We start from the raw sequence: 55,145 nt of genomic DNA on the forward strand, positions 1-55,145 counted from the left end.
TTCTGCACAATGCAGCGATGTCGGCTAGCCGTACGAAAGCCTGGAAAGGGTATTACGAAGAACAAAGAACTCGGGGGTTCAGCACCACTCAGGCGCTAGTGATGCTGGCTCGCAAGCTTGCTCGGGTGGTATTCGCCTTGCTGAAAGGGCAAAGCGAATATCAGCCAAAAGCCAGTTGAGGACTTTCCCTCAACCATAGAATCTCCCACAGGGGATTTGAGGTGCTATTGGGCCCAAGGCGCCCGGCGCGAATCGTTCAGCCCGACCAGATAGCTGTCGCCACCCAGTTGGCTCATTTGTCGCCGAATCCAGCCTGCACGTCGCGCCACGTAAGCGGTCGGATGGCTCGCACTCCACACGCGAGGGTTGGGCAGCACGGCGGCCAGCAAGCTCGATTGCTGACGGCTGAGGTTCCTGGCGCTCACACCAAAGTGATGCCGGGCCGCCGCTTCGGCGCCAAACACGCCGTCATCCCACTCGACACTGTTGAGGTACACCTCAAGAATCCGCTGCTTGGGCCAGAGCACTTCGATCAGTCCGGTGAACCAGGCTTCAAGGCCTTTGCGCAGCCAGCTGCGGCCAGACCACAGGAACAGGTTTTTCGAGACTTGCTGGCTGAGGGTGCTGGCGCCACGGATCGAGCCGCCGCGCTCGTTATGGGCAAACGCCGCCTGAATCGCGCCGATATCGAAGCCCCAGTGCTCCGGGAATTTCTGGTCTTCGCCGGCAATCACCGCGACTTTCAGGTCGTCGGAGATCTCGTCCCAGGGTTTCCAGGTCCGTTGCAGGTCAATGGGTTCGCCGTCAAACCAGGATTCGATCTTGCGCTCGACCATCAGCGTCGTCCCTGGCGGCGGCACCACGCGAAAGATCAGCACCAGCAATACGCTGCCACCCATGAACCAGAGCACGGCCTTGGAGAAATGACGGAAATAGATACGCAGCATAGAGATGGCTTGGCCGAACCCGTTGAGCGGGCCATTATACAGACCCTTTGGATCGAAACTGACTGGAGTTCCGCATGCTGCGTGGCTTTCTGATGCTGGCCGCTTTTTTCGGCTTCACCGGTGTCGGCCTCGGGGCCTTTGCCGCCCATGGCCTGAAGAGCCGCCTGAGCGCCGAGTATCTGGCGATCTTCCATACAGGCGTCACCTATCAACTGGTGCATGCCCTGGCGTTGCTCGGCGTTGCAGCGCTGGCCACGCAAATTCCCGGTCGACTCGCCACTTGGGCCGCTGCATCGTTTGCCATCGGTATCCTGCTGTTCTCCGGTAGCCTGTATGTATTGACGCTGACGGGCATCAGTAAGCTCGGCATCATCACCCCGTTCGGTGGCCTGGCCTTCCTGGTGGGCTGGTTTTGCCTCGGACTTGCCGCCTGGCGCCTGAGCTGACTTAACGGTCCATTTCATGACGAATGGCTTGGGTCGGCCTGACTGATCGGGCTAGAATGCCAGCCCCTAAAAATGATGGCGGCATCCGGCATGCGCATTCAGTTGAACGGCGAATCCCTTGAACTGCCCGACGGTGAAACCGTTGCGGCCCTGCTGACCCGTCTGGACCTGACCGGACGCCGGGTGGCGGTCGAACTCAATCTGGATATCGTCCCGCGCAGTCAGCATGCAGATACCACGTTGAACGACGGCGACAACGTCGAAGTGGTGCACGCCATCGGCGGCGGCTAGCAGCCTCGGCCCAGTGGCCACACAATTCTGCAAGTACCTCACCCCTACAGAGGATTTCCCATGAGCATCGTTCGCAGCGACAAGCCTTTCGTCCTGGCCGGTCGTACTTACCAGTCGCGTTTGCTGGTCGGTACCGGCAAGTACCGTGACATGGAAGAAACCCGCCTGGCCATCGAAGCCTCGGGCGCCGAGATCGTCACCTTCGCCGTGCGCCGCACCAACCTTGGCCAGATCGAGGGCGAGCCGAACCTGCTTGAAGTGCTATCGCCGGATCGCTACACCTTCCTGCCGAACACCGCCGGTTGCTACGACGCCATCGAAGCTGTGCGCACCTGCCGCCTGGCCCGTGAACTGCTCGACGGCCACAACCTGGTGAAGCTGGAAGTGCTGGCTGACCAGAAAACCCTGTTCCCCAACGTGATCGAAACCCTCAAGGCCGCCGAAACGCTGGTCAAGGAAGGCTTCGACGTGATGGTCTACACCAGTGATGACCCGATCATCGCCCGTCAATTGGCGGAAATCGGCTGTATCGCGGTGATGCCACTGGCCGGTCTGATCGGCTCCGGCCTGGGAATCTGCAACCCGTACAACCTGCAGATCATCCTCGAAGAAGCCAAGATTCCAGTATTGGTGGATGCCGGTGTCGGTACTGCTTCCGACGCCACCATCGCCATGGAACTGGGGTGTGATGCAGTGCTGATGAACTCGGCCATTGCCCACGCCCAGCAGCCGGTCATGATGGCTGAAGCCATGAAACATGCGATCGTCGCAGGCCGCCTGGCCTACCTCGCCGGCCGTATGCCGAAAAAACTCTATGCCAGCGCCTCTTCGCCGCTGGATGGTCTGATCAAGTAAGAGCCATTGATGACTGAATCGAACGACACGCCAATCCAGACGGAAGAAGGCGACGAGCGCCAACACCGCCGCATCAAGAGTTTCGTGATGCGTGCCGGGCGCATGACCGAAGGCCAGCAAAAGGGCCTGGAGCAGGGCACTCCGCTGTTCGTGCTGCCATTGGCCGACGCGCCGGTGGATTTCGACCAGGTGTTCGGTCGCTCGGCACCGCGCTCGCTGGAAATCGGTTTCGGCATGGGCCATTCGCTGCTGGAAATGGCAGCGGCCTCGCCCGAGCAGGATTTCATTGGCGTCGAAGTGCACCGTCCGGGTGTCGGCGCGCTGCTCAATGGCGTGCTGACCCAGGGTTTGACCAACCTGCGTGTCTACGATTGTGACGCCATCGAAGTGCTCAACCGTTGCGTGGCGGACAATAGCCTTGATCGCCTGATGCTGTTTTTCCCGGATCCGTGGCACAAGAGCCGTCACCACAAGCGCCGTATCGTTCAGGCGTCCTTCGCCGAGTTGGTGCGCAGCAAGTTGAAGGTTGGTGGCATTCTGCACATGGCCACCGACTGGGAACCTTACGCCGAGTACATGCTGGAAGTGATGAGCGTCGCGCCGGGTTACCGCAACCTCGCTGAAGACGGCAAGTGCGTACCGCGCCCGGCCGAGCGGCCGATCACCAAGTTCGAGCGCCGTGGCGAACGTCTTGGGCATGGCGTGTGGGATTTGAAGTTCGAGAAACAGTCCTAAGCCGTAATGCTGTAAAAACTGTAGGAGCGAGCCTGCTCGCGATGAGGCCATGACATTCAACATCTGAGTTGACTGTCAGACCGCTATCGCGAGCAGGCTCGCTCCTACAGTTGTTTTGTATTCGGCAAAAAAATCAGCGGCGGTCAGCGACCACGCCAATCAACACCAGCACCACCAGCAACACCGGCGCCAGGCTGTAGTTATTGAACTGGCTCAAGCCGCGCACAACCCACGGTGTGGCGTAGATCAGTGCCGCGCCGCTGCCGATCATGCACAGCAGGGACATCAGCGGCACGCGCAACGCGCCGGCGATGCTGCCCAGGCGCTGCTCGACCCAGCCTTTGAAATCCGCACCAAACAGCACCAGCAGGCAGCCCACCAGGGCCAGGGCGATTTCCGAGAGGTTGCTGCGGCTCCAGCGAGACACGGTGGCAAGCAGGTCGAGTACCAAATCCATTCGATTTCCTTATGTCAGAAATTTCTGCAGCAAGTCGTTGAGAAAGAGTTGTCCGCGCTCGGTGGCTACCAGACGTGACGGTTCGACCTGCAACAGGCCGCTTTGTTCGGCTTCACGGCGGCCTTGAGCAAGGCTTTCCAGCGTCATGCCGGTACGTTCCGGGTACAGCCGCGATTCGACGCCTTCAGTCAGGCGCAGCGCGTTCATCAGGAATTCGAACGGCATTTCATCATTGGTTAGCGCTTTCTCGCCAGCCTGGAAGCTCTTCGCCGGATTCAGGTAATCCTTCGGCAGGCGGGTCTTCCAGGTGCGAATGATGCGCCCGTCCGGATGGCTGAGCTTGCCGTGGGCGCCGGCGCCGATGCCGATGAAGTCGCCAAAACTCCAGTAATTGAGGTTGTGGCGCGCCGGGCGACCGGGCAGGGCATAGGCCGAGACTTCGTATTGCACGTAACCGTGTTCGGCCAGCAGCGCTTGCCCGGCCTCCTGAATATCCCACAGCGTGTCGTCTTCGGGCAGCGTCGGCGGCTGGTTCCAGAACACGGTGTTCGGTTCCAGAGTCAGTTGATACCACGACAGGTGTGTCGGCTTCAGGGCGATGGCGGTGCGCAGGTCGGCCAAGGCATCGTCCAGGGACTGATTCGGCAAGCCATGCATCAAGTCCAGGTTGAAGTTATCGAACCCGGCCTGCCGCGCCATGCCGGCGGCACGTACGGCTTCGTCACCATTGTGGATGCGGCCCAGGGCCTCGAGCTTTTCTTGCTGGAAGCTCTGGATGCCGATCGACAGGCGATTGATCCCCAGTTTCCGGTATGCCACGAACTTGTCTTGCTCGAACGTCCCCGGATTGGCTTCCAAGGTGATTTCGATGTCGCTGGCAAACGGAATGCGCTGTTCGACGCCTTTGAGCAAGCGACCCAGCGAATCAGCGCTGAACAGGCTTGGCGTGCCGCCGCCAAAGAAAATCGAGCTCAGCTCACGACCATAAACGGCGTGCAGGTCCTGATCGAGATCGGCCAGCAATGCGTCGACGTACTCTTCTTCAGGCAGCACGGGGCTGGCAGTGTGAGAATTGAAGTCGCAATAAGGGCATTTGCGCACGCACCACGGGATGTGGATATACAGCGCCAGCGGCGGCAGCACGGGCAGGGCCGCCCGAGGCGATTGAGCATCGCCGCCGAAGATCAGCGGCGACGCGGATGATTCACGGGTCATTTCAAGCCCAGACGCTGGCGCAGCAGATCCATTGCACGTGCGCGGTGGCTGATCTGGTTCTTGTCGCTCGGGCTCAGCTCGGCGCTGGAGCAATTACGCTCCGGCACCCAGAACAGCGGGTCGTAGCCAAAACCGTGCTCGCCGCTGGCCTGGGTCAGGATTCGCCCGTGCCACAAACCTTCGCAGAGGATCGGCAGTGGATCATCGGCGTGGCGCACCAGTGCCAGCACGCATACGAACTGCGCGCCGCGTTCGGCTTCAGGCACGTCTTTCAACACGTCGAGCAGCTTGGCGTTATTCGCCGCATCGCCCTTGCCATCGGCATAACGCGCCGAGTAGATGCCCGGCGCACCGCCAAGGAAATCCACCGCCAGCCCGGAATCGTCGGCCAGCGCCGGCAGGCCGGAGATGCGCGCGGCATTGCGGGCCTTGAGGATGGCGTTCTCGACGAACGACAGGCCGGTCTCCTCGGGCTCGACGCTGCTGAACTCGCCGATCGAGCGCAGATGCACCGACTCGCCGAGCATGGCCTGGAGTTCCTTGAGTTTGCCGGCGTTATGGCTGGCCAATACGAGTTGCGTGAAGTTGATCATTGGCCAGGGAAGAGCTCTTGGTTGAAATTGATGGTGTTGATCTTGTCGCCGGTCTGCACCTTGATGTCGAAGGTGCGGATTTCCTGCTGGGGTACCGGGTATTGGGCGATGTAGTAGATCGCTCCTTGCTCGGTGACCTGTTTGAAGTTCAGTGTGTAGCTTTGGCTGGTCAGGTCTTTGACGGTGCCGCTGACCTCGGCCGCCATCGGCGTGCCGGCCTTGATCACCGAAATGTTGATCACGCCCTGATCCTTGCTGCGGGTCAGTTGGGCGGCCTTGGCAACGTCCGGTAGCAAATAGGTGGAGTTGAAGGTGTTGTAGTGCACCGTTACGTCACCGAAGGTTTCCTTGCGTTCGCTCTTGATGGCGTCGGCGGCCATGGCGGTGACGCTCAGGCAGGCAGTGAGTAGAAACAACGCTAGACGACCCATGATCGTTCTCCTTGAAATAGGGTGGATCAGACTGCGACCCTGTGGTCGGCAAGTCCCGGGCTGCTGACCCGGTAGATGCCGATCTCACCTAACAGATTAGGCCATAGCTTGCTGGCCCACCCGTGCCGATGTTGTTGATCCACGGCCAGCCGATCAATGACCTTCGCTTCACGTTCGCGACACAAGGCTTCAAAGTCGGCGAAGGTACAGAAGTGAATGTTCGGCGTGTTGTACCAGGTGTACGGCAGGAACTCGGAAACCGGCATGCGGCCCTTGCTCGCCAGGTACCAGCGGCAGCGCCAGTGACCGAAATTCGGGAAAGTGATGATGCACTGGCGACCGACGCGCAGCATTTCCTCGAGGATCCTGTCCGGGTAGTGCACCGCTTGCAGCGCCTGGGTCATGACCACGACATCGAAACTGTTGCTGGCAAAGTTGCCCAGGCCCTTGTCCAGGTCCTGTTCGATGACGTTGATGCCCTTGGCCACGCACTCGGCGATGTTGTCGGCGTCGTTTTCCAGGCCATAACCGGTGACTTGCTTGTTGTCGCGCAGCCAGGTCAGCAGTTCGCCATCGCCGCACCCGAGGTCGAGCACGCGGCTGCCGGCGGGGATCCATTCCTGGATGATTTCCAGATCAGCTCTCATGGCTTTCTCACAACGTAATGCGGTTCATGTAATTGCCGAATGCCTGCAGGTAGCGCGGGATCGGAATCAGGAAGGCGTCGTGGCCTTGCGGGGCGTCGATCTCGAGGTAGCAGACGTCCTTGCGTGCGGCCATCAGTGCGTCCACCAGTTCCCGCGAGCGGGCCGGGGAGAAGCGCCAGTCGGTGGTGAACGACATTACGCAGAACTTGGCTTTTGCACCTTCAAAGGTTTTTGCCAGGTTATCGTCGAAGTTCGCTGCCGGATCGAAGTAGTCGAGCGCTTTGGTCATCAACAGGTACGTGTTGGCATCGAAGCGCCCGGAGAACTCTTCGCCCTGATAGCGCAGGTAGCTTTCCACCTGGAATTCGACGCTGTGGAAGTCGTAGTTGAGCTTCTCGCTCTTGAGCCCGCGGCCGAATTTTTCGCCCATGGAATCGTCGGACAGGTAGGTGATGTGCCCGACCATCCGCGCCAGCATCAGGCCGCGCTTGGGAATCACGTTGTGTTCCTGGAACGAACCACCGTGGAATTCCGGGTCGGTGAGGATCGCCTGGCGCGCCACTTCGTTGAACGCGATGTTCTGTGCCGACAGCTTGGGCGCCGAAGCGATGGCCAGGCAGTGACGAATGCGGTCGGGGTAGGTGATGCTCCATTGCATCGCCTGCATGCCGCCGAGGCTGCCGCCGATCACGGCCGCGAACCGGGCGATGCCGAGACGATCCGCCAGACGCGCCTGGCTGTGTACCCAATCCTCGACGGTCAACACCGGGAAGTCGGCGCCGAACGGCTTGCCGGTGTCCGGGTTGATGCTGCTCGGGCCGGTGGAGCCGTTGCAGCCTCCGAGGTTGTTCAGGCTGACCACGAAGAACTTGCTGGTGTCAATCGGCTTGCCGGGGCCGATGCAGCTGTCCCACCAACCGGGTTTGCGGTCGTCGACGCTGTGGTAGCCGGCGGCGTGGTGGTGGCCGGACAGGGCGTGGCAGATCAGCACGGCGTTGCTCGCCGTGGCGTTGAGCGTGCCGTAGGTTTCGTAAATCAGGTCATAGGCCGGGAGCGAACGACCGCAGGCCAACGCCAGGGGTTCGCTGAAGTGCGCCACTTGCGGCGTCACCAGACCAACAGAATCGGGGGGAAAGGCAGCTGGCATCGACCCTGCTCTCATTGAAATGAGGCGTAAGTCTAAAGACCGCTGGGGTTAGCGGCAAGCAAAGGCCGGGCCTGATTTCATTCAATAAGATCGAGGTGCGCCATTCGCGAGCAGGCTCGCTCCCACAGGATTGATGCGGTCCATGTGGGAGCGAGCCTGCTCGCGATGAACGATGACGCGATCAGCCTGCCGGACGCACCAGATCTGGCAAGTCCGGCAGCTTCTTCGGCGAGCAGATTCGCACCCGTTTCTGCCGGTTCAACTCGCCGCTGATCAAACTGACCTGGCTCTTGGACACGCCGAAGGCCTTGGCCAGGAACGCCATCAGATACGCGTTGGCCTTGCCCTCGACCGGCGGCGCGGTCAGGCGGATCTTCAGGCGATCGCCGTGCAGCCCGCAGAAGTCATCGCTACGGGCTGCCGGTTGCAGGTGACATTCCAGAATCAGGTCGTCACCGTCCCAGCGAAACCATCTCACCGGGTCAGATCAACACGCGGAGGATTTCCGGCATCATGGTCATGGCGGCGAGGTTGTTGATCACCAGCATGTCGAACAGCTTGAGTGCCAGGAACGCAAAGATCGGCGACAGATCCAGGCCGCCCAGGTTCGGCAGGAACTTGCGGAACGGCGCCAGGGCCGGCTCGCAGACGTCGTTCACCAGCTCGGCGCCCGGGTTATGGCTGCCCGGGGCGACCCAGGACAGGATCACGCTGATGATCAGGGCAAAGAAGAAAATCTTCATGAACAGCGCGGTCACGCCGATGATCGACCAGATCAGCAGTTGCAGCGGGTTCCCGGTGGTGCCGTAGGTCAGTAGCAGGGTCAGGGCCATGAGCGCCAGTTGTACCAGGATCGCGAGCACCAGCGAGGACATGTCCAGGCCGAACACGCTCGGGATGATCCGGCGCAGTGGCTTGAGCAGTGGCTGAGTGGCCTTGACGATGAACTGGCAGATCGGGTTGTAGAAGTTCGCCCGCACCAGTTGCAGCACGAAGCGCATCAGCACGATCAGCAGGTACAGGCTGCCGAGGGTTTGCAGCACGTAGACCGCTGCGGTGTTCAATCCAATCATGAAAAGCTCCTTATTGACCCAGTTGTTCGGCCATCTCGGCCGAGCGATGCGCGGCAGCGCCGAGTGCCTTTTCGACCAGGGCTTCAAAGCCATTAGCCTGGAACGACTTGATTGCAGCTTCCGTGGTGCCCGCAGGCGAGGTGACGCGGCGGCGCAGCTCGGCGGCGTCGACGTCGCTGGAGACCGCCATGTGGGCGGCGCCCAGGGCGGTTTGCAGGGTCAGTTGCGCGGCGATGTCCGCCGGCAGGCCGAGTTTCACGCCGGCGGCGGTCATGGCTTCGATCAGCAGGAAGAAATACGCCGGGCCCGAGCCGGAAACGGCGGTGACGGCATCCAGTTGCTGCTCTTCATTCAGCCAAAGGGCGATGCCGACCGCGGACAGCAGCTCCTGGGCCTGCTGGCGCTGTTCGGCAGAAACCTCGGCTGTCGCGAACAGGCCGCTCGCGCCCTGACGCACCAGCGCCGGGGTGTTGGGCATGCAGCGCACGATCGGCTGGGCGCCGAGCCAGTTGTTCATGCTGGCACAGGTGATGCCCGCGGCAATCGACACCACCAGTTGATTGGGCTTGAGGCTTGGGCGAATGGCTTCGCACACGGCTTTCATCGCCTGGGGTTTGACCGCCAGGACGACCACGTCGGCACCGTCGATGGCCTGGGCGTTGTCGGCAAAGGTTTCGATGCCGTGTTCAGCGCTCACACGGGCGCGGGTTTCTTCGCCCGGATCGCTTGCGCGGATCTGCGCGGCTTCCAGACCCTTGGCCCGCAGGCCACCGATCAGGCTGGCGGCCATGTTGCCGGCACCGATAAAGGCAATACGCGTCTTGCTCATGTCAGGTCCTTATTCAGAAGTGTGTCAGCCATGTTTACGGCTGGCTGTAGTCACGGGCGCCAAACAGGGCTGTACCAATACGGACCCAAGTGGCGCCTTGGGCAATGGCCGACTCAAGGTCGTGGCTCATGCCCATGGAAAGTGTGTCGAGTGGCAGATTCAGGCTGGCTTGCAGGCTTTGCACGGCCGCGAAAGCGGCATCCTGGGCGGCGCGGTCTTCAGTCGGCTCCGGGATTGCCATCAACCCGCGCAGTTTCAGGCGCGGCAGGTTACTGATGGCGTTGGCCAGGGCCGGCAGGTCGGCCGGGGTGCAGCCGGATTTGCTGGCTTCACCGCTGACATTGACCTGAATGCAAATGTTCAGGGGCGGCAGATCGGCGGGACGTTGTTCGGACAGGCGTTGTGCGACTTTCAGACGATCCACGGAATGCACCCAGTCGAAGTGCTCGGCGATAGCGCGAGTCTTGTTCGATTGAATGGGGCCGATGAAGTGCCAGATCAAGGGCAGGTCGGCCAGTTCCAGCTGTTTGCCCAGCGCTTCCTGCAGGTAGTTCTCGCCAAAGTCGCGCAGGCCGGCAGCGTAGGCTTCACGCAGGTCCTGAGCGGGTTTGGTCTTGCTCACCGCCAGCAACCGGACGCTGTTTTCGGCGCGGTTAGCGGCAAGCGTTGCGGCATGTATGCGCGAACTAACCTGAAGAATGTTGTCTGCTATGGTGGACATCAAGAGGCGCCAGCGGTCTGAAGGTTCGCGGCATTCTACTGGAATTGAGAGGCGCTATGGATATCACTGAGCTGCTGGCATTCAGCGCCAAACAGGGGGCGTCCGACCTGCACCTGTCCGCCGGCCTGCCACCGATGATTCGCGTCGATGGTGATGTGCGACGCATCAATCTGCCGGCCCTGGATCACCGACAGGTGCAGGCGCTGATCCATGCCATCATGAATGACAGCCAGCGGGTGGATTTCGAAAAGCATCTGGAAACCGACTTTTCCTTTGAAGTGCCCGGCGTAGCGCGCTTTCGGGTCAATGTGTTCACCCAGAGCCGTGGCGCGGGTGCGGTGTTTCGCACCATTCCGGCGAAAGTGCAGAGCATGGACGAGCTGGGTATGGGGGATGTGTTCCGCAAGATGACCGACGCCCCCCGTGGCCTCGTGCTGGTGACCGGCCCGACCGGTTCCGGCAAGTCCACCACGCTGGCGGCGATGATCGATTACCTCAATACCCATCGTCATCACCATATCCTTACCATCGAAGACCCCATCGAGTTCGTTCACGAGTCGCGCAAATGCCTGATCAATCAGCGTGAAGTCCATCGCGATACCCGAAGTTTCGCCACCGCCTTGCGTTCGGCACTGCGGGAAGACCCGGATGTGATCCTTGTGGGGGAGATGCGCGACCTGGAGACCATTCGCCTGGCATTGACCGCGGCCGAAACCGGCCATCTGGTGTTCGGCACGCTGCACACCACGTCGGCGGCAAAAACCATCGACCGGGTGGTGGACGTGTTTCCGGGGGACGAGAAGTCGATGGTGCGCTCGATGCTCTCCGAGTCGCTGCTGGCGGTGGTGTCCCAGACCCTGGTGAAGAAAATCGGCGGCGGACGCATCGCCGCCCACGAGATCATGCTGGGTACATCGGCGATCCGCAATCTGATCCGCGAGGACAAGGTGGCGCAGATGTACTCGGCGATTCAGTCGGGAGGGTCGTTGGGGATGCAGACGCTGGATATGAGCTTGAAGGACCTGGTGACCAAGGGGTTGGTCAGTCGTGACCATGCGCGGGAGAAGGCGCGGTCGCCGGATGGGTTTTGAGGAGAATTTGTGGTGCTTTCAAGGGCCTTTTCGCGAGCAAGCCCGCTCCCATATGGACTTCATCAATCCTGTGGGAGCGAGCTTGCTCGCGATGGGGCCATCATGTTCGATACAGATTCAGGGCACTTAAATCAGCGCTGAACAACCCGCAATTGATTCGGCTCTTTCGGCAGAACCCGCTTGGCAACCACGTAGTGGTTTTCCCAGTACGGTTTCTTCAAGGTGTCGATGGACACCGACTTGCCGCGGCGTGGCGCGTGGATGAAGCGGTCGTTGCCCAGGTAAATGGCAACGTGATTGACCCGACGGCTCTTGATGTTGAAGAAAATCAGGTCGCCCGGCTTCAGATCGTCGCGATCGACTTTCTCCCCATGACCGCTGGCCATGGCGTTGGAGGTGCGTGGCAGGTCGAACGTGGCGTCGTTGAACGCGTATTTTACCAGGCCGCTGCAATCGAAGCCTTTGCTTGGGCTGCTGCCACCCCAACGATAGGGAGTGCCAAGGACGTTCACGGCGCGGCTCAGCACGTCGCTGCTTTCCTTGGTGCCCATCGGCGGAACCAGGCCGCTTTTGCTGCTGGCCAGGCTTGGAGCATATTTAGCGGATTTCTTGTCTTTGCTCGAAGGAGCAGAGGCATGGGATTTCGGGGTGTAACCATTAACGTTTGGAAGACGTTGCTCACGATTGGTGGCGTGGGCGGCCAGTGGCATCAAAAGGCAAATGGTTAGCCATGTCTTGAAAAATGAACGCATTAGGCAAGGCTCTTAATAAGTTAGCGCGCAACTTTATAACAGCTTTTTTGTCGCTTCCGAGGCCGTTGGTCGATTCAATCAGGGGGGCAATGGTGGCAAAAAAGCGGCAAAATGGCGCAATTGTCGGACAGGAGTCTTGTGTTACAAGGCTTTGACAGGCGTGAAGGTAGCACTTGCCATACGTCGGGTGCCTGTAAAAAAGTCACAAAGATTTAAAGAATATTTATCTATCGTGCGAATCGAGGTCATTCATGAACCCCTATCAACAGACTGTCCAGCAGCAAGATACCCACAGCAAAGTGATCGGTTACCTGCTGTGGATTTTCGGTTTTACCGGCGCTCACCGCTTCTATTACGGCAAACCGGTGACCGGGACGATCTGGTTTTTCACCTTCGGCTTGCTGGGGATCGGTTGGCTGATCGACCTTTTCCTGATCCCTGCGATGGATCGCGAGGCTGACCTGCGGTTTACCGCGGGCCCGATCGAATACAACGTGGCGTGGATCCTGCTGACGTTTCTCGGGGTGTTCGGTGTGCACCGGATGTATCAGGGGAAATGGATCAGCGGGTTGCTGTACCTGCTGACGGGCGGATTGTTCTTTCTCGGGGTGCTGTATGACTTCTGGACGTTGAATGACCAGGTTTCTGTGCGTAATGCTCAGAATAGAGGCGCCTTCTAAATCGCCTTCGCGAGCAGGCTCGCTCCCACAGGGTTGGTGTGTAGCCATGGATTTGTGAATCACCACAAATCCACTGTGGGAGCGAGCCTGCTCGCGAAGGCAGGCGATGCGGTTTTACGCCTGGTGGCTAATGCGCCCATCCACCAGGGTGTAACGCACCACACCCGGCAAGCTGTGGCCAATGAACGGGCAGTTTTCGCCCTTGGATAGCCAGCTTTCACCCGCCACGGTCGAGGCCGCCGGGTCGAACAGTACGATATCCGCCGCGCCACCCACCGCCAGTTTGCCTGCCGGCAGGCGCAAGGCCTCTGCAGGGCCGGCGCTCAGGCGCTGGAGCAGTGTCGGCAGGTCCAGCAAGCCGTCTTCGACCAGGGTCATTGCCAGTGGCAATAGCAGTTCGACACTGCTGATGCCCGGCTCGGTTGCGCCGAACGGTGCCAGTTTGGCGTCACGCTCATGGGGTTGGTGATGGCTGGAAATGGCCGAGATCACGCCGGATTTCACCGCAGCGCGCAGGCCGTCGCGGTCGGCGCGGGTGCGCAGCGGCGGCTGGACGTGATACAGGCTACTGAAGTCGATCAGGGCTTCGTCGGTCAGGATCAACTGGTACAGGGCGACATCAGCGGTCACCTTCAGGCCCCGGGCCTGGGCCTGGGCGATCAGCTCCACACCGCGTGCGCTGGTGAGCTGGCTGAAGTGCGCGCGCACGCCGGTCTGTTCAACCAGCAGCAGATCCCGGGCCAGGGCGACGGTCTCGGCACTTTCCGGAATGCCCGGCAAGCCCAGGAAGCTGGCGGTCGGCCCTTCGTGAGCCAGGCCGCCCTCGGCCAGGTCGTGATCCTGGGAGTTGAAAATCACCGTCAGGTCGAAAGTCGCTGCGTAGTCCAGCGCCCGGCACAGGGTGCGGGTGTTGCGGAAACTCTCCAGACCATTGCCGAAGGCCACGCAACCGGCATCGCGCAGTGCCACGAGTTCGGCGAGCTGTTCGCCGTCCAGGCCTTTGCTCAGGGCGCCAATCGGGAAGACTTTGGTGTTGCCGGCCTCGCGGGCGCGGTCGAGGATCAGTTCGGCTACCGCCGAGGTGTCCAGCACCGGTTTGGTCTTCGGCGGGCAGCACAGGCTCGTCACGCCGCCAGCCGCCGCCGCGCGGGTTTCGCTGACAATCGAGCCTTTGCGGCTGTAGCCCGGCTCGCGCAGGGCAACGTTGAGGTCGACCAGGCCGGGAGCGGCCACCAGGCCTTTGGCGTCGATGGTGTCGACGGCGACAAAACCGGCTGGCGCCGCGCCAAGGGCGACGACTTTGCAGGCTTCAATGTGGATATCGGTCACTTGATCCAGACCGCTGGCCGGATCGATTACGCGGGCGCCGAGAATGCTGAGCTTCACTGGGCGTTCTCCTGCTCGAATTGGCGCTGGGCAGTCTGCCCGCTCATGGCCATGGACAGTACCGCCATACGAATGGCGATCCCGTAGGTCACCTGGTTGAGGATCACCGATTGCGGGCCGTCAGCCACCGCAGACTCGATTTCCACTCCACGGTTGATCGGCCCCGGGTGCATCACGATGGCATCGGGCTTGGCGCCGGCCAGCCGCGCGGTGGTCAGGCCGAACAGGCGGTAGAACTCGCCCTCGCTCGGCAACAGGCCGCCGGTCATGCGTTCACGCTGCAAGCGCAACATGATCACCACGTCTACGTCTTTCAGGCCTTCGGTCATGTCGGTATAGACCTTCACGCCGTATTGCTCGATACCGATCGGCAGCAGGGTTTTCGGCGCAATCACGCGGATATCCGGGCAACCGAGGGTTTTCAGGGCCAGCATGTTCGAGCGCGCGACCCGCGAGTGCAGGATGTCGCCGACGATGGCCACCGAAAGGTTTTCGAAACCGCCCTTGTGCCGGCGGATGGTCAACATGTCGAGCATGCCCTGGGTCGGGTGCGCGTGCCGGCCGTCACCGCCGTTGATGATCGCCACTTGTGGGCAAACATGCTCGGCGATGAAGTGTGCGGCACCCGAATCACCGTGGCGCACGACGAACATGTCGGCGGCCATGGCTTCCAGGTTGCGCAGGGTGTCGAGCAGGGTTTCGCCCTTGCTCGCCGACGATGTCGACACATTGAGGGTGATCACGTCCGCCGAGAGCCGCTGGGCCGCCAGTTCGAAGGTGGTGCGGGTGCGTGTCGAGTTCTCGAAGAACACGTTGCACACGGTCTTGCCGCGCAGCAACGGGACTTTCTTCACGGCCCGGGCACCGACTTCAAGGAAGGAGTCGGCGGTGTCGAGGATTTCCGTCAGCAGCTCGCGGCGCAAACCGTCGAGCGAGAGGAAATGGCGCAGCTGGCCCTGATCATTGAGCTGCAGCGGGCGCTTGGTTTCTAGAGGCGTCATCGCGAGGGGGACTCTCAATAGGGCGAATTAAAGGGCGAGGTCTTGCAGTTCGAGCGCGAGCTCGGGGCCGGACAGCTTCACCCGTTCATGGGCAGCCAGGGACAGGGTCGCGCCCACCACGTTCGGGCGGATCGGCAGCTCGCCGGCGTCCAGGTCCAGCAGGCACACCAGCGTCACGCTGGCCGGGCGGCCGTAGTCGAACAGTTCGTTCATGGCGGCGCGGATGGTCCGGCCGCTCATCAGCACGTCGTCGATCAGCACCAGGTGCTGGCCTTCGATCTCGAACGGCAGCGCCGAAGGGCGAACCTGCGGGTGCAGGCCGTTCTGGCTGAAATCGTCGCGGTAGAAGGACACGTCGAGAGTGCCGAGGGGCTCATTGCTGCCCAGTTCCTTGAGCAGGGCCTGGGCCACCCAGACGCCGCCGGTACGGATGCCGATGAAGCGCGGGTCGCTGATGCCTCGTTTGACCAGATAGGCGTCAAGTCGGGTCGCCATCTGGCTGATCAGTTCGGCGGGATTGGGCAGGCTCATGGTTGCTCCTTCTTGGGGCCGAGCCGGCTTGTGCGCGCAGTGGCTCGGGTTGTAGCTAAGAGAGACGCACAGCGACTCTTCAGGATTCAAACAGTGCGGTGTTTTCATCGAGCCAGCCTTGCAGCAGCAGGGCGGCGGCGATGGCATCGACCGGGTTATCGCGGTAACTGCCTTTCTGGCCGCCACGAGCCAGGCGTTCGCCCTTGGCCTCGAAGGTGGTCAGGCGTTCATCGTGGGTATAGAAGGGCAGGTTGTAGCGGCCGTTCAGGCGCCTGGCGAACTTTTCCGCGCGGGCGCACATGTCGCTGGGCGTCCCGTCCATGTTCAATGGCAGGCCGACCACCACGGCATCGGGTTTCCACTCCTTGATGAGGGCTTCGACCTGGTTCCAGTCGGGAATGCCGTTCTGCGCCTTCAGGGTGCACAGCTCGCGGGCCTGACCGGTAATCACCTGGCCGACCGCAACGCCGATCTGTTTGGTGCCGTAGTCAAACCCCAGAATCAGTTTCAGGGCCATCAGGCGTGCCCCGCCTGGCTGGTCAGCAGGCTGAGGTTGACGCCCAGGTGCCTGGCTGCCGCTTCCAGGCGCAACTCACTGCTGGTATTGAACAGGATGTCGGCGTCGAACGGGCAGTTCAACCAGGCGTTCTGCGCCAGTTCGGCCTCCAGTTGGCCGGGCTCCCAACCGGCGTAGCCGAGGGCAATCAGGCTTTTTGCCGGGCCGACGCCGTCAGCGATGGCGAACAGCACGTCCTGGGAAGTCGACAGGGCCAACTCGTCTTCCAGATCAACGGTCGCCTGGAAGCTCAGGCCTTTGGGGTGAAGAACGAAACCGCGATCGGTCTGCACCGGACCACCGATGAAGATCGGCACATGCTGGCAGAGCGCTGGCGGTTCGATTTCCGGGCGCAATTGCTCAAGGATATCGGCCAGGTTCAGATCTTGCGGACGGTTGACCACCAGCCCCATGGCGCCATTGGCCGTGTGCTCGACGATGTAGGTCAAGGTGTGCGCAAAGTTCGGGTCGGCCATGTGCGGCATGGCGATCAGGAATTGATGCTTGAGGTAGCTGGGGCTGACGTTTTTCATGACCGCTAGTGTGGCGTTCGAGGGGCGAACTGACAAGCTGGGGATGCACAGGAAGTGTCCCGAATATCAGCAACGACATAGATTAAATGTGGGAGCGAGCCTGCTCGCGATGATGGCGGAACATCCAGCATTTAAGTGTCAGACAGATCTCAATCGCGAGCAGGCTCGCTCCCACAGGGGATTTGCGGTGAATCAATTGCTTGAGAGTCGATCCCCGCGGGCAAATTTCCAGGTGCGGATGATCTCCAGCCGGTCGATATCCGACAAGTCTCCGGTAAACGGCGCAAACGGCGCCGCCAGCCGGACGATCCGTTGCGCTGCCTGATCCAGCAGCGGTTGCCCGGAAGACTCCAGCACCAGCACTTCATACAGCGAACCGTCGCGGTTGATCGACACCATCAGGCGCAAGTTGCCGTAGATCTGTTTGCGCCGCGCTTCGTCGGGGTAGTTGAGGTTGCCGATGCGCTCGACTTTCTTGCGCCATTCGTCCTTGTACCAGGCGCCCTTGTCGCGCATGGTCGATGCCGCGCTCAAGCGGTGGATGCGCGGGCGCTTGGCGTACAGCTGTTGTTCGGCGGCCAGTTCAGCTTCGAGGCTGGCAATGTCGCTGGACAGTTGCTCACTGTCGAAGGTCGGCGCCTGGACCTGGGGCTTGACCTCGGTCTTGGGCTCCTCGGTCTTGGCGGGGGCTTTTTTCGGTTTCGGTGCCACGGTGGTCACGGCAGCCTTGGGCGGGGCTTCCTGAGTTTCAGGCTTGGCGGCCGGCGGTGGCGTGACCTTTTGCACCTTGTTGTCCTGGAACGGCGCGACCTCGGTGGTCTTGGGAATCGCCTTTTTATCCAGGGTGCCGCTGCCTTGCTGATTCTCCTGAGCCAGGAAATCGGCTTTCTCGGGCTTCTTTTCGCTCTTGAAGGTGGCGAGGGTGATTTCCAGGGTTTTGCTGATCTGCTTGGGCTCGACCACTGCAAATCCGACACCCAACAGCAAGGCCAGGTGGATCAGCGCTGCCAGAAACAGGGTAAAACCGAGGCGATCGACCGGGCGCACGCCACGGTGGGCGAGTTCGACAGGCAGATCGGACGGGAGGGTCATGACAAGGAAACCAACATCGCGTTTTCACAGGCCGCGCATGATAACGCAATGTTGGTTTGGCTAATCAACGTGCCTTGAGCTTCTGATCGATGGCATCCATCAGCATGCCGCCGATGTCGGTGCCAAATGCATTATCGATCTCGCGAATGCAGGTCGGGCTGGTGACGTTGATTTCGGTCAGGTGCTCGCCGATCACGTCCAGGCCAACGAACAACAGGCCTTTTTCACGCAGGGTCGGGCCGACTTGCGCGGCGATCCAGCGGTCCTTGTCGGTCAGCGGGCGGGCTTCGCCACGGCCGCCGGCGGCGAGGTTGCCGCGGGTTTCGCCCTTGGCCGGAATCCGCGCCAGGCAATAATCCACAGGCTCGCCGTCAATCATCAGAATGCGCTTGTCGCCATCGACGATGGCCGGCAAGTAGCCCTGGATCATGATTTGCTGCTGGCCATGCAAGGTCAGGGTTTCGAGAATCACCGAGAGGTTCGGGTGGCCGGCGGTGTGGCGGAAAATCGAAGAACCGCCCATGCCGTCCAGCGGCTTGAGAATCACATCGCCATGGTGGTCGGCGAATTCGCGCAGTACGTCCGGGCGGCGGCTGACAATGGTCGGCGGCGTGCACTGTGGGAACAGCGTGGCGAACAGCTTCTCGTTGCAGTCACGCAGGCTTTGCGGCTTGTTGACCACCAGCACGCCGGCGCGCTCGGCCTGTTCCAGCAAATAGGTGGAGTAGACGAACTCCATGTCGAACGGCGGATCCTTGCGCATCAGGATCACGTCCAGATCGCTCAGCAGCGCGTCGCTTTCGGCGCCCAGTTCGAACCACTTTTCCGGGTTGGCGAAAACCTGCAGCGGACGCATCCGGGCCCGGGCCTGGCCTTCGCCCTGATACAGGTCGCGCTGTTCCATGTAGAACAGCTCCCAGCCACGCTTCTGCGCGGCCAGCAGCATGGCCAGCGAGCTATCCTTTTTATAGGAAATGCTGGCGATAGGGTCCATGACAATCCCGACGCGAACGCTCATTGGGTTTTCCTCGAAATTTGGGGGAGCGAGAACCGCTTTTCTGTAGGAGCGAGCATGCTCGCGATGAACTCAAGGGCACCGCGGGGTGTCAGGTTTCCCGCGTCATCGTTGACGTCCATCGCGAGCATGCTCGCTCCTACAGTTAATAGAAGCAGTGCCGTATAAAAGTGGCGTCAGAGTGGCGCTGAGTGTGTTCCCGGTCAAGGAAAAACCACCTTGCAGGTCGTCCGATAGATTGGTTCTGGAGACTGTGCTAAAAAGGCTGCCATGTCGTGCCGGCCCTTGAGCATCAAGGGTTTCGAGCCGCGTTAACCGGCAAACGGACAATTTGTTTCGCAAAGGCGACGGTAGAGCATTTTATGGAACAGCACCCCAGCGCCTTGAAGGTCATGGTGATCGACGACTCGAAGACGATCCGTCGCACCGCCGAAACGCTGCTCAAGAACGTGGGTTGTGAGGTCATCACGGCCATTGACGGTTTTGATGCCCTGGCCAAGATTGCCGACAATCATCCCGGCATCATCTTTGTCGACATCATGATGCCGCGCCTGGATGGCTATCAGACCTGCGCCCTGATCAAGAACAACAGCGCGTTCAAGTCCACGCCGGTGATTTTGCTGTCGTCCAAGGACGGGCTGTTCGACAAGGCCAAGGGGCGCATCGTCGGCTCCGACCAGTTTTTGACCAAGCCGTTCAGCAAGGAAGAATTGCTTGATGCGATCCAGGCCCATGTTCCTGGCTTCGCCGCCGTTTTGCCGCAGTAGGACACGCACAGTGACGCTCGGCCATCGGGCCCGGCGTCGACAAGAATGGGGAAGACCATGGCACGTATTCTGATCGTCGATGATTCGCCGACCGAAATGTACAAACTGACTGGCATGCTGGAAAAGCACGGTCATGAAGTGTTGAAAGCTGAAAACGGTGCCGACGGCGTGGCCCTGGCCCGCCAGGAAAAGCCCGATGCGGTGCTGATGGACATCGTCATGCCCGGCCTCAACGGCTTCCAGGCCACCCGCCAGCTGACCAAGGACCCGGAAACCGGGCACATCCCGGTGATCATCATCACCACCAAGGATCAGGAAACCGACAAGGTCTGGGGTACGCGCCAGGGCGCCAAGGACTACCTGACCAAGCCGGTCGATGAAGACACCCTGATCAAGACCTTGAATAACGTGCTGGCCGGTTGATCGTCAGGCCATGAACGAGTCGCTGACGGCTTTCGAACTGCTGCTGCAAATCGACCGGCGCTGTCGGTTGCTGGCGGCAGACTTGCCGTCCCAGCCGGCCCGGCGGGACAGCTGGAGCGGCATCGGTTTCCGCCTGGGTGAACAGTGGTATGTCGCGCCCATGAGCGAAGTGAGCGAAATCCTGCACGAGCCGCGCTCCACTCAGCTGCCGGGGGTCAAGCCCTGGGTCAAGGGTGTCGCCAACCTGCGCGGGCGTTTGCTGCCGGTCATGGACCTGTGCGGTTTCTTCGGGTACGAGCTTTCGGCGGCACGCCGGCAGCGACGGGTGTTGGTGGTGGAACATGAAGAAGTGTTTGCCGGGTTGCTGGTCGATGAAGTCTTCGGCCTCCAGCACTTTGCCCAGGACAGCCTGGAGCCGGTGCCGGCAGACGAGTTGAAGGGGCCGGTGGCGGCGTTCGTCAAAGGCCGGTTTCAGCGCGAGCAGTGCTGGCAGGTGTTCAGCCCGTTTGCGTTGACGCAGTCTCAAAGCTTCATGCATGTGGCGGTGTAACCGGACAACAGAGAACCCTGTGGGAGCGAGCCTGCTCGCGATTGAACGATAACGCGGTATTCCTGAAACACCGCGGCGCCTGAATCGCGAGCAGGCTCGCTCCCACAAGGGGCTTGGTATGCTTTACAGGGTGTTGGTTAACAGGCGAGGACCGATGATAAAAGCAAAAGCAGGCAAGCCAATGGAAGGGTCGCGCAGCCGGTCGCAGATTATCGTGCTGTTCATCGCGCTGATCGTCTTCATCATGCTGCTGTTCGCCAACTTCGCGTACCTCAACACTCAGGCTATCTACGACAAACAGTACATCGGCCACGCCGGCGAACTGCGCGTGCTGTCCCAGCGTATCGCCAAGAACGCCACCGAAGCCGCTGCCGGCAAGGCTGCCGCGTTCAAGTTGCTCAGCGATGCGCGCAACGATTTTGCCCGGCGCTGGGGTTATCTGAAGAAGGGCGACCCGGCCACCGGCCTGCCGTCGGCCCCCGCCACCGTGCGTCCGGAGATGCGCGCGGTGCAACAGGACTGGGAACGCCTGCTGAAAAACACCGATGCGATTCTTTCCAGCGAGCAAACCGTACTGTCGCTACATCAAGTCGCCGCGACCCTGGCCGAAACCGTGCCGCAGTTGCAGGTCGAGTACGAGAAAGTCGTCGAGATACTCCTGCAACGGGGCGCCCCGGCGGCCCAGGTGGCGATGGCCCAGCGCCAGTCGTTGCTGGCCGAACGGATCCTCGGTGCGGTCAACACGGTGTTGGCCGGCGACGAAAATTCACAGCAGGCCGCCGATGCGTTCGGACGTGACGCGACGCAGTTCGGCAAGGTGCTCAACGGCATGCTCCAGGGCGACCCTGCGCTCAAGGTCAGCCAGGTCGAAGACCGCGATGCCCGTGCGCGACTCGCAGAAATCTCCGAGCTGTTCGAGTTCGTCTCGGGTTCGGTGGACGAGATCCTCGAAACTTCGCCTGAGCTGTTCAAGGTCCGCGAATCGGCCTCGAACATTTTCAGCCTGTCGCAAACCCTGCTCGACGAAGCCTCACACCTGGCCAGCGGTTTCGAAAACATGGTCGGCGGGCGTACCACCGACACCATAGGCGGTTACGTGCTGGGGTTTTTGGCGCTGACTTCGATCATCCTGATCGGCATGGTGATGGTGCGTGAAACCAATCGTCAGTTGCGCGAAACCGCGGAGAAAAACGAGCGTAACCAGAACGCTATCATGCGCCTGCTCGACGAGATCGAAGACCTGGCCGACGGCGATCTCACGGTGACCGCCTCGGTGACCGAAGACTTTACCGGCACCATCGCCGACTCGATCAATTACTCCGTCGACCAACTACGCGATCTGGTCGCGACCATCAACCTCACCGCCGGCCAGGTGGCCGCCGCCGTGCAGGAAACCCAGGCCACCGCCATGCACCTGGCCCAGGCGTCGGAACATCAGGCTCAGCAGATTTCCGAGGCCTCCATGGCGATCAACGACATGGCCGAGTCCATCGACCAGGTATCGGCCAACGCGGCGGAGTCTTCGGCGGTTGCCGAGCGCTCGGTGGAGATCGCCAACAAGGGCAACGAGGTGGTGCACAACACCATCCACGGCATGGACAACATTCGCGAACAGATTCAGGACACCGCCAAACGCATCAAGCGCCTGGGCGAGTCCTCACAGGAAATCGGCGACATTGTCAGCCTGATCGATGACATTGCCGATCAGACCAACATCCTGGCTCTCAACGCGGCCATCCAGGCGTCCATGGCCGGTGATGCCGGTCGCGGTTTCGCCGTGGTCGCCGATGAAGTGCAGCGCCTGGCCGAGCGCTCATCCGCCGCCACCCGGCAGATCGAAACCCTGGTGCGGGCGATCCAGACCGACACCAACGAAGCAGTCATTTCCATGGAACAGACGACGACCGAAGTGGTGCGCGGCGCTCGTCTGGCGCAGGATGCCGGTGTGGCCCTGGAAGAAATCGAAGGCGTGTCCAAGACACTGGCGGCGTTGATCCAGAGCATTTCCAATGCGGCGCAACAGCAGACGTCGTCGGCCGGTCAGATTTCCCTGACGATGAACGTGATCCAGCAGATCACCTCGCAGACGTCGTCGGGTTCCACCGCCACGGCCGACAGCATCGGTAACCTGGCGAAAATGGCCAGTCAGTTGCGTCGTTCGGTGTCCGGTTTCACCTTGCCGGATGCCAAGGCGCAGGTTGTGGACAAGGCTTGAACCGCCCATGGGTATCTGAATTGTGATTGGAGTGGTTATGGGTGATCGGCACGACTACGTGGCCCTCGAGTGGGTCAAGGGCGAGATTGCCGAAACGCTGAAACAGGCTCATCACGCGATTGAAAACCTGCTCGATGACCCGCAGGCGACCCAAGCGCTGGATGATTGCCTGGCATGCATCCATCAGGTCCACGGCAGTTTGCAGATGGTCGAGTTCTACGGCGCGGCGCTGCTCGCCGAAGAAATGGAACAACTGGCCATGGCCTTGCAGGGCAACCGTGTCAGCCATCGCGACGAGGCGTTGCACCTGTTGATGCAGGCCCTTGGGCAGTTACCGATCTACCTCGACCGGGTGCAAGGCGCGCGCCGCGACTTGCCACTGGTGGTGTTGCCACTGATCAACGACCTGCGCAGCGCCCGTGGCGAAAGCCTATTGTCGGAAACCAGCCTGTTCAGCCCGCAATTGCCCGAGTTGCCAGCGCTGGACGCACATACGCTGGCGCAACTGGAACCGGCCGAATTGCCAAGTGTGCTGCGCAAGCTGCGGCAGATGCTGCAAATGGCGCTGGTCGGGTTCCTGCGTGAACAGAACAACGACACCAACCTCGATTACCTGGCCAAGGTCTTTACCCGCCTCGAAGCACTGTGCGCCAACGCCCCCCTGAACCCGTTATGGCAGGTGGCATCGGCGCTGGTCGAAGGCATGCAGGACGGTGCGATCGCCAACAGCCCGGCCTTGCGCAGCCTGTTCAAGGAGGCCGACAAGGAACTCAAGCGCCTGCTCGAACAGGGCATGCCCGGCATCAATCAACCGGCCCCTCCGGAGCTGCTCAAGAGTTTGCTGTTCTACATTGCAAAGGCCGAACATCCCACCGGGCAGATGCTGACCATGAAAGAACGCTACTCACTGGACGACGCGCTGCCCGACAGCGCGATGGTCGATGAAGAACGCGCGCGGCTGGCCGGTCCCGACCGTGACGCCATGCGCTCGGTGCTGGCTGCCCTGTGCGAAGAACTGGTGCGGGTCAAGGAGCGCCTGGACCTGTTCGTGCGCAGTGACCGCCAGCACACCTCCGACCTCGACAGCCTGCTGGCGCCGCTGCGGCAAATCGCCGACACCTTGGCGGTGCTGGGTTTCGGCCAGCCGCGCAAGGTGATCATTGATCAACTGGCGGTGGTGCTCAGCCTCGCTCAGGGCCAGCGCGAACCCAATGATGCGATCCTCATGGACGTTGCCGGGGCCCTGTTGTACGTCGAAGCGACACTGGCCGGCATGGTCGGAACTGTTGAACCGGAAAGCCAGGACGACAACCGCCTGCCGACCACCGACCTGACGCAGATCCATCAGATCGTGATCAAGGAGGCCCGCATCTGTCTGCAGCAGGCCAAGGACATGATCGTCGACTACATCGACGCCGATTGGGATCGCCAGCATTTGCAGGCGCTGCCGGCCTTGCTGACCCAGGTGCGCGGGGCGCTGGCGATGATTCCCTTGAGCCGGGCGGCGAGCCTGGTCGAAACCTGCAATCACTTTATTCGCGAGCACCTGTTGCTCGAGCCGGGTCAACCGGGCTGGCAGGAACTGGACAGCCTGGCCGACGTGATCACCAGCATCGAGTACTACCTCGAGCGCCTCAGCGATGACCCGCAGGCCCTGGGCGAAAACCTGCTCGATGTCGCGGAGAAAAGCCTGGCGAGCCTCGGGTTTTTCCCCCGTGAGCAGCATGTGCCCGTGCTGGAGGATGTGCTCAACCCGAGCGAAGCGCAGGTCATGCAGATGATGCAGGAGCTGGATGATCCACAGGTCGTCCAGACCCTGGCCGATGTGCTCGCCAGCCCGGTTTCGAGCCTGAACCCGCCCGCGCAGAACACCCCGGGCAGCCTGCTGCCGCCGCCGGCAGGCGAAGAGCCGGTGGACGAGGAACTGCGCGAGGTGTTCCTCGAAGAGACCGAAGAAGTCCTGGAGATCCTGCGCGAGTACTTGCCGCGCTGGTCGGTCAACCCTGACAACCACTCGGCCCTGAGTGAGCTGCGCCGTGCCTTTCATACCCTCAAGGGCAGTGGTCGCATGGTGCGCGCTCTGGTGCTGGGCGAGCTGGCCTGGGCCGTGGAAAACCTGCTCAATCGTGTTCTGGAAGGCAGCGTGGAACCGGGCGCTACGGTGCAGCAACTGATCGGCGATGTGCTGCATCTGCTGCCGGAGCTGGTGGCTGAATACGCCGCCAATGCCCAGCGTCAACGCAACGATGTCGATCAGTTGGCCGCCCGCGCCCATGCCCTGGCCAAGGGCGATGAACCTGTGTCCGATGAGGATACGCAAGATGTCGCGGCGCTTGACCCGCTGTTGCTGGAGATCTTCCGCAAAGAAGCCGAAACCCACTTGGGCAGCCTCAATCGTTTCCTCGATCAGGCTGCCGAACATGTGCCGTTGCAGGCCAGCGACGAATTGCAGCGCGCCTTGCACACCCTCAAGGGCAGCGCTTATATGGCCGGTGTGTTGCCGATTGCCGAGCTGGCCGCACCGCTGGATCAACTGGCCCGGGAATATAAGGCGCACCTGATTGCGCTGGATCTGGATGAAGTCGAATTGCTGCTGGAAGCAGAAGGGCTGTTTCGCCTCGGCTTGCGTCAGCTCAAGAAAGATCCACTGGCGGAAGTTCCCGGCGCCCGGGGTTTGACCGAACGCGCCAGGGCGCTGCTGGCCGAGCGCCTGGAAAATCTCCTGAGCACACCGAACACCGGGCTGCGGATCAAGCGCGATCCGCAACTGATCAACAACTTCCTCGCCCAGGGCATGGACATCCTGCTGGACGTCGAAAGCCTGTTGCTGCGTTGGCAGCAACACCCCGGCGAACGTCAGGAACTCAGCGCGCTGTTGGACGAGTTGACCACCCTCGGCGAAGGCGCCCATCTGGCCGACCTGCACCCGGTGGATGAATTGTGCGAAGCATTGCTCGATCTGTACGGTGCCGTGGAGGAAAGCAGCCTTGCGGTCAGCGAGCGGTTTTTCCACGAGGCACAGGCTGCCCATGAAGCGCTGATCAACATGCTCGACGAACTGGCCGCCGGCCAGGAAGTCAGCCCGCAGCCGCAGCGGATCAGGGCCTTGCGCGAGTTGCTCGACGAGAGCCTCGACCCGTCGGCCATGGGCCTGATCCGCAGCGATGGCAGCCGCAGCCTGAGCATCCGTGAATTGGGCAGCGCCACCGCAGAGCTTGAGCGCACGCTGCCCCCTGTAGGAGCGAGCTCGCTCGCGATGGACGTTAACGATGACGCGTTGTCATCGGATAAACGCGGCGCCGGCGAGACCATCGTCGGAACGCCGCCCGGAGACGAGCTCGCTCCTACAGGAGAGGGGCGCGGGCTGGACGATGAAATAGTCGCGATCTTCCTTGAGGAAGCGGTGGATATCCTTGAAAGCGCCGGTCAGGCCTTGCAGCGCTGGTTGCGCGACTCGGACAACGCCGCGCCACTGTCGTCCCTGCAACGGGATTTGCACACCCTCGAAGGTGGCGCGCGCATGGCCGAGGTCGGACCGGTCGGCGATCTGGCCCATGAACTGGAAAGCCTTTACCAGGGCCTGGTGGATCGTCGTTATGCCTTCAGTGATTCACTGGCGGTGCTGCTCAAACAGTGCCATGAGCGACTGGCGTTGTACCTCGAACAGTTGCAGCTCAACCAGCCGCTGGACCACTCCCGTGAGCTGATCGAAGCCATTCGTGCCTACCGTCAAGGTCATGCGGGTATCGCCGAGTCCGTCCGGCAGGCGACCGACAACGATTCGGCTGCGCATGATCCGGAATTGCTGGAGATCTTCCTCGAGGAAGGTTTTGACATCATCGAAAGCTCCGGGGCGGCGCTGGAGCGCTGGCAGGTCCAGCCTTCGAGTCGTCAGGAAGTGGAAACCCTGCTGCGCGACCTGCACACCCTCAAGGGCGGTGCGCGCATGGTGGAAATCGCCGCGATTGGCGATCTGGCCCATGAACTGGAGTTTCTCTACGAAGGCCTGTCCACCGGTGTGCTGCAACCGACGGAGGCGTTGTTCGCGCTGTTGCAGCGCAGCCATGACCGCTTGGCGCAGATGCTCGATGCGGCCCGCGCCGGTGAGCCGATGCCGCCGGCCGACCGTTTGATCTATGCGATCAGGAACTTCAGCCACCCGGTCGTGCCTGAAGCACCCGCGCCGGTTGCGGCGCCGGCCATGCCCAAGGCCGAGCCGCTGACGCCGCCTTCCGATGCCGGTGCCGACATGGTCAAGGTCTCGGCAGAGCTGCTCGACGATCTGGTCAACCTGGCCGGTGAAACATCGATCTTCCGTGGCCGGATCGAACAGCAGGTCAACGATGCGCACATCGCCCTGAACGAGATGGAGACCACCATCGAGCGGATGCGCGACCAGTTGCGCCGCCTCGATACCGAGACCCAGGGGCGGATCCTCAGCCGCCAGCAAGTCGATGCCGAACGCCTGGGCTACGAGGAATTCGACCCGCTGGAAATGGACCGACACTCACAGTTGCAGCAATTGTCCCGGGCGCTGTTCGAATCGGCCTCTGACTTGCTCGACCTCAAGGAAACCCTCGAGCGACGCAATCACGACACAGAAAACCTGCTGCAACAGCAGGGCCGCATCAACACCGAACTGCAGGAAGGCCTGATGCGCACGCGCATGGTGCCGTTCGAACGCATGCTCCCGCGTTTGCAGCGCATCGTCCGGCAGGTGGCCGGCGAACTGGGCAAGGACGTGGATTTCATCGTCGACAACGCCGAAGGCGAGATGGATCGCAACGTTCTCGAACGCATGGCCGCGCCGCTGGAACACATGCTGCGCAACGCCGTCGACCATGGCCTGGAGTCCGTCGAGGTGCGGCTGGCGGCGGGGAAACCGGCCAAGGGCAAGATCACCCTCGATCTGCTGCGCGAAGGGGGCGACATCATCTTCGACATCCGCGACGACGGCGCCGGTGTGCCGCTGGATGTGGTGCGGCGCAAGGCGATCAAGCGCGGCCTGCTCGCCCCGGACAGCGTCATCAGTGATCACGACGTGTTGCAGTTCATCCTGCAACCGGGGTTTTCCACCGCTGAAAAAATCACCCAGATCTCCGGGCGCGGCGTCGGTATGGACGTGGTGCATGAAGAGGTGCGGCAGCTGGGCGGCACCATGAGCATCGACTCGGTGCCGGGGCAGGGCGTGCATTTCCGCATTCGCCTGCCGTTTACCGTATCGGTCAACCGGGCGTTGATGGTGCAGTGCGGTGAGGACCAATACGCGATCCCGCTCAATACCATCGACGGCATCGTGCGCGTCCTGCCCAATGAACTCGAAGGGTATTTCCGTTTCGATTCGCCGACCTACGAATACGCCGGACAACGTTACGAGCTGTGCTATCTGGGTGAGTTGCTGAAAACCAGCCCGCGCCCGAAACTGTTGGGGCAGAGCCTGCCGTTGCCGGTGCTGCTGGTGCAGTGCAACGAACGGCACATTGCGGTGCAGGTGGATGCCATGGCCGGCACCCGCGAGATCGTGGTCAAGAGCCTGGGGCCGCAGTTCGCGGCGGTACAAGGGGTGTCCGGGGCGACGATTCTCGGCGACGGCCGGGTGGTGCTGATTCTGGATTTGCTGGCGCCGATCCGCGCCATGCAGGCCCGTGTACCCCAGCGTCCGGCGGGGCAAGAAGTCGAGGCCGAACCGCATCGGCCGCTGCTGGTGATGGTGGTCGACGACTCGGTCACCGTGCGCAAGGTCACCAGCCGCTTGCTCGAACGCCACGGCATGAACGTGCTGACCGCCAAGGACGGGGTCGATGCCATGCTGCTGCTGGAAGAACACATGCCCGACCTGATGCTGCTGGACATCGAGATGCCGCGCATGGATGGCTTCGAAGTCGCGACCCAGGTGCGCAACGATGAACGTCTGCGACACCTGCCGATCATCATGATCACCTCCCGCACCGGGCAGAAACACCGCGACCGCGCCATGGCCATCGGCGTCAACGACTACCTGGGCAAGCCGTACCAGGAATCGGTGCTGCTCGAAAGCATTGCCTTGTGGAGCAAGACCCATGCTTGAGCACCGCACCAGTAACCTCACCGGCCTGCTGCTGCCGTTGGCCGACCGCAACCTGATCCTGCCCAACGTCGCCGTTGCCGAGCTGATCGATTACCAGCAGCCGGGGACCTTCGACCTCGACACACCGCCGTGGTACCTGGGCCTGGTGACGTGGCGCGACCGGCAGATTCCGCTGCTGAGTTTCGAGTCGGCCTGCGGGCAGAAAATCGTCATCGGCGAACGTGCGCGGATCGTCATTCTCAACGCCCTGGGCGGGCGCCCCGAACTGAAATTCATCGCGCTGCTGGTGCAGGGGATTCCGCGCTCCTGCAAGCTCGATAGTCAGTTGAGTTACGTGGATGTGCCGTTGTGTTCGCTGGAGCAGGCGGCGGTACAGGTGGGCGAGCAGGTGGCCAAGGTGCCGGATCTGTTGGCGCTGGAGGGGTTGTTGGTAGATGCCGGGTTAATCGAATGACTCTGGTTTTGCTGTGACTACACTGCCCCCTTCGCGAGCAGGCTCGCTCCCACAGGGTTTTTGTGTGCGACACAGATCCATTGTGGGAGCGAGCCTGCTCGCGAAGGCGTCAGTTCTGACAACCATTACCCTGAGCGTAACGATCCATCACTCTGCTTGATTGATACGCCACACCCAACACTCCTAAGGTAGCTCCACGACAGCGAACCCGTGGAGTGGTCATGACAACAACAATATCCCCCGACTCGCGATGGACGCGGCGGCGCAGCGAGAAGCAGCGGCGCCTCGAGCTGGTGCGAGGTCTTGCCGACGGCGTGGTGTTGCCCACCGACAACATCGTGGCGGCGCTGGAGGCGTTGATCCTGCCTGGCGACCGCGTGGTGCTCGAAGGCAACAACCAGAAGCAGGCGGATTTTCTTTCGCGCTCCCTGGCCAAGGCCGACCCCGCGAAGTTGCATGACCTGCACATGATCATGCCCAGCGTCGGGCGCTCCGAGCACCTGGACCTGTTCGAACGCGGCATCGCCCGCAAGCTCGACTTCTCTTTCGCCGGTACCCAGAGCCTGCGCATCAGCCAGTTGCTCGAAGACGGCCTGCTGGAAGTCGGCGCGATCCACACCTACATCGAACTCTACGCACGGCTGGTGGTGGACCTGATTCCCAACGTCGTGCTATCGGCCGGGTTCATGGCCGACCGCGCCGGCAACATCTACACCGGGCCGAGCACCGAAGACACCCCGGCGCTGATCGAACCGGCGGCCTTCAGCGACGGCATCGTCATCGTTCAGGTCAACCAGTTGGTGGACGACGTCAGCGACCTGCCGCGTGTCGACATTCCCGCCTCCTGGGTCGATTTCGTGGTGGTGGCCGACAAGCCGTTCTATATCGAACCGCTGTTCACCCGCGATCCTCGGCACATCAAGCCCGTGCACGTGCTGATGGCGATGATGGCGATCCGCGGAATCTACGAAAAACACAACGTGCAATCCCTCAACCACGGCATCGGTTTCAATACCGCTGCCATCGAGCTGATCCTGCCGACCTACGGCGAGTCTCTCGGTCTCAAAGGCAAGATCTGCCGCAACTGGACGCTCAACCCGCACCCGACCCTGATCCCCGCGATTGAAAGTGGCTGGGTCGAAAGCGTGCATTGCTTCGGCACCGAACTGGGGATGGAGAACTACATTGCGGCGCGTCCGGATGTGTTCTTTACCGGGCGTGACGGTTCCCTGCGTTCCAACCGGATGTTCAGTCAACTGGCCGGGCAATACGCCGTGGACCTGTTTATCGGTGCGACCTTGCAGGTGGATGGCGACGGCCATTCCTCCACCGTGACCCGCGGGCGCCTGGCCGGTTTCGGTGGGGCACCGAACATGGGCCACGACCCGCGCGGTCGTCGTCACGGCACACCGGCCTGGCTGGACATGCGCAACACCGACGTGGCAGAGCCGATGCTCGAACGCGGCAAGAAACTCGTGGTGCAGATGGTCGAAACCTTCCAGGAGGGCGGCAAACCGACGTTTGTTGAAACCCTCGATGCGGTTGATGTGGCGAAGAAAAGCGGCATGCCACTGGCGCCGATCATGGTCTACGGCGACGACGTGACCCACCTGTTGACCGAAGAAGGCATCGCCTACCTGTACAAGGCGCGCTCGCTGGAAGAACGCCAAGCGATGATCGCCGCCGTCGCCGGAGTGACCGCCATCGGCCTGCGCCACAACCCCAAAGACACCGCGCGCATGCGCCGCGAAGGCCTGATCGCCTTACCCGAAGACCTCGGCATCCGCCGCACCGACGCCACTCGCGAGTTGCTCGCGGCGAAAAGCGTGGCCGATCTGGTGGAGTGGTCCGGTGGCCTCTACAACCCGCCCGCCAAGTTCAGGAGCTGGTAATGCACGCACTTAACCTGCAACCAAAAAGCCTGAGCCTGGCCGAACGGCTGGCGGACCTGGCGGTGGACGCACTGATCGATGAGGCTGATCTGTCGCCAAAACCGGCACTGGTCGACCGTCGCGGCAATGGCGCCCACACCGATTTGCACCTGGGGCTGATGCACGCTTCAGCGCTGTCCTTGTGGCCGGCCTTTAAAGAAATGGCGGAAGCCGCCATCGAGTTCGGCGAAATCGGCTTGCCCCTGCGCGAAGCCGTGGGCCGCATCGGTCGCGAAGGCGAGCAAGCGATGCTCGACACCACTGGCGGGGTGAACACCCATCGCGGGGCGATCTGGGCCTTGGGCCTGTTGGTCACTGCCGCTGCACTGGAACCTCAATCCTGCAGTGCCAATAGCGTGGCGTTACGTGCTGCGCGGTTGGCCCTGCTCGACGACCGTTTTGCGCCACGTCCGCTCAGTCACGGTGCGCAAGTCGCCCAGCGCTACGGCGCTCGCGGTGCCCGTGAGGAAGCGCAACTGGGCTTCCCGGCGGTGTTGCAACGCGCGTTGCCGCAACTCAAATGCAGCCGCGCCGCCGGCCATGGCGAACAGAACGCCCGGCTCGATGCGCTGCTGGCGATCATGACGAATCTGGACGACACCTGCGTGCTTTATCGCGCTGGAGAACAAGGTCTGCACACCATGCAACTCGGCGCCCAGGCCGTGCTCGATGCCGGGGGTAGCGCCAGCCTCGCCGGGCGTCGCCGCCTGCATGTGCTGGACCAACAACTCATCGCGTTGAATGCCTCGCCCGGTGGTGCTGCGGACCTGCTCGCAGCCTGCCTGTTCATCGACCGTATCGAGTCGGGCGACGGCCTCATCCAGGGAGCTTTTTGATGGAAACCTTATCCTTTGAATTCCCCGCCGGGCAGCCGCCACGCGGTCGCACCCTGGTGGGTTGTGTCGGCTCGGGCGATCTGGAAGTGCTGATCGAACCGGGTCAGGCCGGCAAGCTGACGATCAACGTGCAGACCTCGGTCAATGGCAGTGAACAACGCTGGCAGCATCTGTTCGCGCGGATGTTCGACGGCCAGACGCCACCGGCCATGGATATCGATATCCACGATTTCGGCGCGACGCCCGGCGTGGTGCGCCTGCGTCTGGAACAGGGCTTCGAGGAGATCGGCCATGACTGATAGTGCATCCCTGCTCAACAAGCACAGCTTCGTCGAACTCGGTGCCCGGCAACGGGCCAGGGCCCTGCTCGACGCCGGCACCTTCCGCGAGCTGCTTGACCCCTTTCAACGGATCATGTCGCCGTGGCTGTCGCGCCAGGGCGTGGTGCCACAAGCCGACGACGGCGTGGTGATCGCCAAAGGCAAACTCGATGGTTTGCCGGTGGTGATCGCGGCCATCGAAGGTGCGTTCCAGGGCGGCAGCCTCGGTGAAGTCGGCGGAGCAAAAATTGCCGGCGCACTGGAACTGGCCGCCGAAGACAACCGCAACGGCATCCCGACCCGCGCCGTGCTGCTGCTGGAAACCGGCGGCGTGCGCTTGCAGGAAGCCAACCTCGGCCTGGCGGCCATTGCCGACATCCACGCGGCGATTGTCGATTTGCAGCAGTACCAACCCGTGGTCGGTGTGGTGGCGGGCAGCGTCGGTTGCTTTGGCGGCATGTCGATCGCCGCCGGGTTGTGCAGCTATCTGTTGGTGACTCAGGAAGCACGACTGGGCCTGAACGGTCCACAGGTGATCGAACAGGAAGCCGGACTCGAGGAGTACGACTCCCGCGACCGGCCCTTCATCTGGGGCCTGACCGGTGGCGAGCAGCGTTTCGCCAGTGGCCTGGTGGATCGCTATGTTGCCGACGACGTGGCGCAGATTCGCCAGCAAGTCGGCGAGTTACTCCAGCAAGGTTTGCCTGAACAACCGCGCAGCCGTCAGGCAGAGTTGTTCCTGCAACACCTGGCGCGTCTGGATGCCGAGCCGCAAATCGAGCCGTCCGTGGTTCGTGATCTGTACCAAGGAGAACGCCCATGAGTTCGTATTCCCTGCGAGGCTTGAACTGGTTCAACGCCTTGAGTACCGGGGCGAAAGCGGTCGAGGGTTTGCCGGCTTCGCTGAAGGTCGCCGACGGTTCGCTGGGCGATCAGCCTGTGCGATTCATCGCGGTGGTGGCCGACCCGGAAAACCGCTTCGTCCGTGCCCGCAACGGCGAGGTGGGTTTGCTCGAAGGCTGGGGCCTGGCCAAGGCCGTGGATGAAGTCATCGCCGCCGATCAGAACAAGGCACAAAAACGCGCCCTGGTCGCCATCGTCGACGTGCCGAGCCAGGCTTACGGTCGACGGGAGGAAGCCCTCGGCATTCATCAGGCGCTGGCCGCTGCGGCGGACAGTTATGCCCGTGCCCGTCTCGCTGGCCATGCGGTGATCGGACTGCTGGTGGGCAAGGCGATGTCCGGGGCATTTCTGGCCCACGGCTATCAGGCCAACCGCTTGATCGCCCTGCGCGATCCGGGGGTGATGGTGCATGCCATGGGCAAGGCGTCGGCGGCGCGGGTGACCTTGCGCAGCGTCGAAGAGCTCGAAGCCCTGGCGGCCAGCGTGCCGCCGATGGCCTATGACATCGACAGCTACGCCAGCCTCGGGCTGCTGTGGGAAACCTTGTCGGTGGACCGGATCGAGCAGCCGACAGCGGCGGATCTGGCGCGTGTGATCGAGTGCCTGCATCAGGCGATTGACGATGTGGCCGCCGCTGGCCCTGATCTAAGCGGTCGCCTGGGGGCGGCCAATCGTGCGGCGTCGAGTAAGGTTCGCCAATTGCTGAGAGCGCAGTGGTGAATACGTTTCTGGCTCACGACCTGCTGTGGGGCATGAACCCGCAGCAGTTGCCTGCGGACGCGCCGGCCTGGGTGATCGAGTCGATCATTGCCGGCCAGCCGGTGGTGGTCCGTCGCGCCTTGAGCGCGGTGGGGCAGGTGGCGGTCGGCGTGCGCGGGCCGTTGCGCGAGCAGCGATTTGCGGCGGTGATGGAAGTCGCTGCCGTCACGCGGCGGGTGCGGCCGGAAGAGCTCCGCCATGTTCAAGGCCAGCGCGATTTCCCGGCGCTGCGGGCCTTGGCGCAACTGCGCTCGCACCTCGATGACTGTGGTTGGAACTGGGGTGTCAGCGGCAGCGCCGGGTTCGAGCTGGCCAGTGGGTTTGACGCTTTGCACGAGGGTAGCGACCTCGACCTGATCCTGCGTACGCCACGTCCGTTGAGTCGTGTCGACGCCCAGGCGTTGGTGGCCGTTCTCGACACAGCCGTGTGTCGCGTGGACCTGCAATTGCAGACACCATCGGGCGCCGTTGCCTTGCGCGAATGGGCCGGTGCTTCGTCGCGGGTCCTGCTGAAAAATGCCATTCAAGCCACTCTGGTTACTGATCCGTGGAATCCACAGGAGCAAGCAGCGTGAGCAGCTTGCTGGTGTTCCCCGGCCAGGGCGCGCAACAACCCGGAATGCTGGCGCGTTTGCCTCGGGAAACGTTGATCGAGGCGAGCGACCTGCTCAGTGAAGATGTGACGCAGCTGGATTCTGCCGAGGCGTTGCGGTCGACGAGGGCGGTGCAGCTTTGCCTGCTGATCGCCGGCGTCGCCGCTGCACGCCAGCTGGCCATGGCCCCGGACTACGTGGCCGGCTTGTCGATCGGCGCTTATCCGGCAGCGGTGGTGGCTGGCGCGCTGGGTTTCGGCGATGCGTTGCATCTGGTCAGCCTGCGCGGTGAGTTGATGCAACAGGCTTATCCACAGGGCTACGGCATGACCGCGATCATCGGTCTGGACCTGGCCACGGTGGAAGGATTGCTGGCCCGGGTGCACTGCGCGCAAATGCCGGTTTATCTGGCCAATATCAACGCCGATAACCAGCTGGTGATTGCCGGTAGCGACGCGGCGATGAAAGCGGTGGCCGAGTTGGCGAAGGGTTGCGGAGCTGGCTTGGCCAAGCGTCTGACAGTGAGCGTGCCTTCCCACTGCCCATTGCTTGAGGCCTCTGTGCAACGACTGGCCGACGCCTTCGCCAAGGTGCCGCTGCACACTCCAAAGATGGGCTACCTGAGCGGCAGTCGCGCGCGTCCGCTGATCAAGCCTGAAGCCTTGCGTGACGACCTGGCCTTCAACATGTGCCGCATCGTCGATTGGCGCGGCACGGTACAAAGCGCCTACGAGCGTGGCGTACGTCTACAGATCGAACTGCCGCCCGGTGCGGTGCTGACCGGGCTGGCGCGCCGGGTGTTCGAGCAGGGCACCGTGATTGCCTTCGACGGTGCCCGGCTCGATACCTTGCAGGCGCTGATGCGTGAGGAGGGAAGCCGTCACTCTTAAATCACCCGACTTAAGGCTTCGAACAACAAAAACAACATTCGAAATGCACTTTGAGGACTACAACAATGATTATTTACGGTGTGGCGCTGTTGGCGATCTGTACGCTGGCAGGGGTGATCATGGGCGACATGCTCGGTGTGTTGCTGGGAGTGAAGTCAAACGTCGGCGGTGTCGGGATCGCGATGATCCTGTTGATCTGCGCACGGTTGTGGATGCACAAGCATGGCGGCATGACCAGGGATTGCGAGCTGGGCGTCGGCTTCTGGGGCGCGATGTACATCCCGGTGGTGGTGGCGATGGCGGCGCAACAGAACGTGGTCACGGCGCTGCACGGTGGTCCGGTGGCGGTGTTGGCGGCGATCGGTTCGGTGGTGCTCTGCGGCTGCACCATTGCCCTGATCAGCCGGACCCACAAAGGCGAACCCTTGCCCGATGAACCGGTGGATGTAACACCGGTTGTCGCACCGGCAGGAGGTCGCTGATATGTGGGATCTCATCAAGAACGGTCTGGAACACAACGGTCTGGTCACTGCATTCGCCTTCGTTGGCGTGATCATGTGGGTGTCAGTGGTGATCTCCAAACGCCTGACCTTCGGGCGTATCCACGGTTCGGCAATCGCCATCGTCATCGGCCTGGTACTGGCCTGGGTCGGCGGCACGATGACCGGCGGGCAAAAAGGCCTGGCGGACTTGACGCTGTTTTCCGGCATCGGGTTGATGGGCGGCGCCATGCTGCGCGACTTCGCCATCGTCGCCACGGCGTTCGAGGTGCAAGCCACTGAAGCGAAAAAGGCAGGCTTTATCGGTGTGATCGCGCTGCTGTTGGGCACGGTGCTGCCGTTTATTGTCGGCGCGTGCATGGCCTGGGCTTTCGGTTATCGCGATGCGGTGAGCATGACCACCATTGGCGCGGGAGCCGTGACTTATATCGTCGGCCCGGTGACTGGTGCGGCAATCGGTGCAACCTCGGATGTGATGGCGCTGTCGATTGCCACCGGCCTGATCAAGGCGATTCTGGTGATGGTCGGCACGCCGATGGCGGCGCGCTGGATGGGCCTGGACAACCCGCGCTCGGCGATGGTGTTCGGTGGGCTGGCCGGCACCGTGAGTGGCGTGACCGCCGGTTTGGCGGCGACGGATAGACGCTTGGTGCCTTATGGCGCACTGACTGCGACCTTCCACACCGGGCTTGGGTGCTTGCTCGGGCCTTCGTTGTTGTACTTCATTGTTCGCGGGATTGTTGGCTAGGTTTCAAACTCTGAATTGTCTGAACTGACGCCATCGCTAGCAGGCTAGCTCCCACAGGGTGATCTGTTGGAACAGATATTGTGTTCAACACAACATCTGTGGGAGCCAGCCTGCTGGCGATTGGCGGCGACACGGTTTCAAACCTGCCGATTGGCATACATCCGACACTCCGCCAGCAACGCCAGCAGATTCGGATCACGCTCTTTGGCCTTCAGGAACACCACGCCAATGTGCTGCTGCAACCGGTACTTTTCCTGCAACGGGATCAGCTTCACCCGGTTCTCGTACACCGCCGCAATCCGCCCCGGCAGCAACGCATAACCGACGCCCGAACTGACCATGCTCAGCAGGGTGAAGATGTCGTTGACCTGCATCGCCACCTTCGGCTCGAACCCTGCCTGCTCGAATACCCGTTTGCCGTCCTGATGGGTGGCGAAGCCCTGGGTCAGGGTGATAAAGGTTTCGTCGCGGACCTCGGCCAGGTCGACTTCGGTGCGCTGGGCAAACTTGGAATCGGCGGGTGTGGCGAGGAAGATGTCGTCGGAAAACAGCGGGATCTGCTCGCAATCCGGATCGTTGACGCTGTCGTCCAGCGACACGAGGATCGCATCGACTTCCATGTTCTTGAGCTTGTAGAGCAGGTCGATATTGGAGCCCAGAATCAGGTCGATGTTGAGCTCGCTGCGGCGGATCTTCAAACCCATGATCAGCTGTGGCACGGTCTTCACCGTCAGTGAATACAGCGAACCCAGTTTGAAACGTTCGGCGGAGAACCCGGCGGCTTCACGGGTCAGGCGCACGCTTTCGACGACATCCTGAATCAGCTTCTGCGCCCGCTCTTCCAGCACGTAAGCGCTTTCCAGCGGCGTCAGGCTGCGGCCTTCGTGCTTGAACAACGGGCAGCGCAGGGCGCTTTCCAGTGAATGGATGGCCCGATGCACGCTGACGTTGCTGGTCTGCAACTCGGCAGCGGCCCGCGCCAGGTTGCCGGTGCGCATGAAAGCCAGGAACACCTCGAGTTTTTTCAGGGTCAACTCTTCATCGATCAGCATGGGGCGGACTCTTTTTGGAATGACTCGATTGTGCCCAATTACACCGGGCCCGTCGTACAGAAACATTGCGCTTTTACGCTTCAAGCCCGAGCCTTGCGCTCTGCGGCAATGAAATTCGAGGTGAGCAACGCATGTATCACGGGGAAAAACTGAATGCCTGGACGCATCTGGTCGGGGCAGTGGCGGCGTTTATCGGCGGGGTGTGGCTGATTGTGCTGGCCAGTCTTGACGGCAGTCCGTGGAAGATCGTCAGCATGGCGATCTACGCCTTTACCTTGCTGGTGCTTTACAGCGCATCGACCGTTTACCACAGCGTGCGTGGGCGCAAGAAAGCGATCATGCAGAAGGTCGATCACTTTTCGATCTATCTGTTGATCGCCGGCAGCTACACGCCGTTCTGCCTGGTGACCCTGCGCGGGCCGTGGGGCTGGACGTTGTTCGGGATTGTCTGGGGGCTGGCGCTGATCGGCATCCTGCAGGAGATCAAGCCGCGTTCGGAAGCGCGGATTCTGTCGATCGTGATTTATGCGGTGATGGGCTGGATTGTGCTGGTGGCGGTCAAGCCGTTGCTCGCGGCGCTGGGCGGCGCCGGGTTTGCCTGGCTGGCATCGGGCGGGGTGTTGTACACCGTGGGGATTATCTTTTTTGCCCTCGATCATCGCCTGCGCCATGCCCACGGGATCTGGCATCTGTTCGTGATCGCCGGGAGCTTGCTGCACTTTGTGGCGATATTCTTTTATGTGCTTTAAGGCTGTACCGGGACCAGGCGATCCAACTGCTCCCGGGCTCGACGGCTGAACACCTGCAACAGGTCGTTCAAGGTGTGGGGCGGTGGTTCGGCGGCGCGGGTCACTGCGTACAGGGTGATGGGTAGCGGCGGTGCCAGAGGGCGGATCGTTGTGGTGGCGGGAGAGGCGCCAAGGGCGGTGAACGGATCGATCACCGCCAGGCCAGCGCCGGATTCCACCATCGCCCGTGCCAGTGAGTAGGTTTGCACGGCGATGCGTACCCGGGGTGGCGGTTCGACCGCTTCCAGGTAACTGTCGAGCCGCGCGGCCAGTGGATCGGCGCTGGATAAACCGATCAGCGGCGCATCCGCCAGCGCCATCAGCGGCAACGGTTTACCCACCTCTTCCTGAGGCCAGTAACCCCTCGGCGCCAGCGCCACCAGCACGCCGGACGCCAGCGCCTGGGCCTTGAGCCCCGGGTGATCCGGGCGTTGCAGGGTCAGGGCGACGTCCACTTCGCGCATCAACAGGTTCTGCACCAGTTCGCGACTGTGGGCGCTGGAGAGTTCGCAAACGATGTCCGGGTAACGCCCGGTCCATTCGTGAATGGCCGGCGGCAGCAATGACAGGGCCAGCGCCGGGGTGGCACCGATGCGCAGGCTGTGGCCAGGTTCGCGGCGCAGGCTCTGCGCCAGGCGTCGCACGCCTTGCAGGCTTTCGCTGACCTTGTCCACTTCGCGCTCCAGTTCCAGCGCTTCCGGCGTCGCCTGCAACTTGCCGCGTACCCGCAGGAACAGCGGAAAACCCAATTGTTGCTCGGCGTGCTGCAACACCTTGCTCACCGCCGGCTGCGAGACGTGGAGCAATTGCGCGGCAGCGCTGATCGAACCGGTCTGGCGGATGGCCTGGAAAATCTCGATATGGCGAAGGCGCATGGCAAGTCCATAACCTTTGTTTATGGGTTTGCCATCTTTATGCATTGTTCAAGGTCTGTCACCTGGTTCTAACCTTGGCCTCGTCTTCACAACGGTTTTAGGGACGGACATGGCTCAGCGTGTGTGCATCATCGGTGGCGGCGTGATTGGCCTGGCAACGGCCTATGCGCTGGTGCGCGACGGCTTCGAGGTGACGGTGGTCGAGGCTCGGGACTCGCTGGGCAGCGAAACCAGCTTCGCCAACGGCGGCCAGTTGTCCTATCGCTATGTCGCGCCCCTGGCCGACGCCGGTGTGCCTTTGCAAGCCATCGGCTGGATGCTGCGCGGCGACTCACCGTTGAAGCTGCGCCCGCGCTTCGACCCGGCCCAGTGGCGCTGGATGGCGTCGTTCCTCGGCGCCTGCCGCCGCTCGGTCAACCGCGAGAACGCCGCGCACTTGTTGCGCCTGGCGCTGTTGAGCCAGGACACCTTGAGGTCCTGGCGCGAGGACGATGGACTGGCGGGATTCCAGTGGCGGCGCAATGGCAAACTGGTGACTTTCCGCCAGAACAGCAGCTTCGAGCATGCACGCCAGGGCTTGGCCGACCCGCAGCAACAGCAGGTGTTGTCGCCGGCCGAATGCGCGCAACTGGAACCGGCGCTGATCGATGCGCCCTTTGTCGGGGCGATCTACACCCCGGACGAAGAGGTCGGCGATTGCCACGGTTTCTGCCAGCAATTGGCCGCACGACTGAAGGCGTCTGGCCGTTGCGAATTTCGTCTCGGGCAAGCGGTGACCGGCATTCGCCACGGCAACGGCAGCGTCAATGCCATCGAACTGGGCGAGCAAGTGCTGCCAGTCGATCAGCTGGTGATCGCTGCCGGTCACCGCAGTCCGCTGTTGGCGCTGCCCGGGCTGCAACTGCCGCTTTATCCGCTCAAAGGCTACAGCCTGACCGTACCAATCGGCGCTGGTCACCGCGCGCCGGACGTGAGCATCACCGACTACGATCGCAAGATCGTCTACGCGCGCATCGGCAAGCAATTGCGCGTGGCGGCGATGGTCGACATTGTCGGCTTCGACCCTGCGCTGGACCCCAAACGCCTGGCGCTGATCAAGCGTCAGGCCCATGACACCTTTCCAAATGCCGGCGCCTATGACGAAGCCGTCGAGTGGGCCGGCATGCGCCCGGCCACCCCCAGCGGCGTGCCATTACTGGGCGCGACGGCGTATCGCAACCTGTGGCTCAACCTCGGCCACGGCGCGCTGGGTTTCACCCTGGCATGCGGCAGCGGGCGCCTGCTCAGCGAGCTGATCGGCGAGCGCCGGCCTTCCATCGACCTGCGTGGTTTCAACCACCGGGCCGCCTGAACACCGTTTTCAGAAGAGGACACTGCAATGACCATTACCCGACTGCATAGCAACCCGCGCCTGTCCGGCGCCGTGACCTTTGGCGACCTGGTGTTTCTCTCCGGGCAGGTGCCCGGCGATGCCCGGGATGCCGACGGCCAGACCCGCGAAGTGCTGGCGAAAATCGATACCTTGCTGGCCGAGGCGGGCAGCGACAAGGATCATCTGCTCAGTGCGACCATTTATCTGAAAAACATCACCGAGGATTTCGACGCGATGAACGAGGTCTGGTCGGCCTGGTTGTCGCCCGGGCAGGCGCCGAGCCGCACCACCGTGCAGGCCGAACTGGCCCGCCCGCAAGTGCTGGTGGAAATCACCGTCATCGCTGCACGCGTCTGATAAACCAACACCCACAACGGAGAATAACAATGCAAAAAATCACGTTGCTCGCTTGTACGCTTGGCCTGTTGCTCGGCAGCCAGGTTCAGGCCAATGAGGCGCCGCTGACCGGCACCCTGAGCAAGATCGCCAGCGCCAACAGCATCACCCTGGGTTATCGCGATGCTTCGGTGCCGTTCTCCTACGTGGGTGATCACAGCGGCAAGCCGATGGGTTACTCGGTGGATCTGGCGGGCAAGATCGTCGAGCGCATCCGGCAGCAACTGGCGCTGCCAGACTTGAAGGTGAACTACAACCTGGTGACCTCGCAGACCCGCATTCCACTGGTGCAGAACGGCACCGTGGACCTGGAGTGCGGCTCCACCGGCGTGACCGCCGAACGGCAGAAGCAGGTGGCGTTCTCCTATGGCTTCATCTACGTCAAAGGCCAGTTGCTGACCGCGAAGGACAGCGGGATCAAGAGCTTTGCCGACCTGCGCGGCAAGAACGTGGTGACCACCGCCGGCACCACCAACGAGCGCTTCCTGAAAAGCTACAACGTCGATCACAAGATCGACATGTTCGTGATCAGCGCCAAGGACCACGGCGAAGCCTTCCAGATGCTGCAATCGGGCCGGGCGGTGGCGTTCTACATGGACGACGCGCTGCTCTACGGCGAGCGCGCCAAGGCCAATGACCCGCACAAGTGGGTGGTGGTCGGGGAGGAGCAATCGCGGGAGATCTACAGCTGCATGGTGCGCAAGGACGATCCGCAGTTCCTGGCGCTGGTCAACAGCGCGTTGGCGGATCTGTACAGCTCGGGCGAGATCAATGGCATCTACAAACGCTGGTTCGAGCAGCCGATCCCGCCGAAGGGTTTGAACCTTGAGTTCCCGATGACCAGCGAACTCAAGGCGATCATTGCCAAACCGGTGAGTGATCCGGTGCAGTAGTCATCCAGACCGTGTCGTGGCCATTCGCGAGCAGGTTCCCACACATTGGACCTGTGGTGCTCACAGATTTTGTGATCACTGGAGATCTACTGTGGGAGCGAGCCTGCTCGCGATGAGGCCCTAGAAATCACCCCAAAGCTGCTGGGCCACGGCCAGTGCAACAACCGGCGCGGTTTCGGTGCGCAGCACCCGTGGGCCGAGGCGGGCGGCGTGGAAGCCGCTGGCCTTGGCCTGATCGACTTCGGCATCGGACAAACCACCCTCCGGACCGATCAGGAATGCCAGACTTGAAGGTTTGGCATGGCTCACCAGCGGTTCAGCCACCGGATGCAGCACCAGCTTCAATTCAGCCTGCGTCTGCTTCAGCCAGTCGGCCAGCAACAGCGGCGGATGAATCACCGGCACTCGCGAGCGGCCGCACTGTTCGCAAGCGCTGATCGCCACTTGGCGCCAGTGCAGCAGGCGTTTATCGGCGCGCTCGTCCTTGAGCCGGACTTCGCAGCGCTCGGTGAAGATCGGGGTGATTTCAGTGACGCCCAGTTCCGTGGCTTTCTGGATCGCCCAGTCCATGCGTTCGCCCCGGGACAGGCCCTGGCCGAGGTGGATTTGCAGCGGCGACTCGACCTGCCCGGCGAAGCTTTCATCGATCTGCACCACGACGCGCTTTTTGCCGACCTCGACCAGTGTGGCGCGAAACTCCTGGCCCGAGCCGTCGAACAACTGCAACGCATCGCCCTCGACCATGCGCAGTACGCGGCTGATGTAATGGGCCTGGGCTTCGGGCAACTCGTGCTCGCCGATGCTCAGGGGGGCGTCGATGAAGAAGCGGGACAGTCTCATGCTGGGTCTCTGAAAAAGGGTGTTGGTCATGGATCGGTGGGGACTTCTGTGGGAGCGAGCTTGCTCGCGATGACGATCTGACATTCACCATTGATGGTGGCTGAAAGACCGCTATCGCGAGCAAGCTCGCTCCCACATTGACCGCATCATCAGCCCGGATCACGGAAGCCTGGATGGAAGTCCTTCGGCACTGCCACGCTGACACTGTCACGGGTCGCAATGTCGATCCCTTCGCTGGCCACTTCGGCGAGGAAGTCGATCTGCTCCGGGGTAATCACATACGGCGGCAGGAAATACACCACGCTACCCAATGGACGCAGTAAAGCACCGCGCTCCAGTGCGTGCTGAAACACCTTCAGGCCACGACGTTCCTGCCATGGGTAAGCTTCCTTGGTGGCCTTGTCCTTGACCATCTCGATGGCCAGCACCATGCCGGTCTGCCGCACTTCGGAAACATTCGGGTGATCGACCAGATGCGCCGTGGACGAAGCCATGCGCTGGGCCAAGGCCCTGTTGTTCTCGATGACGTTGTCTTCTTCGAAAATATCCAGGGTCGCCAGGGCCGCCGCGCACGCCAGCGGGTTGCCGGTGTAGCTGTGGGAGTGCAGGAAGGCGCGCAGGGTCGGGTAGTCGTCGTAGAACGCGCTATAGACTTCGTCTGTGGTCATGCACGCCGCCAGTGGCAGATAGCCACCGGTCAGGGCCTTGGACAGGCACAGGAAATCAGGGCGGATGCCGGCCTGTTCGCAGGCGAACATCGTCCCGGTGCGGCCGAAGCCGACGGCGATTTCGTCGTGGATCAGGTGCACACCATAGCGGTCACAGGCCTCTCGCAGCAGCTTGAGGTATACCGGGTGGTACATGCGCATGCCGCCGGCGCCCTGGATCAGCGGCTCGACGATCACTGCCGCGACCGTGTCGTGGTTTTCGGCCAGGGTCTGCTCCATGGCGGCGAACATGTTGCGCGAATGTTCTTCCCAGCTCATGCCCTCGGGGCGCAGGTAGCAGTCCGGGCTCGGCACCTTGATGGTGTCCATCAACAGCGCTTTGTAGGTCTCGGTGAACAGCGGCACGTCGCCCACCGACATCGCCGCCATGGTTTCGCCGTGGTAGCTGTTGGTCAGGGTGACGAAGCGCTTCTTGGCAGGCGTGCCGCGATTGAGCCAGTAGTGAAAGCTCATTTTCAGCGCGACTTCGATGCAGGACGAGCCGTTATCGGCGTAGAAGCACCGGGTCAGGCCTTCCGGTGTCATCTTCACCAGGCGCTCGGATAACTCGATCACCGGTTGATGACTGAAGCCGGCAAGGATCACATGTTCGAGCTGGTCGACCTGGTCCTTGATGCGCTGGTTGATCCGCGGGTTGGCATGGCCGAACACGTTGACCCACCAGGAGCTGACCGCATCGAGGTAGCGCTTGCCTTCGAAGTCTTCCAGCCACACGCCTTCCCCGCGCTTGATCGGGATCAGCGGCAGTTGTTCGTGATCTTTCATCTGGGTGCAGGGATGCCACAACACGGCGAGATCGCGTTGCATCCACTGATTATTCAGGCCCATTTTCACTCTCCTGGAGGCGGTCCGTGAACTGCGCGGACAAACAATCGCGCAAGCCTATGCAATGCGTGCCACGGGGACAACCCATTGTGTCGAATGAGCTACTTTGTACAGGCCGATAGACGTTGCTGGCAGGTGTCTGAAGGCTGACGTATCCTTCGCGGCTCTTGAGCCGTCTGGCTCGCAAAAACTGTTGTTTTCCTCGTGTGATTCCGGAGTTCGCTGAATGTCTGTCGGTTGGCTGCGCGCCTGTGCGCTGGTGATGTTGGGGCTGTTTAGCGTGTCTGCGCTGGCCAAGGATAAAACCGCGATCGTGATCGGCGGTGGCCTGTCGGGCCTGACTGCCGCGTATGAGCTGCAGAACAAGGGCTGGCAGGTCACCCTGCTGGAAGCCAAGTCGAGCCTGGGCGGCCGTTCCGGCATGGCCACCAGCGAGTGGATCGGCAACGACAAGGCCCAGCCGGTGCTGAACAAGTACGTATCGACCTTCAAGCTGAGCACCACGCCGGCCCCTGAATTCGTGCGGACCCCAGGCTACCTGATCGATGGCGAGTATTTCTCCGCCGCCGACCTGGCGACCAAGCAGCCAGCCACCGCCGAGGCGCTCAAACGCTTCGACAAGACCGTGGACGACCTGGCGCGCTCGATCGACGACCCGCAGAACCCGGCCGCCAACAATACGCTGCACGCACTGGACCAGATGAACGTATCGAACTGGCTCGACAAGCAGAACCTGCCGGCCACTGCCCGCCAGTTGATCAACCAGCAGATCCGCACCCGCTACGACGAACCTTCGCGCTTGTCGCTGCTGTATTTCGCGCAGCAGAGCCGCGTTTACCGTGGCGTCTCCGATCGCGACCTGCGTGCTTCGCGCCTGGTCGGTGGCAGCCCGGTGCTGGCCCAGGCCCTGGTCAAACAGCTGAAAACCATCAAGACCAGCTCCCCGGTCTCGTCGATCATTCAGGACAAGGACGGCGTGACCGTCAAAGTCGACAGTGTCGCTTATAAGGCTGACTACGTTGTATTGGCCGTGCCACTGCGCGCTCTGAACAAGATCCAGATGACCCCGGCGCTGGACGCCCAGCACCTGGCGGCGATCAAGGGCACCAACTACGGCTGGCGCGACCAGATCATGCTGAAGTTCAAGACGCCGGTATGGGAATCCAAGGCGCGCATGTCTGGCGAGATCTACAGCAACACCGGCCTGGGCATGTTGTGGATCGAGCCTGCCCTGAAGGGTGGCGCCAACGTGGTGATCAACCTGTCCGGCGACAACGCGCGGGTGATGCAGGCATTCGGCGACAAGCAGATGGTCGATCAGGTGTTGATTCGCCTGCATGCGTTCTATCCACAGGCGCGTGGCTCGTTCACTGGTTATGAAATCCGTCGCTACAGCACCGACCCATCGACTGGCGGCGCCTACCTGGCCTTCGGTCCGGGCCAGATCAGCAAGTTCTGGCGCCTGTGGGAACGCCCTGTTCAGCGCGTAGCCTTCGCTGGCGAACACACCGACACTCTGTACCCAGGCACCCTGGAAGGCGCGCTGCGTACCGGTCAACGTGCAGCCGGCCAGGTTGAAGACCTGGCGGCGGGCAAGTCGTTCGAACCGGCGAAAGTGGGTCCGGCTGCCGCAGCGGCGGGCGCTGGTGCGGTGGTGGCGAAGAAAGGCAATTTCTTCAGCAACCTGTTCGGCGGCTCGGATGACGAGAAGAAGCCAGAGCCAGTCAAGGCACCTGAGCCGGTAGCACCTGCTCCTGTGCCGGCACCCGCCCCGGCTGTTGCACCGGCTCCGGTCGAAGCACCGAAGCCAGCAACCCCGGCAAAAGCCGAGCCAGCCAAGAAGGCTCCGGCGAAACCGGCTGCCAGGACCGAGGCGAAAAAAGCCCCGGCCAAGACACCGGCCAAAAAAGCCGAACCGGCGAAGAAGCCGGCTGCCAAATCTGCTGCAACCCCGGCAACGGATACCAAGGCGTAGTAAGCCCCGGGATCAAAAAAACGCGGCGTAAATGCCGCGTTTTTTTATGCCCGGAGAAATCCGGGCACACAAACGAATAAACCTTTGGTAAGAAGTGTTGTTGAATTGGGCTACATTTTTGTACACACATTGGCCTTTAATCTTTTCTTAACTCGCCTGTTTCAGACTCTTGATCGTATTTCTCGATATTTCAAAGCAAAATTTTCCGCTTTAATTCGATAGATAACTCGATAGTCTTGGGCCAGCACTTACAGGGATCTAGGCAATGCAGCTACGTAACTCTACCTCCCGCTACGGCTGGGTCAGCATCTTCATGCACTGGGGCGTGGCAGTGGCCGTGTTCGGTTTGTTCGCCCTCGGGCTGTGGATGGTCGACCTCGGTTATTACGACCCTTGGCGCAAGGCCGGGCCGGATCTGCACAAGAGCATTGGCTTGATCCTGCTGGGGGTCATGGTATTGCGTGTGTTGTGGCGCTTCATCAGCCCGCCGCCGCCAACCCTGGCCAGCTACAGCCGCATGACGCGACTGGGCGCCATGCTCGGCCATGCCTTTCTGTATCTCTGTCTGTTCGCGGTGATGATTGCCGGTTACCTGATTTCCACCGCAGAAGGTGCCGGGATTCCGGTGTTTGACTGGTTTGAAGTGCCTGCCCTGGTTTCCGGACTGCCGGACCAGGCAGATAACGCCGGTGCGATTCACCTCTACCTGGCGTGGGTGCTGGTAATTTTTTCCGGCCTCCATGCGTTGGCAGCATTGAAGCACCACTTTATCGACCATGATGTGACCCTCAAGCGAATGCTGGGTCGCAAAGCCTGAAGTTCAACCTCGACTCCCAAGGAAAACAAAGCATGTTGAAAAAGACTCTCGCCGCTCTGGCAATCGGTTCTGCTGTTCTGTCTGCCAATGTGATGGCGGCTGACTACACCGTCGACAAGGAAGGCCAGCACGCCTTCGTTGACTTCAAGATCAGCCACCTGGGCTACAGCTTCATCACCGGTACTTTCAAGGACATCGACGGCAAGTTCAGCTTCGACGCTGCCAAGCCTGAAGACAGCAAGATCGAGTTCAACGTGAACACCGCCAGCGTCTTCACCAACAACGCTGAACGTGACAAGCACATCTCCAGCAAAGACTTCCTGAAAGTGGCTGATTTCCCCAAGGCTACTTTCAAGTCCACCAGCGTTAAATCCACTGGCAAAAACGCCGCTGGCAAAGACACTGCTGACGTGAGTGGCGACCTGACGATTGCTGGCGTAACCAAGCCAGTCGTGGTCAAGGCCACTTTCCTGGGTGAAGGCAAGGATCCATGGGGCGGCTACCGTGCAGGCTTCGAGGGCACTACCAGCATCAAGCGTTCCGACTTCGGCAAGATGATGGACCTGGGTCCACAGTCCGACGCGGTTGATCTATACGTCACGTTTGAAGGTGTTAAAGCGAAGTAATGCTGAGACTGTAGGAGCGAGCCTGCTCGCGGAAAACCTGAGAGCGCCGCGGAGCATCAGGCTTCCAGTGTTATCGTTGACGACCATCGCGAGCAGGCTCGCTCCTACAGGATTTCATCAGCCATAAAAAAATGCCCCCGATCTCGCGATCAGGGGCATTTTTTATTTCAGCGATAACTCAGCGATTGCGGGTCAGCAGTGCTGGTTTTTCACCACGAGGACGGCTTGGCAGTTGATCCAGTTGCTCAGGTGTCGGGAAGCGGTCAGCCTTCGACTCCTTGTGCATGATCTTCGGTGCGGGACCGCGCGGGTTCTGCACGGCAGGTTCCGAACGCGGCTGGTCGTCACGGGCCGGCCGGCGATTGCGCGAATCTTCGCGGCGGGCCTGGCCGTCGCGCGGTGCGCCACTGCGAGGACCGCTACGTTTGGCCGGTGGGGTGCCGGTGCTGGCGCCATCGCTGTTGCGCGGACCGTTCTGGCGACCTTGTGGCTTGCCGGAGCGTGGAGCGCCCGAACCTGCCGCAGTGCCTTGTGCCGGAGCACCCGGACGGCGACCACGGCCTTGCGCCGGTTTCTGCTGCGGCACGTAGTCGACGCGGTTACCGAAGTTATCGATATCGTCGTCCAGGAACTCGTCCGGGGCACGGTCAGCGGCGGCACGAGGAGGTTGCGATGGACGCTGTTCGCGAGCCGGAGTGCCTTCACGTGGCTTTTGCTGACGGGCAGGGCGCTCACCGCGCTCGCCGGCCGGTTTTTCCTTACCCTTGTCCTTGCCTTTGTCCTTGCGACCACCGCCGCCACCGCTGCCGTTCGGACCGTCGCCGCGCGGGCCACGTGGACTGCGTGGGTTGCGCATGTCCGGACGCTCGCGCACTTCAGGCTTTTCCGCCTCGATGGTGCTGGCATCGAAGCCCATCAGGTCGCCGTCGGCGATTTTCTGCTTGGTCATGCGTTCGATGCTTTTCAGCAGTTTTTCTTCGTCCGGGGCTACCAGCGAAATCGCCTCGCCCGAACGACCGGCACGGCCGGTACGACCGATGCGATGCACGTAGTCTTCATCGACGTTCGGCAGCTCGAAGTTGACCACGTGTGGCAACTGGTCGATGTCCAGGCCGCGAGCGGCGATGTCGGTGGCCACCAGGATGCGCACGGTACCGGCCTTGAAGTCGGCCAAGGCTTTGGTGCGGGCGTTCTGGCTCTTGTTGCCGTGGATCGCGACGGCGCTCAGACCGTGCTTGTCCAGGTACTCGGCCAGGCGATTGGCGCCGTGCTTGGTGCGGGTGAAGACCAGTACCTGTTCCCAGGCGCCGGCTGTGATCAGGTGCGCCAGCAAGGCACGCTTGTGGCTGGCGGGCAGGCGGAATACGCGCTGTTCGATACGCTCGACCGTGGTGTTCGGCGGCGTGACTTCGATGCGTTCCGGGTTGTGCAGCAGCTTGCCGGCAAGGTCGGTGATGTCCTTGGAGAAGGTCGCCGAGAACAGCAGGTTCTGGCGTTTGGCCGGCAGACGGGCCAGGACCTTCTTCACGTCATGGACGAAGCCCATGTCGAGCATGCGGTCGGCTTCGTCCAGTACGAGGATTTCCACGTGGGACAGATCGACGCTGCCTTGGCCGGCCAGGTCGAGCAGGCGGCCAGGGCAGGCCACCAGCACGTCTACGCCACGGGACATGGCCTGAACCTGCGGGTTCATGCCGACACCGCCGAAGATGCAGGCGCTGACGAACTTCAGGTCACGGGCATAGACCTTGAAGCTTTCATGCACTTGCGCGGCGAGTTCGCGAGTCGGGGTCAGGACCAGTACGCGCGGTTGGCGCGGGCCGTGACGCTGGGATTTGTCCGGGTGACCGTTGGGGAACAACCGCTCCAGGATCGGAAGGGCGAAACCGCCGGTTTTACCAGTACCTGTCTGCGCCGCGACCATCAGGTCGCGACCTTGCAACACGGCGGGAATGGCCCGCTGTTGCACCGGAGTAGGCTCGGTATAGCCCGCTGCCTCGATGGCGCGGACTAAAGCCTCGGAGAGACCGAGGGAAGCAAAGGACATGAGTAATCCTGTTCTAGTTAGGGCTTGGCCCAATGGGAGTCTTGCCTGGCGCGAATCGCGTTTAAGAGGACGCAATCCCGTCCGGTCCTGCTGGGTCTCGAAGGCTCGTCTACAAGCGCTCGCGCGGGCTGAAAGCTGCGCAGTAGCGGGGTTGAGATGCCTTTAACGATTCCGAGCGTCCGGGCGTGAGCCTGGCGGGAAGGCCGGAGTATAACAGAGCAATCACTGCGCGCCGCTTTCCTGCTGCTCAACGGTTTTTTCCGCGGCAGCCGTGGCCTTTTCGGTTTTCACGCTGGCTGCCGGTTCCGCGCCGTAGCGGGCACTCAGTTCAGCGTAGGCGGGCTCGCGCTTGAAACGCTTGAGTTCGGCGCCGAAACGCTGCACCAGCAGGTCCATGCCCGCATTGCGTCGCACCGCGAGAAACTGGCTTTGCTGGCTGATGATCGTGGGGTTTTCGGTGATCTTGTCGCGGATTCCCAGCTCGTCGAGCAAATGCTGGCCGACCCGGCGGTCAGTGATCAGCAGGTCAATCCGCCCGCGTACCAGTTTTCCGAAGTTGGCTTCATGGGTGGGGGCCGGCTCGCGGGTGAACAGCGTCGAATCGCTGAAATCCTTGCTGTACAGGTAGCCTGGCGAGGTGCCGATGGTCAGGCCTTGCAGGTCATCGAGGGTGCGAAACGGATGGGGCCGTTCATTGGCGTAGAACATCACGAACTGGACTTCAGACAGTGGTTCGCTGGGGTAGAGCAGGGTCGCCTCGCGTTCGTCGCTGTGAAAGATGTCCAGTGCGCCGTCGGCCTGGCCTGATTCAAGCATCGACAGGCAGCGTTTCCATGGCAGGAATTGCCACTCCACTTCGATGCCCAGGCGCTTGAAGACAATGGCGGTGGTTTCGTAGTCCAGGCCCAGGGATTTGCCGTTGTCTTCGTACACATAAGGCGCCCACGGCTCCGTGACAATGCGCAGCTTCTCGCCCCGGGCGGTGAAGCTCAGGCAAGTGAAGACAAGCACGGCGACTAACTGCGTGATCAAAGGCATGGGCTTGAGATTACGACGAGAAACCGGAAAGAGCCAGAAACTGACCGCAGATGCTCTAACTCCGTGGATTGCCGCACATTAATGGTGCGTTGAAAGCAAAAGATCGCAGCCTGCGACAGTTCCTGCAGGGAATACACATTCCGTGGCAGGAGCTGTCGCAGGCTGCGATCTTTTGATCGTGCTTTAACGACTTTTAACGCGGCAACTTCAGGTTATTCCACACCGCCAGGCTCGCTTCAGCCTGGTTCAGTGTGTAGAAGTGCAGCCCTGGAGCGCCACCCTGCAGCAGTTGTTCGCACATCTCGGTGATGACCTGTTCGCCAAAGCGCTGAATGCTTTGGGTGTCGTCGCCGTAGGCTTCCAGTTGCTTGCGGATCCAGCGCGGGATTTCCGCACCGCAGGCATCGGAGAAACGCGCCAGCTTGCTGTAGTTGGTGATCGGCATGATGCCCGGCACGATCGGGATGTTCACGCCCAGCGCCCGCACGCGTTCGACGAAGTAGAAGTAGCAGTCGGCGTTGAAGAAGTACTGGGTGATCGCACTGTCGGCGCCAGCGTTGGCCTTACGCACGAAGTTGGCCACATCGTCTTCGAAATTGCGCGCTTGCGGATGCATTTCCGGGTAAGCAGCGACTTCGATGTGGAAATGATCACCGGTTTCTTCGCGAATGAATTCAACCAGGTCATTGGCGTGGCGCATTTCACCACTGGCCATGCCCATGCCCGAAGGCAGGTCACCGCGCAGGGCGACGATACGCGTGATGCCGGCGGCTTTGTACTGGGCCAGCAGGCCGCGCAGGTCAGCTTTGCTATCGCCCACGCAGGACATGTGCGGAGCGGCAGGGATTTTGACTTCGCTTTCGAGCTGCAACACGGTGTTCAGCGTGCGATCACGGGTCGAACCGCCGGCGCCGTAGGTGCAGGAGAAGAAATCGGGGTTGTAGGCGGCCAGCTGGCGAGCAGTGGCGAGCAGCTTTTCTTGCCCAGCATCGGTCTTCGTAGGGAAGAACTCGAAGCTGTAGCGACGATCTTGGGACATGGTCATATCCTTGGAAACTCATAAGGCAAGCACCGACCATCTGTAGGAGCGAGCATGCTCGCGATGGACGTCAACGATAACGCGTACATTCTGGTTAAACGCGTTGCCGTGACGTTTTTCGCGAGCAAGCTCGCTCCTACAGGGGAGGCGTCAGCCGATCAGTAGCGGTAAGCGTGCGGCTTGAACGGACCTTCGACGGTCACGCCGATGTAGTCGGCCTGGGTCTTGGTCAGTTGAGTCACGACGCCGCCGAAGCCGCGGACCATTTCCAGGGCCACTTCTTCGTCGAGTTTCTTCGGCAGTACTTCAACAGTCAGGCGCTCGGCTTTCTGGGCTGGCGACAGGTCGGCGTACTTCTGGCCGAACAGGAAGATCTGCGCCAGAACCTGGTTGGCGAACGAACCGTCCATGATACGGCTCGGGTGGCCGGTGGCGTTACCCAGGTTAACCAGACGGCCTTCGGCCAGCAGGATCAGGTAGTCGTCATTCTGTGGGTCGAAATCGCCAGCGCCGGTACGGTGGATCTTGTGAACCTGCGGCTTCACTTCTTCCCATGCCCAGTTCTTGCGCATGAAAGCGGTGTCGATTTCGTTGTCGAAGTGACCGATGTTGCAGACAACAGCGCGCTTCTTCAGGGCCTTGAGCATGTTCGCGTCGCAAACATTGACGTTGCCGGTGGTGGTCACGATCAGGTCGATCTTGCCCAGCAGCGCTTTGTCGATGCTCGCTTCGGTACCGGTGTTGATACCATCGATGAACGGCGAAACCAGTTCGAAACCGTCCATGCAGGCTTGCATGGCGCAGATCGGGTCGACTTCGGACACTTTAACGATCATGCCTTCCTGACGCAGGGACTGGGCCGAACCCTTGCCCACGTCGCCGTAGCCGATGACCAGCGCTTGCTTGCCGGACAGCAGGTGGTCGGTGCCGCGCTTGATCGCATCGTTCAGGCTGTGACGGCAGCCGTACTTGTTGTCGTTCTTGCTCTTGGTCACCGAGTCGTTGACGTTGATGGCCGGGATTTTCAGCTCGCCCTTGGCCAGCATGTCCAGCAGGCGGTGAACGCCGGTGGTGGTTTCTTCGGTCACGCCGTGGACGCGTTCCAGAACGGCTGGGTATTTCTTGTGCAGCAGTTCGGTCAGATCGCCGCCATCGTCGAGGATCATGTTGGCGTCCCATGGCTGGCCATCCTTGAGGATGGTCTGCTCCAGGCACCACTCGTACTCTTGCTCGGTCTCGCCTTTCCAGGCGAAGACCGGGATGCCGGCAGCGGCGATGGAAGCGGCAGCCTGGTCCTGAGTCGAGAAAATGTTGCAGGACGACCAGCGCACTTCGGCACCCAGGGCAACCAGGGTTTCGATCAGCACGGCAGTCTGAATGGTCATGTGGATGCAGCCGAGGATTTTTGCGCCCTTGAGCGGTTGCTCTTCGGAGTACTTGCGACGCAGACCCATCAGAGCCGGCATTTCGGACTCGGCGATGATGGTTTCGCGACGGCCCCAGGCAGCCAGGGACATGTCGGCGACTTTGTAGTCGGTAAAATCTGCAGGCGTGATAACAGCGCTCATGAAGAGCCTCCATTCGTAATGTATGCGAATGGGCGCCGTTGTGCGTTTAGTGTCCGGCCAGTGAAGGCCAGGCAACGCCCCATCCGAGCCTGACAGGTCAAACCTGCTGCAGCGCCCCTCGGACAGGTGGCGGGAAAACGGTAGCAATTGAAGATGACCGTTTTGAAACGGTGGCGATTATAGCGGGCTCTGCTGATCTTCCAAAGCGTTTCTGTCGTTCAATGTCCGAACGGTAATCGAGACCATAGATGATGCTCAATAGAGCTCTGGGGCGGGCTCTGCCATGATGGTCAGCATCATTCGGCAAGACGCTCAGGAGTGAACATGAATTTCCACACCCGCAAATGGGTAAAACCCGAAGACCTCAACCCCAACGGCACGCTGTTCGGCGGCAGCCTGCTGCGCTGGATCGACGAAGAGGCGGCGATCTACGCCATCGTTCAGTTGGGCAACCAGCGTGTGGTCACCAAGTACATTTCCGAAATCAACTTCGTCAGCGCCTCGCGCCAGGGCGACATCATCGAACTGGGCATCACGGCGACCGAGTTCGGCCGCACCTCGATCACCCTGACGTGTGAAGTGCGCAACAAGATCACCCGCAAGAGCATCCTCACCGTTGAAAAAATGGTGTTCGTGAACCTCGGTGAAGACGGCTTGCCGGCGCCTCACGGCCGGACCGAGATCAAGTACGTCAAGGACCAGTTCAAGAATGATGACGCCGGTCAGTGAGATCGGTGGTGTCCCCATCGCGAGCAGGCTCGCTCCCACATGGGCGGCGCTTTACCTGTGGGAGCGAGCCTGCTCGCGAAAGCGGTTCTGTATTCACCGAAGATTTGTCTGGGGTACTGAACAGCCGTGAGCCCCGCGTGTCGTAGCTAAATAGCCCGCCACCGGTTGCGTATCCCATGAACTCGGCACAAGACGGCAAGACCCCGAACCTTTCGGCGCAAGAAGAGCACGAGGTCGAAAAGAGCCAGCCGCCCCGCGCCGCGGTGCTGCACGAGATCATCCGTACACAGGGCGATCAGGAGCTGGACCGCAGCATTGCCGCGTTATGGTGGTCGGCGCTGGCGGCGGGGTTGACCATGGGCCTGTCGCTGATGGGCATGGGGTTGCTCAATTCGCGCCTGCCGGATGGCGAAGGATTCAAGGTGATCGCGAGTTTCGGTTATTGCGCCGGTTTTCTCGCGGTGATCCTCGCCCGTCAGCAACTGTTCACCGAAAACACCCTGACCGCCGTGCTGCCGGTGATGACCAGGCCGACGCTGGCCAACTTCGGCCGGTTG

General features: G+C 61.6%; 57 protein-coding genes, 2 pseudogenes and 1 riboswitch (1 of these 60 running past the window's edge). Of the genes and pseudogenes, 31 read left to right on the top strand and 28 right to left on the bottom strand.

Annotated features, from left to right (window positions below):
• A pseudogene (locus BSF44_RS30715) lies at positions 1-179 on the top strand (IS110 family transposase); the annotation flags it as partial.
• 45 nt (positions 180-224) lie between these two features.
• On the opposite strand, the gene mtgA reads toward BSF44_RS30715, so the two are convergent.
• Positions 225-947 carry a monofunctional biosynthetic peptidoglycan transglycosylase gene (mtgA, locus tag BSF44_RS16335; RefSeq protein WP_095944383.1) on the bottom strand — a complete coding sequence of 241 codons (723 nt, stop codon included), beginning with the start codon at positions 945-947 and terminating at the stop codon, positions 225-227.
• 74 nt (positions 948-1,021) lie between these two features.
• Here mtgA and BSF44_RS16340 point away from each other — a divergent pair, with 74 nt between their 5' ends.
• From BSF44_RS16340 to trmB, 4 genes are all read left to right on the top strand, one after another.
• The gene (locus BSF44_RS16340; protein ID WP_095944384.1) at positions 1,022-1,393 is read left to right on the top strand and encodes a DUF423 domain-containing protein; all 372 of its coding nucleotides are present in this window, start codon (positions 1,022-1,024) and stop codon (positions 1,391-1,393) included.
• A gap of 90 nt (positions 1,394-1,483) precedes the next feature.
• Positions 1,484-1,684 (top strand): sulfur carrier protein ThiS, encoded by a 201-nt coding sequence (gene thiS / locus BSF44_RS16345; RefSeq protein WP_167394879.1) that lies wholly within the window; start codon positions 1,484-1,486, stop codon positions 1,682-1,684.
• A gap of 60 nt (positions 1,685-1,744) precedes the next feature.
• Positions 1,745-2,539: a thiazole synthase gene (locus BSF44_RS16350; protein WP_007975390.1), complete on the top strand. Its 795-nt coding sequence runs from the start codon at positions 1,745-1,747 to the stop codon at positions 2,537-2,539.
• A gap of 9 nt (positions 2,540-2,548) precedes the next feature.
• Positions 2,549-3,274: a tRNA (guanosine(46)-N7)-methyltransferase TrmB gene (trmB, locus tag BSF44_RS16355; protein ID WP_095944385.1), complete on the top strand. Its 726-nt coding sequence runs from the start codon at positions 2,549-2,551 to the stop codon at positions 3,272-3,274.
• Between the two features lie 133 nt (positions 3,275-3,407).
• Here trmB and BSF44_RS16360 read toward each other — a convergent pair whose 3' ends face one another.
• The 10 genes from BSF44_RS16360 to BSF44_RS16405 all read right to left on the bottom strand — a co-directional run bounded on the left by BSF44_RS16360 (position 3,408) and on the right by BSF44_RS16405 (position 10,387).
• On the bottom strand, positions 3,408-3,731 hold the full coding sequence (locus BSF44_RS16360) for a DUF3392 domain-containing protein (RefSeq protein WP_007987827.1): 324 nt from the start codon (positions 3,729-3,731) through the stop codon (positions 3,408-3,410).
• Positions 3,732-3,740: 9 nt separating this feature from the next.
• Positions 3,741-4,946, bottom strand: a complete 1,206-nt coding sequence (gene hemW / locus BSF44_RS16365) for a radical SAM family heme chaperone HemW (RefSeq protein ID WP_095944386.1) — start codon at positions 4,944-4,946, stop codon at positions 3,741-3,743.
• On the bottom strand, positions 4,943-5,539 hold the full coding sequence (gene rdgB, locus BSF44_RS16370; RefSeq protein WP_008046485.1) for an RdgB/HAM1 family non-canonical purine NTP pyrophosphatase: 597 nt from the start codon (positions 5,537-5,539) through the stop codon (positions 4,943-4,945). Before rdgB ends, hemW begins: the two co-directional genes overlap by 4 nt.
• On the bottom strand, positions 5,536-5,970 hold the full coding sequence (locus BSF44_RS16375) for a DUF4426 domain-containing protein (protein WP_095944387.1): 435 nt from the start codon (positions 5,968-5,970) through the stop codon (positions 5,536-5,538). The genes rdgB and BSF44_RS16375 overlap by 4 nt, the downstream gene beginning before the upstream one ends.
• 26 nt (positions 5,971-5,996) lie before the next feature.
• On the bottom strand, positions 5,997-6,617 hold the full coding sequence (metW, locus tag BSF44_RS16380) for a methionine biosynthesis protein MetW (RefSeq protein ID WP_095944388.1): 621 nt from the start codon (positions 6,615-6,617) through the stop codon (positions 5,997-5,999).
• A gap of 7 nt (positions 6,618-6,624) precedes the next feature.
• Positions 6,625-7,764, bottom strand: coding sequence for a homoserine O-acetyltransferase (locus BSF44_RS16385; protein WP_095944389.1), 1,140 nt, complete (start codon positions 7,762-7,764; stop codon positions 6,625-6,627).
• A 181-nt stretch (positions 7,765-7,945) separates the two neighbouring features.
• The gene (locus tag BSF44_RS16390) at positions 7,946-8,242 is read right to left on the bottom strand and encodes a DUF167 domain-containing protein (protein WP_095944390.1); all 297 of its coding nucleotides are present in this window, start codon (positions 8,240-8,242) and stop codon (positions 7,946-7,948) included.
• Positions 8,243-8,246: 4 nt separating this feature from the next.
• The gene (locus tag BSF44_RS16395; RefSeq protein WP_056726488.1) at positions 8,247-8,837 is read right to left on the bottom strand and encodes a YggT family protein; all 591 of its coding nucleotides are present in this window, start codon (positions 8,835-8,837) and stop codon (positions 8,247-8,249) included.
• Positions 8,838-8,847: 10 nt separating this feature from the next.
• Positions 8,848-9,666 carry a pyrroline-5-carboxylate reductase gene (gene proC, locus BSF44_RS16400; RefSeq protein WP_095944391.1) on the bottom strand — a complete coding sequence of 273 codons (819 nt, stop codon included), beginning with the start codon at positions 9,664-9,666 and terminating at the stop codon, positions 8,848-8,850.
• Between the two features lie 34 nt (positions 9,667-9,700).
• Positions 9,701-10,387, bottom strand: coding sequence for a YggS family pyridoxal phosphate-dependent enzyme (locus BSF44_RS16405; RefSeq protein ID WP_095944392.1), 687 nt, complete (start codon positions 10,385-10,387; stop codon positions 9,701-9,703).
• 56 nt (positions 10,388-10,443) lie between these two features.
• Here BSF44_RS16405 and BSF44_RS16410 point away from each other — a divergent pair, with 56 nt between their 5' ends.
• Positions 10,444-11,478, top strand: coding sequence for a type IV pilus twitching motility protein PilT (locus BSF44_RS16410; protein ID WP_095944393.1), 1,035 nt, complete (start codon positions 10,444-10,446; stop codon positions 11,476-11,478).
• 131 nt (positions 11,479-11,609) lie between these two features.
• On the opposite strand, the gene BSF44_RS16415 is transcribed toward BSF44_RS16410, so the two are convergent.
• A complete protein-coding gene (locus BSF44_RS16415; protein WP_095944394.1) occupies positions 11,610-12,230 on the bottom strand; it encodes a C40 family peptidase in 621 nt (206 codons plus the stop codon).
• 251 nt (positions 12,231-12,481) lie between these two features.
• Here BSF44_RS16415 and BSF44_RS16420 point away from each other — a divergent pair, with 251 nt between their 5' ends.
• Complete coding sequence (locus BSF44_RS16420) at positions 12,482-12,910, top strand: NINE protein (protein ID WP_095944395.1); 429 nt, start codon at positions 12,482-12,484, stop codon at positions 12,908-12,910.
• A 114-nt stretch (positions 12,911-13,024) separates the two neighbouring features.
• Here BSF44_RS16420 and BSF44_RS16425 read toward each other — a convergent pair whose 3' ends face one another.
• The 7 genes from BSF44_RS16425 to gshB form a co-directional block, all read right to left on the bottom strand.
• Positions 13,025-14,296 carry a dihydroorotase gene (locus BSF44_RS16425; RefSeq protein ID WP_095944396.1) on the bottom strand — a complete coding sequence of 424 codons (1,272 nt, stop codon included), beginning with the start codon at positions 14,294-14,296 and terminating at the stop codon, positions 13,025-13,027.
• Positions 14,293-15,297 (bottom strand): aspartate carbamoyltransferase catalytic subunit, encoded by a 1,005-nt coding sequence (locus tag BSF44_RS16430; protein WP_095944397.1) that lies wholly within the window; start codon positions 15,295-15,297, stop codon positions 14,293-14,295. Before BSF44_RS16430 ends, BSF44_RS16425 begins: the two co-directional genes overlap by 4 nt.
• Before the next feature lie 27 nt (positions 15,298-15,324).
• The gene (pyrR, locus tag BSF44_RS16435) at positions 15,325-15,828 is read right to left on the bottom strand and encodes a bifunctional pyr operon transcriptional regulator/uracil phosphoribosyltransferase PyrR (protein WP_046039256.1); all 504 of its coding nucleotides are present in this window, start codon (positions 15,826-15,828) and stop codon (positions 15,325-15,327) included.
• Positions 15,829-15,907: 79 nt separating this feature from the next.
• On the bottom strand, positions 15,908-16,345 hold the full coding sequence (gene ruvX, locus BSF44_RS16440; protein ID WP_095944398.1) for a Holliday junction resolvase RuvX: 438 nt from the start codon (positions 16,343-16,345) through the stop codon (positions 15,908-15,910).
• Entirely contained in the window at positions 16,345-16,917 is a 573-nt protein-coding gene (locus tag BSF44_RS16445; protein WP_095944399.1) for a YqgE/AlgH family protein, read from the bottom strand. Before BSF44_RS16445 ends, ruvX begins: the two co-directional genes overlap by 1 nt.
• A gap of 192 nt (positions 16,918-17,109) precedes the next feature.
• Positions 17,110-18,009 (bottom strand): energy transducer TonB, encoded by a 900-nt coding sequence (locus BSF44_RS16450; protein ID WP_095944400.1) that lies wholly within the window; start codon positions 18,007-18,009, stop codon positions 17,110-17,112.
• 64 nt (positions 18,010-18,073) lie between these two features.
• The gene (gshB, locus tag BSF44_RS16455; RefSeq protein WP_095944401.1) at positions 18,074-19,027 is read right to left on the bottom strand and encodes a glutathione synthase; all 954 of its coding nucleotides are present in this window, start codon (positions 19,025-19,027) and stop codon (positions 18,074-18,076) included.
• 359 nt (positions 19,028-19,386) lie between these two features.
• On the opposite strand from gshB, the gene pilG reads away from it, so the two are divergent.
• From pilG to madM, 15 genes are all read left to right on the top strand, one after another.
• Positions 19,387-19,791 carry a twitching motility response regulator PilG gene (gene pilG, locus BSF44_RS16460; protein WP_095944402.1) on the top strand — a complete coding sequence of 135 codons (405 nt, stop codon included), beginning with the start codon at positions 19,387-19,389 and terminating at the stop codon, positions 19,789-19,791.
• A 57-nt stretch (positions 19,792-19,848) separates the two neighbouring features.
• On the top strand, positions 19,849-20,214 hold the full coding sequence (gene pilH / locus BSF44_RS16465) for a twitching motility response regulator PilH (RefSeq protein WP_007897961.1): 366 nt from the start codon (positions 19,849-19,851) through the stop codon (positions 20,212-20,214).
• A gap of 10 nt (positions 20,215-20,224) precedes the next feature.
• Positions 20,225-20,764 (top strand): chemotaxis protein CheW, encoded by a 540-nt coding sequence (locus tag BSF44_RS16470; protein ID WP_095944403.1) that lies wholly within the window; start codon positions 20,225-20,227, stop codon positions 20,762-20,764.
• A gap of 154 nt (positions 20,765-20,918) precedes the next feature.
• A complete protein-coding gene (locus BSF44_RS16475) occupies positions 20,919-22,979 on the top strand; it encodes a methyl-accepting chemotaxis protein (protein ID WP_095944404.1) in 2,061 nt (686 codons plus the stop codon).
• A gap of 37 nt (positions 22,980-23,016) precedes the next feature.
• On the top strand, positions 23,017-29,046 hold the full coding sequence (locus BSF44_RS16480; protein WP_095944405.1) for an Hpt domain-containing protein: 6,030 nt from the start codon (positions 23,017-23,019) through the stop codon (positions 29,044-29,046).
• Positions 29,039-29,500, top strand: coding sequence for a chemotaxis protein CheW (locus BSF44_RS16485; protein WP_095944406.1), 462 nt, complete (start codon positions 29,039-29,041; stop codon positions 29,498-29,500). Before BSF44_RS16480 ends, BSF44_RS16485 begins: the two co-directional genes overlap by 8 nt.
• A 221-nt stretch (positions 29,501-29,721) precedes the next feature.
• Positions 29,722-31,392, top strand: a complete 1,671-nt coding sequence (gene mdcA, locus BSF44_RS16490; RefSeq protein WP_008001151.1) for a malonate decarboxylase subunit alpha — start codon at positions 29,722-29,724, stop codon at positions 31,390-31,392.
• Entirely contained in the window at positions 31,392-32,267 is an 876-nt protein-coding gene (locus BSF44_RS16495; RefSeq protein WP_095944407.1) for a triphosphoribosyl-dephospho-CoA synthase, read from the top strand. Before mdcA ends, BSF44_RS16495 begins: the two co-directional genes overlap by 1 nt.
• Positions 32,267-32,566: a malonate decarboxylase subunit delta gene (locus BSF44_RS16500; RefSeq protein WP_007975424.1), complete on the top strand. Its 300-nt coding sequence runs from the start codon at positions 32,267-32,269 to the stop codon at positions 32,564-32,566. The genes BSF44_RS16495 and BSF44_RS16500 overlap by 1 nt, the downstream gene beginning before the upstream one ends.
• On the top strand, positions 32,559-33,410 hold the full coding sequence (locus BSF44_RS16505) for a biotin-independent malonate decarboxylase subunit beta (RefSeq protein ID WP_095944408.1): 852 nt from the start codon (positions 32,559-32,561) through the stop codon (positions 33,408-33,410). The genes BSF44_RS16500 and BSF44_RS16505 overlap by 8 nt, the downstream gene beginning before the upstream one ends.
• Entirely contained in the window at positions 33,407-34,210 is an 804-nt protein-coding gene (gene mdcE / locus BSF44_RS16510; protein WP_095944409.1) for a biotin-independent malonate decarboxylase subunit gamma, read from the top strand. The genes BSF44_RS16505 and mdcE overlap by 4 nt, the downstream gene beginning before the upstream one ends.
• Positions 34,204-34,824, top strand: coding sequence for a malonate decarboxylase holo-ACP synthase (locus BSF44_RS16515; protein WP_095944410.1), 621 nt, complete (start codon positions 34,204-34,206; stop codon positions 34,822-34,824). Before mdcE ends, BSF44_RS16515 begins: the two co-directional genes overlap by 7 nt.
• Complete coding sequence (gene mdcH, locus BSF44_RS16520) at positions 34,821-35,732, top strand: malonate decarboxylase subunit epsilon (RefSeq protein WP_095944411.1); 912 nt, start codon at positions 34,821-34,823, stop codon at positions 35,730-35,732. The genes BSF44_RS16515 and mdcH overlap by 4 nt, the downstream gene beginning before the upstream one ends.
• A 65-nt stretch (positions 35,733-35,797) precedes the next feature.
• A complete protein-coding gene (madL, locus tag BSF44_RS16525) occupies positions 35,798-36,214 on the top strand; it encodes a malonate transporter subunit MadL (protein ID WP_095944412.1) in 417 nt (138 codons plus the stop codon).
• Between the two features lies 1 nt (position 36,215).
• Entirely contained in the window at positions 36,216-36,980 is a 765-nt protein-coding gene (gene madM, locus BSF44_RS16530) for a malonate transporter subunit MadM (RefSeq protein WP_095944413.1), read from the top strand.
• Between the two features lie 137 nt (positions 36,981-37,117).
• Here the strand turns inward: madM and BSF44_RS16535 are convergent, their stop codons facing one another.
• The gene (locus BSF44_RS16535; protein WP_095944414.1) at positions 37,118-38,032 is read right to left on the bottom strand and encodes a LysR substrate-binding domain-containing protein; all 915 of its coding nucleotides are present in this window, start codon (positions 38,030-38,032) and stop codon (positions 37,118-37,120) included.
• A 131-nt stretch (positions 38,033-38,163) separates the two neighbouring features.
• Here BSF44_RS16535 and BSF44_RS16540 point away from each other — a divergent pair, with 131 nt between their 5' ends.
• Positions 38,164-38,781: a hemolysin III family protein gene (locus BSF44_RS16540; protein WP_095944415.1), complete on the top strand. Its 618-nt coding sequence runs from the start codon at positions 38,164-38,166 to the stop codon at positions 38,779-38,781.
• Here the strand turns inward: BSF44_RS16540 and BSF44_RS16545 are convergent.
• A complete protein-coding gene (locus BSF44_RS16545) occupies positions 38,778-39,695 on the bottom strand; it encodes a LysR family transcriptional regulator (RefSeq protein WP_095944416.1) in 918 nt (305 codons plus the stop codon). The genes BSF44_RS16540 and BSF44_RS16545 overlap by 4 nt on opposite strands.
• A 109-nt stretch (positions 39,696-39,804) precedes the next feature.
• On the opposite strand from BSF44_RS16545, the gene BSF44_RS16550 reads away from it, so the two are divergent.
• From BSF44_RS16550 to BSF44_RS16560, 3 genes are read left to right on the top strand one after another with little or no spacing between them, the layout of a single operon-like run.
• Positions 39,805-41,046, top strand: a complete 1,242-nt coding sequence (locus tag BSF44_RS16550) for a D-amino acid dehydrogenase (protein ID WP_095944417.1) — start codon at positions 39,805-39,807, stop codon at positions 41,044-41,046.
• A gap of 27 nt (positions 41,047-41,073) precedes the next feature.
• The gene (locus BSF44_RS16555; RefSeq protein WP_095944418.1) at positions 41,074-41,424 is read left to right on the top strand and encodes a RidA family protein; all 351 of its coding nucleotides are present in this window, start codon (positions 41,074-41,076) and stop codon (positions 41,422-41,424) included.
• Between the two features lie 29 nt (positions 41,425-41,453).
• Positions 41,454-42,356 (top strand): transporter substrate-binding domain-containing protein, encoded by a 903-nt coding sequence (locus BSF44_RS16560; protein WP_095944419.1) that lies wholly within the window; start codon positions 41,454-41,456, stop codon positions 42,354-42,356.
• Positions 42,357-42,476: 120 nt separating this feature from the next.
• On the opposite strand, the gene BSF44_RS16565 is transcribed toward BSF44_RS16560, so the two are convergent.
• Positions 42,477-43,196 (bottom strand): 16S rRNA (uracil(1498)-N(3))-methyltransferase, encoded by a 720-nt coding sequence (locus BSF44_RS16565; RefSeq protein ID WP_095944420.1) that lies wholly within the window; start codon positions 43,194-43,196, stop codon positions 42,477-42,479.
• Between the two features lie 149 nt (positions 43,197-43,345).
• Positions 43,346-44,752 (bottom strand): adenosylmethionine--8-amino-7-oxononanoate transaminase, encoded by a 1,407-nt coding sequence (locus tag BSF44_RS16570; RefSeq protein WP_095944421.1) that lies wholly within the window; start codon positions 44,750-44,752, stop codon positions 43,346-43,348.
• A 223-nt stretch (positions 44,753-44,975) separates the two neighbouring features.
• Between BSF44_RS16570 and BSF44_RS16575 the strand changes: the two genes are divergently transcribed.
• From BSF44_RS16575 to BSF44_RS16585, 3 genes are all read left to right on the top strand, one after another.
• Positions 44,976-46,724 (top strand): flavin monoamine oxidase family protein, encoded by a 1,749-nt coding sequence (locus tag BSF44_RS16575; RefSeq protein WP_095944422.1) that lies wholly within the window; start codon positions 44,976-44,978, stop codon positions 46,722-46,724.
• Between the two features lie 265 nt (positions 46,725-46,989).
• The gene (locus BSF44_RS16580) at positions 46,990-47,541 is read left to right on the top strand and encodes a cytochrome b (protein ID WP_095944423.1); all 552 of its coding nucleotides are present in this window, start codon (positions 46,990-46,992) and stop codon (positions 47,539-47,541) included.
• Between the two features lie 32 nt (positions 47,542-47,573).
• Positions 47,574-48,167, top strand: a complete 594-nt coding sequence (locus tag BSF44_RS16585; protein WP_095944424.1) for a YceI family protein — start codon at positions 47,574-47,576, stop codon at positions 48,165-48,167.
• Here the strand turns inward: BSF44_RS16585 and BSF44_RS30720 are convergent.
• The 5 genes and pseudogenes from BSF44_RS30720 to ahcY form a co-directional block, all read right to left on the bottom strand.
• Positions 48,162-48,254: pseudogene (locus BSF44_RS30720) on the bottom strand (outer membrane lipoprotein carrier protein LolA); the annotation flags it as partial. The gene BSF44_RS16585 and the pseudogene BSF44_RS30720 overlap by 6 nt on opposite strands.
• Before the next feature lie 91 nt (positions 48,255-48,345).
• Positions 48,346-50,214, bottom strand: a complete 1,869-nt coding sequence (locus BSF44_RS16590; protein WP_095944425.1) for a DEAD/DEAH box helicase — start codon at positions 50,212-50,214, stop codon at positions 48,346-48,348.
• Between the two features lie 222 nt (positions 50,215-50,436).
• Positions 50,437-51,252 carry an ABC transporter substrate-binding protein gene (locus tag BSF44_RS16595; protein ID WP_095944426.1) on the bottom strand — a complete coding sequence of 272 codons (816 nt, stop codon included), beginning with the start codon at positions 51,250-51,252 and terminating at the stop codon, positions 50,437-50,439.
• A 193-nt stretch (positions 51,253-51,445) separates the two neighbouring features.
• Entirely contained in the window at positions 51,446-52,291 is an 846-nt protein-coding gene (gene metF, locus BSF44_RS16600; protein ID WP_095944427.1) for a methylenetetrahydrofolate reductase [NAD(P)H], read from the bottom strand.
• A 158-nt stretch (positions 52,292-52,449) separates the two neighbouring features.
• Complete coding sequence (ahcY, locus tag BSF44_RS16605) at positions 52,450-53,859, bottom strand: adenosylhomocysteinase (RefSeq protein ID WP_095944428.1); 1,410 nt, start codon at positions 53,857-53,859, stop codon at positions 52,450-52,452.
• Positions 53,860-53,882: 23 nt separating this feature from the next.
• Positions 53,883-53,985: riboswitch (S-adenosyl-L-homocysteine riboswitch) on the bottom strand.
• 198 nt (positions 53,986-54,183) lie between these two features.
• Between ahcY and BSF44_RS16610 the strand changes: the two genes are divergently transcribed.
• Positions 54,184-54,588 (top strand): acyl-CoA thioesterase, encoded by a 405-nt coding sequence (locus BSF44_RS16610; protein WP_095944429.1) that lies wholly within the window; start codon positions 54,184-54,186, stop codon positions 54,586-54,588.
• Positions 54,589-54,764: 176 nt separating this feature from the next.
• On the top strand, positions 54,765-55,145 hold the 5' portion of the coding sequence (locus BSF44_RS16615; protein ID WP_095944430.1) for a formate/nitrite transporter family protein. Its footprint extends 489 nt past the window's final position; the window shows 381 of its 870 coding nt (coding positions 1-381); it begins with the start codon at positions 54,765-54,767; its stop codon lies off the right edge, out of view.

This window comes from Pseudomonas sp. ACN8 (genome assembly GCF_002303925.1).
GTDB lineage: Bacteria > Pseudomonadota > Gammaproteobacteria > Pseudomonadales > Pseudomonadaceae > Aquipseudomonas.

Coding starts and splice junctions, on each gene's coding strand:
- mtgA (WP_095944383.1), bottom strand. CDS start 947: ATGCTGCGTATCTATTTCCGTCATTTCTCCAAGGCCGTGCTCTGGTTC.
- BSF44_RS16340 (WP_095944384.1), top strand. CDS start 1,022: ATGCTGCGTGGCTTTCTGATGCTGGCCGCTTTTTTCGGCTTCACCGGT.
- thiS (WP_167394879.1), top strand. CDS start 1,484: ATGCGCATTCAGTTGAACGGCGAATCCCTTGAACTGCCCGACGGTGAA.
- BSF44_RS16350 (WP_007975390.1), top strand. CDS start 1,745: ATGAGCATCGTTCGCAGCGACAAGCCTTTCGTCCTGGCCGGTCGTACT.
- trmB (WP_095944385.1), top strand. CDS start 2,549: ATGACTGAATCGAACGACACGCCAATCCAGACGGAAGAAGGCGACGAG.
- BSF44_RS16360 (WP_007987827.1), bottom strand. CDS start 3,731: ATGGATTTGGTACTCGACCTGCTTGCCACCGTGTCTCGCTGGAGCCGC.
- hemW (WP_095944386.1), bottom strand. CDS start 4,946: ATGACCCGTGAATCATCCGCGTCGCCGCTGATCTTCGGCGGCGATGCT.
- rdgB (WP_008046485.1), bottom strand. CDS start 5,539: ATGATCAACTTCACGCAACTCGTATTGGCCAGCCATAACGCCGGCAAA.
- BSF44_RS16375 (WP_095944387.1), bottom strand. CDS start 5,970: ATGGGTCGTCTAGCGTTGTTTCTACTCACTGCCTGCCTGAGCGTCACC.
- metW (WP_095944388.1), bottom strand. CDS start 6,617: ATGAGAGCTGATCTGGAAATCATCCAGGAATGGATCCCCGCCGGCAGC.
- BSF44_RS16385 (WP_095944389.1), bottom strand. CDS start 7,764: ATGCCAGCTGCCTTTCCCCCCGATTCTGTTGGTCTGGTGACGCCGCAA.
- BSF44_RS16395 (WP_056726488.1), bottom strand. CDS start 8,837: ATGATTGGATTGAACACCGCAGCGGTCTACGTGCTGCAAACCCTCGGC.
- proC (WP_095944391.1), bottom strand. CDS start 9,666: ATGAGCAAGACGCGTATTGCCTTTATCGGTGCCGGCAACATGGCCGCC.
- BSF44_RS16405 (WP_095944392.1), bottom strand. CDS start 10,387: ATGTCCACCATAGCAGACAACATTCTTCAGGTTAGTTCGCGCATACAT.
- BSF44_RS16410 (WP_095944393.1), top strand. CDS start 10,444: ATGGATATCACTGAGCTGCTGGCATTCAGCGCCAAACAGGGGGCGTCC.
- BSF44_RS16415 (WP_095944394.1), bottom strand. CDS start 12,230: ATGCGTTCATTTTTCAAGACATGGCTAACCATTTGCCTTTTGATGCCA.
- BSF44_RS16420 (WP_095944395.1), top strand. CDS start 12,482: ATGAACCCCTATCAACAGACTGTCCAGCAGCAAGATACCCACAGCAAA.
- BSF44_RS16430 (WP_095944397.1), bottom strand. CDS start 15,297: ATGACGCCTCTAGAAACCAAGCGCCCGCTGCAGCTCAATGATCAGGGC.
- pyrR (WP_046039256.1), bottom strand. CDS start 15,828: ATGAGCCTGCCCAATCCCGCCGAACTGATCAGCCAGATGGCGACCCGA.
- ruvX (WP_095944398.1), bottom strand. CDS start 16,345: ATGGCCCTGAAACTGATTCTGGGGTTTGACTACGGCACCAAACAGATC.
- BSF44_RS16445 (WP_095944399.1), bottom strand. CDS start 16,917: ATGAAAAACGTCAGCCCCAGCTACCTCAAGCATCAATTCCTGATCGCC.
- BSF44_RS16450 (WP_095944400.1), bottom strand. CDS start 18,009: ATGACCCTCCCGTCCGATCTGCCTGTCGAACTCGCCCACCGTGGCGTG.
- gshB (WP_095944401.1), bottom strand. CDS start 19,027: ATGAGCGTTCGCGTCGGGATTGTCATGGACCCTATCGCCAGCATTTCC.
- pilG (WP_095944402.1), top strand. CDS start 19,387: ATGGAACAGCACCCCAGCGCCTTGAAGGTCATGGTGATCGACGACTCG.
- pilH (WP_007897961.1), top strand. CDS start 19,849: ATGGCACGTATTCTGATCGTCGATGATTCGCCGACCGAAATGTACAAA.
- BSF44_RS16470 (WP_095944403.1), top strand. CDS start 20,225: ATGAACGAGTCGCTGACGGCTTTCGAACTGCTGCTGCAAATCGACCGG.
- BSF44_RS16475 (WP_095944404.1), top strand. CDS start 20,919: ATGATAAAAGCAAAAGCAGGCAAGCCAATGGAAGGGTCGCGCAGCCGG.
- BSF44_RS16480 (WP_095944405.1), top strand. CDS start 23,017: ATGGGTGATCGGCACGACTACGTGGCCCTCGAGTGGGTCAAGGGCGAG.
- BSF44_RS16485 (WP_095944406.1), top strand. CDS start 29,039: ATGCTTGAGCACCGCACCAGTAACCTCACCGGCCTGCTGCTGCCGTTG.
- mdcA (WP_008001151.1), top strand. CDS start 29,722: ATGACAACAACAATATCCCCCGACTCGCGATGGACGCGGCGGCGCAGC.
- BSF44_RS16495 (WP_095944407.1), top strand. CDS start 31,392: ATGCACGCACTTAACCTGCAACCAAAAAGCCTGAGCCTGGCCGAACGG.
- BSF44_RS16500 (WP_007975424.1), top strand. CDS start 32,267: ATGGAAACCTTATCCTTTGAATTCCCCGCCGGGCAGCCGCCACGCGGT.
- BSF44_RS16505 (WP_095944408.1), top strand. CDS start 32,559: ATGACTGATAGTGCATCCCTGCTCAACAAGCACAGCTTCGTCGAACTC.
- mdcE (WP_095944409.1), top strand. CDS start 33,407: ATGAGTTCGTATTCCCTGCGAGGCTTGAACTGGTTCAACGCCTTGAGT.
- madL (WP_095944412.1), top strand. CDS start 35,798: ATGATTATTTACGGTGTGGCGCTGTTGGCGATCTGTACGCTGGCAGGG.
- madM (WP_095944413.1), top strand. CDS start 36,216: ATGTGGGATCTCATCAAGAACGGTCTGGAACACAACGGTCTGGTCACT.
- BSF44_RS16535 (WP_095944414.1), bottom strand. CDS start 38,032: ATGCTGATCGATGAAGAGTTGACCCTGAAAAAACTCGAGGTGTTCCTG.
- BSF44_RS16540 (WP_095944415.1), top strand. CDS start 38,164: ATGTATCACGGGGAAAAACTGAATGCCTGGACGCATCTGGTCGGGGCA.
- BSF44_RS16545 (WP_095944416.1), bottom strand. CDS start 39,695: ATGCGCCTTCGCCATATCGAGATTTTCCAGGCCATCCGCCAGACCGGT.
- BSF44_RS16550 (WP_095944417.1), top strand. CDS start 39,805: ATGGCTCAGCGTGTGTGCATCATCGGTGGCGGCGTGATTGGCCTGGCA.
- BSF44_RS16555 (WP_095944418.1), top strand. CDS start 41,074: ATGACCATTACCCGACTGCATAGCAACCCGCGCCTGTCCGGCGCCGTG.
- BSF44_RS16560 (WP_095944419.1), top strand. CDS start 41,454: ATGCAAAAAATCACGTTGCTCGCTTGTACGCTTGGCCTGTTGCTCGGC.
- BSF44_RS16565 (WP_095944420.1), bottom strand. CDS start 43,196: ATGAGACTGTCCCGCTTCTTCATCGACGCCCCCCTGAGCATCGGCGAG.
- BSF44_RS16570 (WP_095944421.1), bottom strand. CDS start 44,752: ATGGGCCTGAATAATCAGTGGATGCAACGCGATCTCGCCGTGTTGTGG.
- BSF44_RS16575 (WP_095944422.1), top strand. CDS start 44,976: ATGTCTGTCGGTTGGCTGCGCGCCTGTGCGCTGGTGATGTTGGGGCTG.
- BSF44_RS16580 (WP_095944423.1), top strand. CDS start 46,990: ATGCAGCTACGTAACTCTACCTCCCGCTACGGCTGGGTCAGCATCTTC.
- BSF44_RS16585 (WP_095944424.1), top strand. CDS start 47,574: ATGTTGAAAAAGACTCTCGCCGCTCTGGCAATCGGTTCTGCTGTTCTG.
- BSF44_RS16590 (WP_095944425.1), bottom strand. CDS start 50,214: ATGTCCTTTGCTTCCCTCGGTCTCTCCGAGGCTTTAGTCCGCGCCATC.
- BSF44_RS16595 (WP_095944426.1), bottom strand. CDS start 51,252: ATGCCTTTGATCACGCAGTTAGTCGCCGTGCTTGTCTTCACTTGCCTG.
- metF (WP_095944427.1), bottom strand. CDS start 52,291: ATGTCCCAAGATCGTCGCTACAGCTTCGAGTTCTTCCCTACGAAGACC.
- ahcY (WP_095944428.1), bottom strand. CDS start 53,859: ATGAGCGCTGTTATCACGCCTGCAGATTTTACCGACTACAAAGTCGCC.
- BSF44_RS16610 (WP_095944429.1), top strand. CDS start 54,184: ATGAATTTCCACACCCGCAAATGGGTAAAACCCGAAGACCTCAACCCC.